Raw genomic sequence first — 56,489 nt, 5'->3', positions numbered from 1 at the left:
CCCGCTTTTCAGCATGGCGATGCGGCCGCAAAGCGCTTCGGCTTCTTCGAGGTAGTGGGTGGTGAGCAGAATGGTGTGCCCCTCTTTGTTGAGCCGCGAAATGAACTCCCAGAGCGTGCGGCGCAAATCCACGTCGACGCCGGCCGTGGGTTCGTCCAGGATGATGACGGGCGGGCGGTGCACCAGGGCCTGCGCCACCAGGACCCGGCGCTTCATGCCGCCGGACAGGGCCCGCATATTGGCATCGGCCTTGTCGGCCAGCCCCAGGTTGGCCAGAATCTCGTCGATCCAGTCATCGTTGTTGCGCAGGCCGAAGTAGCCCGACTGCAGCCGCAGGGTTTCGCGCACCGTGAAAAACGGGTCGTAAACCAGCTCCTGGGGCACCACCCCCAGCGAGCGCCGGGCCTGCTTGTATTCGGACACCACGTCGTAACCGCAGACGCTGGCGGTTCCGGACGTGGCTTGCGCCAAGCCGGCGAGAATCGAGATCATGGTGGTCTTGCCCGCGCCGTTGGGGCCGAGCAGGCCGAAGAATTCGCCATGCCCGACGTCCAGGCTGACGTCGTTCAGGGCCTGGAAGCTTCGCCGTTTGCGATCGGAGCCCGGAATAAGCCGGGCGAGCCCGCCGGAAGGCGAGCCGTAAATCTTCGAGATATTCTTTAAAGTAAGCGCGGACATAATAAAAAAGCCTGGCTCGTGATTGAGCCAAGCCTTCTATTATATAGATGTATGGGGACCGGCCTTGCCGCGCGGCGGACATCGGTTTCAGCCGCCCGGGCCTGACGCTGGCCGCGGCGCCCGGGCTTGTGAAGCGCGGGGCGGCCTAGCGGTTCTGCCGGTTCAGGGCGTCGATGAGGCCGTCGATGCCGTTCTGGTTGATCTGCTGGGCGAACTGGTTGCGGTAGTTCTGGATCAGCCAGATGCCTTCGACGTTCAGGTCGTAGATCTTCCAGCCTTGAGGAGTTTTTTCGAGGCGGTAATCGACGCCCACCGCGGGGCCGTTGCGCTGGCTGATGCTGGACCGAACCACGACGTCGTCGGCGTTGGCGTCGCCGCGGAAGGGCAGGATCTGCAGCGCCGACACTTCGTCCACCTTCGACAGCGCGCCACTATAGGTGCGGATCAGCGTGCCCTTGAAAGCCTCGACCAGGTTCTTTTGTTGCTGCGCGGAGGCCTGGCGCCAGTAGCGCCCCGCCGCCAGACGGGTGGTCTTTTCCAGGTTGACGTAGGGCAACACGTATTTGTCGACCAGCTGGTTGATGCGGTTCAGGTCGCCCTGCTGGGCGGCAGGCTCTTGCCGGAGCACCTCCAGCGCGTTGTTGCCCACCGTTTGCACGAAGTCGTTGGGCGCGGCGGTGGGGTCGACCGGTTTCTGAGCCTGGGCCGCCGTTGCAAGGACCAGCGACAGCATGAGCACGAGGCAGAACTGGTACAAGGGGGTGCTGCGATTGCGTAAAGCGGAAAAAATCATATGCAGAGTCCTTCGTTATTGCGTTGCCGGCGCCGTGCCGGACGCGGGCGGAGCCGCCTGATCGGCGGGCGCTTCGTCGTCGTCGGAATAGTCGGGCAGATCGTCGTCGTCGGAGTAATCGGGCAGGGTACCGTAGGGATTGTCCGGATCCACCTGATTGCCCTTGACCAGGGCATTGCGCCGCTGCAGGTAGGCGTCGCGGATGAAGCTGTAGCGATCCAGGGCGATGCGGTCGACCAGATCGTCGGCATCGAGCAGGCTGGCGCGCAGGTCGACGGCCGCCACGGCCAGAATGGTGTTGCGCAGCGGTATGTTGTCAATGGCCATGACGGGCGTATAGCTGGAGGCGCCGGCCGCGAACATGGCGCCTATGCCGGCGCCGTCGCGCACCGTGCTGGAGCCGAGGAAGGGCAGCACCACGTAGGGGCCGGGCTCGAAGCCCCACACGCCCAGGGTGACGCCGAAGTCGTTGACGATGCGCTTGGAGCCGTTCATGGACGCCACGTCGATACAGCCGCCCAGGCCCATGGTGGAGTTGAACAGCACGCGTCCCAGCATGTTGACGCCGTCGTGCCCGCGGCCCTGCAGGAAGCTGTTCACCGAGGACCATAGGTCGGCCATGTTGGCGAAGATGTTGTGGATGCAGGTGCGCGCCGGTTCGGGCGTCAATTGCTTGTAGCCGGTGGCGATGGGCTTGAACAGCGCCTTGTCGAAGGCGTCGTTGAACTGGTACATGCTGCGGTTGTAGCTCTCCCAGGGGTCTTGAGGACTGGGATTGGGCACGTGGGCGCAGCCCGCGACAAAGGCCGTCAGTGCCACAATGGGAGCCACGCGGCTCAGCCGCGCGCTCGTTTCGGTTCTGGTCGTATTGTTGTCCATGATTGTTCTTGGCCGTTTTATCTATCGGGTGCCATTTTAATGTGACGGCGCGGGCGCCGCGGAGCCCTCTTTCGCCGTGCCTTCTTTATCTGCTGAACTGTACAGGAACTTGCTGATCAATTCTTCCAGCACGACGGCGCTTTGCGTATATTGGATGCGAGCGCCCTGCTCGAGCATTTTATCGTCGCCGCCGGGCGTCAGGCCGATGTACTGCTCGCCCAGCAGGCCGGAGGTCAGGATGGAAGCCGAGGAGTCGTCGGGAAACTCGTAGTTCTCGTTGATGTCCAGCGTAACCACCGCCTGATACACCTGGTTGTCGAACTGTATGCCGCTGACGCGGCCCACGACCACCCCGCTGCTTTTCACCGGAGCGCGCACCTTGAGGCCGCCCAGGTTGTCGAAGTAGGCCTGCACCTGGTAGCTGCGGCTGAACGAGAACGAGCTGAGGTTGCCGGCGCGCAGTGCCAGGAACACCAGGGCCACGATGCCCAACAGTACGAACAGGCCGACCCAGAAATCGGTTTTTTCACGCGTCATGATGGTTCCATTAATTGCTGAACATGAGGGCGGTTAGCAGGAAGTCGAGGCCCAGGACGACCAGGGCGCCGCTGACCACCGTGCGGGTGGTGGCCTTGGCGACCCCTTCGGGCGTGGGCCGGGCGTTCCAGCCCTCGTACAGGGCGATGAGGGTGACGGCAATGCCGAAGATCAGGCTTTTGACGACGCCGTTGGCCACGTCCTTGAAGATGTCCACGCCGCTTTGCATCTGCGACCAGAAGGCGCCCGCGTCGATGCCGATGAGCAGCACGCCCACCACCCAGCCGCCGATGATGCCCACCATCGAAAACACCGCGGCCAGAATGGGCATGGCGATGACGCCGCCCCAGAAGCGCGGCACCAGCACCCGGCGCACCGGATCGACCGCCATGACCTCCATGGCGGCAAGCTGCTCGCCCGCCTTCATCAGGCCGATCTCGGCCGTGAGCGACGTGCCCGCCCGGCCGGCGAACAGCAGTGCGGTCACCACCGGCCCCAGTTCGCGCGTCAGCGACAAAGCCACGAGCAACCCCAGCGCTTCTTCGGAACCGTAGCGGTTCAGCGTGTAATAGCCCTGCAGGCCCAGCACGAAGCCGACGAACAGGCCCGACACCGCAATGATGATGAGCGAATAGTTGCCGATGAAATGCACCTGCTGGGACACCAGGCCCGGGCGCCGCAGCGCCGCGCCGCTGCGCAGCAGGACCAGCCCCAGCAGGCGGGCGAAAGCCCCCAGGCCGAAAATGAAGCCGATCGCCCAGGCGCCTATAGCACGGATGCCTTTGACGGGATTCATGGGCGGCCTCGCTGTTTGTCCAGCCATTGCTTGAAGGCGGGGGTTTCGGGGTAATGGAAGGCAATCGGCCCGTCGGGTTGGCCGTCGAGGAACTGGCGGATGTAGGGGTCGGCCGATTCGGCCAGCTCGGAAGGCTTGCCCGAAGCCAGCAGCCGGCCCTGGCCCACCATATACACCTGGTCAGCGATGGCGAACGATTCGGCCACGTCGTGCGTAATCAGCACCGATGCGCAGTGCAGCCGGTCGGTCAGGCCGCGGATGAGCTGCGCCGTAATGCCCAGCGAGATCGGATCCAGGCCGGCAAAAGGCTCATCGTAAAGAATGAGCTCGGGCTCGAGCACGATGGCCCGCGCCAGCGCCACCCGGCGCGCCATGCCGCCGGAAATCTCGGATATCTTCAAGTGCGCCGCCGCGCGCAGCCCCACGGCATTGAGCTTGTCGAGCACGCACTCGATGATCTGCGCCTCGGAAATACGGGTGTGCTCGCGCAGCGGAAAGGCGACGTTCTCGAACACGTCCAGATCGGTGAACAGGGCGCCCTGCTGAAACAGCACCCCCATGCGCTGACGCAGCTTGCGCAGCTCGTCGGAAGACACGGTGGCGACATTCCGGCCGAAGGCTGTAATGGTGCCCCGCTGGGCGGTGATTTGGCCGGTGGCCCCGCGCAGCAGCGTAGTCTTGCCCGACCCCGACCCGCCCATCATGGCCACGACCTGGCCGCGGTAGACGCGCAGGTCGATGTCCTGCAGGACGGTGAAGTCGGCATAGCCGAGGGCAACGCCTGAAAAGTCGAGAAGCGGGTCTTTGCTCTGGCTCGCGTCGAGTTCCATGGAAGTGCTTGCCTGATGATCAACTGGGCATTGTATCGTGAGTGCTCGAGGGCGACGTTTTTCTTTGTGTGGGCGAGCACATTTTGTTGCTTTTGTTCGGCTTTTCCTCGTCCCGCATGCAATGCGCAGCAATCTTCGAAACCGCGAGGCGCGGCAACCATCGAAATCGCAAGGCGTGGGGCGGGACCCTGTTTTGGGCGACGTCCGAGCAAGCCGAGTACCCTGTCATTTTTGGGGAGGCAAGCCCGCAACTGTTCGAGCGCGACGGGTGCGGACAGTCCGGGGGACTGTCCGCCGTGCGAGTTTTGCGGGCGCCCCAAAAATGATAGGGTAGGAGAGGGCAGCCGGCAAAGCCGGCCGCAGCGAGCGGCGCCCAAAACAGGGTCCCGCCCCGCGCCGGCTTAAGCACTCAAAGCGGCTTGTTAGCGCTGCCCTGTTCGGGCTTGAGGACTCAAGCGCGGTCGAGTTCAGTAGCAATAGAAGAGAGCAAGCGCCCCTCTGTCCGCTGCCTCAACGAGGCAGCGTGCTGCTCCCCATCAAGAACTCATCCACCGACCGTGCGCACTGCCGGCCTTCGCGAATCGCCCAGACCACCAGCGACTGCCCCCGCCGCATATCGCCCGCCGCGAACACCTTGTCCACCGACGTCGAATAGCGATCCGTATCCGCCCGCGCATTGCCCCGGCCGTCCGTCTCCACCTCGAACGACGCCAGCACCTCCTTCACGGGCGCCACGAACCCCATCGCCAGCAGCACCAGGTCCGCCTTCATTTCAAAGCGGGAATCCTTCACCTCGCGCATCTTCATCTGCCCCGTCGCCGGATCGCGCTTCCATTCGACGCGGACCGCCACCAGCTTCTCGACCTTCCCGTCCGCGCCTTCCAGCGCCACCGTCGAGACCGCCCAGTCGCGTTCGCAGCCCTCTTCCTGCGAAGAAGACGTGCGCAGCTTCAGCGGCCAGTACGGCCAGGTGAGGTCCTTGTCCTCCGCCTCCGGCGGCTGCGGCATCAGCTCGAACTGAGTGACCGAAGCCGCGCCCTGGCGGATGCTCGTGCCCACGCAGTCCGAGCCCGTGTCCCCGCCGCCGATGACGATCACGTGCTTATCCTTGGCCGAGATCTGGCCGGGAATGCGCGCGCCCGCGTTCGCGCGGTTCTGCTGCGTCAGGAAGTCCATGGCAAAGTGCACCCCCTGCAGCTCGCGCCCGGGCACCGGAAGATCGCGCGGCGTTTCCGAGCCGCCCGCCAGCACCACCGCGTCGAATTCCTCGTGCAGCGAGGCCGGCGTGCGCACCGTCAGGCCGTCCGCCGCATGGGCCGGGTCGCCCACATAGGTCGAAGGGTAGAACTCCACGCCTTCGGCCTCCATCTGCGCCAGGCGGCGGTCGATATGCGATTTGGCCAGCTTGAAATCGGGGATGCCGTAGCGCAGCAGCCCGCCGACGCGGTCGTTCTTCTCGAACACCGCCACGGCATGGCCCGCGCGCGCCAGCTGCTGCGCGCAAGCCAGGCCCGACGGGCCCGAGCCCACCACCGCCACCTTCTTGCCCGTCTTGCGGCTGGGCGGCTGCGGCGCGACCCAGCCGTTCAGCCAGCCATGGTCGATGATGGCGTGCTCGATCGACTTGATGCCCACCGGGTCGTTGTTGATGTTGAGCGTGCAGGCCGCCTCGCAGGGGGCCGGACAGATCCGCCCCGTGAACTCGGGGAAATTGTTGGTCGAATGCAGCGTATCGAGCGCCGTGCGCCAGTCCTGCCGATAGACCAGGTCGTTCCAGTCGGGGATGATGTTGTTGACCGGACAGCCCGTGGTACAGAACGGGATGCCGCAGTCCATGCAGCGCGCGCCCTGTACCTTGGCCTGCTCGTCGTTGAGGGACTGGACGAACTCCTTCCAGTGCTTGACCCGCTGCAGCGGCGCCTCGTGCGGCTCGCTGACGCGTTCGAATTCGATGAAGCCGGTGGTCTTGCCCATAGTGTCTTTCCTCAGGCGGCGATTTGTTGCAGGTTTTCCGCGGCCCAGAGCTCTTTCATCGCGCGGCGGTATTCTTGGGGCATCACTTTCACGAAGGCCTCGCGCGAGCGGTTCCAGTCGCTCAGGATGTCGCGCGCGCGGAAGCTGCCCGTATAGCGGTAGTGGTCTTCGATCAGGCGGCGCAGAATGCTTTCGTCCGTTTCGCGCTCGGCGCCGCGCATGGCGCAGTGCCAGAACTCTTTCTCGTCGGCCTCGAGCTGCTCGGCATGGCTCTGTACTTTCTCGAGCTGCACCATGGAAGGATTGCAATAGCGCCGGAAGCTGCCTTCGGGGTCCCACACATAGGCGATGCCGCCCGACATGCCGGCCGCGAAGTTGCGTCCGGTGGCGCCCAGCACCACCACGGTGCCGCCCGTCATGTATTCGCAGCCGTGGTCGCCCGTGCCTTCGACCACCGCCGAAGCGCCCGAGTTGCGCACCGCGAAGCGTTCGCCGGCCACCCCGCTGAAGAAGGCCTGGCCGCTCAGCGCGCCGTACAGCACCGTGTTGCCCACGATGATGTGATCGGGTCCGTAGCCGCGGAAGTCGTTGGGCGAGCGCACGACGATGCGGCCGCCGGACAGGCCCTTGCCGACGTAGTCGTTGCCTTCGCCCACCAGGTCGAGCGTGATCCCGTGCGCCAGGAAGGCGCCGAAGCTCTGGCCCGCCGTGCCGTTGCACTGGATGTGGATGGTGTCGTCGGGCAGGCCCTCGTGGCCGTGGCGCGCCGCCACCACGCCCGAGAGCATGGCGCCGATGCTGCGGTTGCGGTTGCGCACCGGGGTGATGAAGGACACCTTCTCGCCCCGTTCAATGGCCGGCCTGCTGCGTTCGATCAGTTGATGGTCGAGCGCGCCGTCGATGCCGTGGTCCTGGTCCTGGAGATGGCGGCGCGGCGAATCGGACTGCACCTGATGGAAGACGCGGGTGAAGTCCAGCCCCTGGGCTTTCCAGTGCGCCAGTCCCGCCCGCATGTCGAGCAGGTCGACGCGGCCGATCAGTTCGTCGAACTTGCGTATGCCCAGCTGGGCCATGATCTCGCGCACTTCTTCGGCCACGAAGAAGAAGTAGTTGACCACGTGCTCGGGCTTGCCGGTGAACTTCTTGCGCAGCTCGGGGTCTTGCGTGGCCACGCCCACCGGACAGGTGTTGAGGTGGCACTTGCGCATCATGATGCAGCCCTCCACCACCAGCGGGGCGGTGGCGAAGCCGAACTCGTCGGCGCCCAGCAGGGCGCCCACCACCACGTCGCGGCCCGTCTTCATCTGGCCGTCGGCCTGGACGCGGATGCGGCTGCGCAGATTGTTCATGATGAGGGTCTGCTGGGTTTCGGCCAGGCCGAGCTCCCAGGGCGTGCCGGCATGCTTGATCGACGAGACCGGCGAAGCGCCCGTGCCGCCGTCGTGGCCGGCAATGACGACGTGGTCGGCCTTGGCCTTGGCCACGCCGGTGGCGACCGTGCCCACGCCCACTTCGGAAACCAGCTTGACCGAGATGGCGGCTTGCGGGTTCACGTTCTTCAGGTCGTGGATGAGCTGCGCCAGGTCTTCGATCGAGTAGATGTCATGGTGCGGCGGGGGCGAGATGAGGCCGACGCCGGGCACCGAGTAGCGCAGCTTGGCGATGTATTCGGACACCTTGTGGCCCGGCAGCTGGCCGCCTTCGCCGGGCTTGGCGCCCTGGGCCATCTTGATCTGGATCTGGTCGGCGCTGGTCAGGTATTCGGCCGATACGCCGAAGCGGCCCGAGGCCACCTGCTTGATGCGCGAGCGCAGTGAGTCGCCGGCGGCCAGGGGCACGTCGGCCTCGACGCGCTCGGCGCCCAGGATGGAGGCCAGGGTGTCGCCTTTCTTGATGGCGCTTTTGCCGGCGCGCATCTCGGGCCGGTAGCGCAGTTCGTCTTCGCCGCCCTCGCCGGTGTTGGACTTGCCGCCGATGCGGTTCATGGCCACCGCCAGCACGCTATGGGCCTCGGTGGAGATCGAGCCCAGCGACATGGCGCCGGTGGCGAAGCGCTTGACGATTTCCTTGGCCGGCTCGACTTCGTCCAGCGGAATGGCGTGGCCTGGGTCGGCGCGGAACTCGAACAGGCCGCGCAGCGTCATGTGGCGCCGCGACTGGTCGTTGATGAGCTGGGCGTATTCCTTGTAGGTGGCGTAGTTGTTGGCGCGCGTGGAATGCTGCAGCTTGGCGATGGAATCCGGATTCCACATGTGCTCTTCGCCGCGCACGCGGAAGGCGTAGTCGCCGCCGGCGTCCAGGGCGTTCTCCAGCACGGGGTCGTCGCTGAACGCCGCCTTGTGCACGCGCAGGGCCTCTTCGGCGATTTCGAAGATGCCGATGCCCTCGATGTTGCTGGGCGTGCCGGTGAAGTATTTCTCGACCAGGGCGGAGCTGAGGCCGACGGCCTCGAAGATCTGCGCGCCGGTGTAAGACATATAGGTCGAGATGCCCATCTTGGACATGACCTTGTTCAGGCCCTTGCCGATGGCCTTGATGTAGTTCTGGACGGCCTTGCCGCTGTCGGGCAATACAGCCAGCGACTCGAGCGCCAGATAGGGATGCACCGCCTCGGCCCCGTAGCCGCCCAGCAGGGCGAAGTGATGCACTTCGCGCGCCGAGCCGGTTTCCACCACCAGGCCGGTCTTGGTGCGCAGGCCTTCGCGGATCAGATGCAGGTGGATGGCCGAGGTGGCCAGCAGGGCCGGGATGGCCATGCGCTCGCTGTCGGTCTTGCGGTCGGTGACGATGAGGATGTTGTAGCCGCTCAGCACGGCGTCGGCGGCATTCGAGCACAGCGCGGCCAGACAGGCTTCGATGCCTTCGGCGCCCCAGGCGACCGGATAGGTGATGTCGAGCTCGATGCTGCGGAACTTGCTGCCGGTGATGGGCTCGATGTTGCGGATCTGGGCCATGGCCGCGAAATCCAGCACCGGCTGTGTCACTTCGAGGCGCAGCGGCGGATTGACGTTGTTGATGTCGAGCAGGTTGGGCTTGGGGCCGATGAACGACACCAGCGACATGACCAGCTGTTCGCGGATCGGGTCGATGGGCGGATTGGTGACCTGGGCGAACAACTGCCGGAAGTAGTTGTAGAAAGGCTTGGGCCGGTTGGACAGCACGGCCAGCGGCGCATCGTTGCCCATGGAGCCGGTGGCCTCTTCGCCGTTGGCGGCCATGGGCTGCAGCACGAACTTGAAGTCTTCCTGCGTCCAGCCGAACGCCTGCTGGCGGTCCAGCAGCGAAGCGGTGGGCGCGGCGGGCGCCTGCTGGGGGGCCGGCAGGGATTCGAGCTTGATGCGCAGGCGCTCGATCCATTGCTGGTAGGGGCGCGCGCTGGCAAGCTGGGTCTTGATCTCGTGGTCGTCGATGATGCGGCCCTGCTGCAGGTCGATCAGAAACATCTTGCCCGGCTGCAGGCGCCACTTCTTGACGATGCGGTGCTCGGGAATGGGCAGGGTGCCCGCCTCGGAGGCCAGCACCACCAGGTCGTCGTCGGTGACCAGGTAGCGGGCCGGGCGCAGGCCGTTGCGGTCGAGCAGGGCGCCGATCTGGCGTCCGTCGGTAAAGGCCATGGCGGCCGGGCCGTCCCAGGGCTCCATCATGGCGGCGTGGTATTCGTAGAAGGCGCGGCGGTTTTCGTCCATCTGCGCATGCTGTTCCCAGGCTTCGGGAATCATCATCATCATGGCGTGGGCTAGCGAGTAGCCCGACATCACCAGCAGTTCCAGGCAGTTGTCGAAGGTGGCCGTGTCGGACTGGCCTTCGTAGACGATGGGGTAGAGCTTGGCCAGGTCTTCGCCCAGCACGGCCGACTGCATCATGCCTTCGCGGGCGCGCAGCCAGTTGAAATTGCCCTTGACCGTGTTGATTTCGCCGTTGTGGGCGATCATGCGGTAGGGGTGGGCCAGCGGCCAGGCCGGGAAGGTATTGGTCGAAAAGCGCTGGTGCACCAGCGACAGCGCCGAGACGGCGCGCGTGTCGGCCAGGTCGCGGTAGTACTGGCCCACCTGACCCGCCAGCAGCAGGCCCTTGTACACCACGGTGCGCACCGAGATGGAGGGCACGAAGTATTCTTGGCCATGCGCCAGGTTCATGCGCTGGATGGCGTGGCTGGCGGTCTTGCGGATGACGTACAGCTTGCGCTCGAGCGCGTCGGGCACCATGATGTCGGCCCCGCGGCCGATGAAGAGCTGGCGGATGACCGGCTCGACCGCCCGCACGGTGGGCGACATGGGCATAGCGGCGTCCACCGGCACGTCGCGCCAGCCCAGCACCACCTGGCCTTCATCGCGCACGGCGCGTTCCAGCTCTTGTTCGCAGGCCAGGCGCGAGGCGGTTTCCTTGGGCAGGAACACCATGGCCACCCCGTAGTCGTCCGGCGGCGGCAGTTCGACGCCTTGCGCGGCCATGTCTTCGCGGTACAGGGCATCCGGAATCTGGATGAGGATGCCGGCGCCGTCGCCCATGAGTTCGTCCGCGCCCACCGCGCCGCGATGATCGAGGTTCTCGAGGATCTTCAGGCCCTGCTGGATGATGGAGTGGCTTTTGTGGCCCTTGATGTGGGCGACGAAGCCCACGCCACAGGCGTCGTGCTCGTTGCTGGGGTCGTACAGGCCCTGACGGGACGGCAGGCCGATGCGCGTTGCGTCGACGACGCTGTGCGTCGGTTGCGAGGAGTGGTTCATGAGTGGCTCCGCTGAGCTGGGTGCGTGCAAGGCGAACTTGCGTCGAGACAAAAACAATAGCGTCGCGGGCGAGGGCTGGCAAGTGTTTTTAAATAGGGTGCGTCCCTAAATAATATGGCTTATTTGCGTTTGTAAATTAAATAGGGACGCATAGAATTATCTGAAATAAAAGAATATTTTTCTTTGTTTTTTAGCTGCGTCGCACAAATTGTGGCGTTGGGAAGGAGGGGGAATTGTTGAAACAGGCAAGTGTGAGGCAAGTAGAATGTTGCTGAATTGCTTGATGAAGGCGTGGGGAAATGGACGAGTGACGTAAGAATGTTGATGCGTCGGATGCGTTTGATGTTCGTTCTGGGTTCTAAAGCGCCGTCGCGGGCGATGCCGTTTATGCCGGGCGGTCGGGCGGTCCGAGGCAGCGCCCTCCAACGCCCGGCATAAACGGCACCGCCCGCGACGGCTTGCGATTGTGACCTGCCACGGATGTGTGAAGACTCCTTTTTTCAGAAGAACGCCGGCTCGTGTGGCCTGCCCAAATATAAGCTGTCGGAGGCGGCCTGCCTGGGGACGGGCGTTGGAGGGCGCTGCCTCGGACCGCCCGACCGCCCGGCCCCAGGCAGGCCGCCTCCGACAGCGTTAAAGGACCCAAAAAGAGCATGGCAACAAGCCGGCAGCGGCTGCTCAACAAGGCGCCGGAGGAGAGAGTTCAGGCAGAGGACGCATCCTCTTCCCGCGGCTCGTCGGATCGGGGCTCCGATTCAACGACGGTCTGCCTGGGCGGGCGTCCGCGCTTGGCGGGAAGAAGCCGGCGGGTGGAGTCCCGGCCGATGCGCGCGAGAAAAGCTTCATCGCCCAAGGCCCATTGGCCGAACAAAGCCTCTTCCACCCGCCGCGCTTGCGTAGCGGGTAGCCCCTGTTCCAGCAGCCGACGATAGTGCGCCTGGCGCTCGAAAGGCGTATTCCCCTGGTGCCAGTAGTCGGCGTGTTCCGTCGTCCAGCGCGCGGCGGCGGAAGCCAGGCCCGTATGTTGCGCCGCCGAAGACCAGGGCCATCTGCCAGCATCGTCCACATAGCCGAGCTGCACCGGCAGCCGCTCCAGCCAGATCAGCGCGGGCAGGACCCAGGCGCCGGGCTGCAGCAGGGCGCTGCGATAGCGTTCCGAGAATACCCGCCCTTTTTGAATGCGGGTGGCGAACCGGCGCCCCACGGCCTGAACGGTACGCGCCAGGCCGGTCTTGTCGGGCGGCGTGGCCAGCAGGGCCAGGCGGTCGTTGAGCAGCATCCAGCCATGCACGGGCACATGGTTTTCGCGCGCCGCGTCGCGCAGCCAGCCGGCCAGCAGGTCCAGCTTGTCCGCGGGCGTGGCCTCGTTGGGCGGCGCCAGCGGCCGCGTGAAGCGGACCTGGACGAGTTGCGGCGTGTCGGGCGCATAAAGGCGCGAAAGTCGGGCCATGCTGGGTCTGGGTATCAAGTCGGCCAGCCAATGCTGGCGGAGGCGTCATGGAATCGGAGTCTTTTGGCACAATGGCGTTATCGCATGATACCGCCTGGGCCGCAGGCATTGCAGCTTTTGTAGTGTCTGCTACATAGCCGCCTATAATGCCCAGGGCGCCGAACCGCATTCTATATAACGATCTAATCAGTTAAGCTTCACCCATAAGCTGCGGTGTCCCATGCAGTCCGGGGCTGCCGCGGCCCATAAGCGTGCGTTGCCGCGTGCCCGTCGCGTAGGTCGGCCATGCGGCTTGATTCGCGCCTGGCCTGCCTCGCCTTTGCCGGCCGGCGCGGCCGCCTTTTTTCGTGTTAACAGGCCCTTGGGGAATTAAGGAGAAGTATTGATGTCCATTGAGCTCGAACTGCTCAGCGAACACCGCTGTTTCGACGGCGTGCAGCGCTTTTACAAGCATGACTCCAGCGCCATCGGCCTGCCGATGCGCTTTTCGGTGTACCTGCCGCCCGCCGCAGCGGCGGATCCGGCCGCCAAGGTGCCGGTGCTGTTCTATCTGGCCGGCCTGACCTGCACCGAAGAAACCTTCATGATCAAAGGCGGCGCCCAGCAGTGGGCGGCGCGCCACGGCATCATGCTGGTGGCGCCCGACACCAGCCCCCGCGGGGCCAATGTGCCGGGCGAAGACGAAGGCTGGGACTTCGGCACCGGCGCGGGTTTTTACCTCGATGCCACCCAGGCGCCCTGGAACACGCATTACCGCATGGAAAGCTATGTCACCGGCGAACTGTACGGCATCGCCACCACGCAGTTGCCGGGCGACGCGGGCAGGGCGGGCATTTTCGGCCACTCGATGGGCGGCCATGGCGCGCTGGTGCTGGCCCAGCGCCATCCCGGCAAGTTCCGCTCGGTCTCGGCCTTCGCGCCGATTGCTTCGCCCACCCAATGCCCCTGGGGTCACAAGGCTTTTTCAGGGTATTTGGGCGAAGATCGCGAGCAATGGGCGCAATACGATGCGTCTTTGCTGATGGAAGAAGCCAATTGCCCCTTCCCGGGCGGCATTCTGGTCGACCAGGGCCTGGCCGACAGCTTCCTGGCCGAGCAGCTCTATCCCGAGGCTTTCGAGGCGGCATGCGAAAAGGCCGGGCAGCCGCTGACGCTGCGCCGCCACGAAGGCTACGACCACGGCTATTACTTCATTTCCACTTTCATGCAAGACCATATGGACTTCCATGCGAAGCAATTGAAGTAGGCGCCCGTTCGTGTAGGCGGACGCTTCCCGGCGCCGCTTCGCCGTGGCTCAAGCACCGTCTTTGTCTGGCCGGCAACCGTATCCGCTGCCCCTTTCGGGCAGCGGTTTTTATTCGGAAATTCCTGCCATGAAGAGACGTCTTCATTAGCTTATTACCTATAATACGTTAGTAAATTATCAACTAACTATTAATATCTTGTCGTACTGCGACGACGACACGGCGAGCCTTTTCGCCGGGCCCAAAGGGGTCGAACGGTCGGCGTTCTTCACTTTTTCAAGGTAGACAAGCGATGCGATTGATTCGATCCACATTCCTCGCGGCCCTGCTGCCCGCCTTCCTGGCGGCGCCGGTACACGCGGCCGAGCCCGTAACCATCGGTTTCTTCTCTCATTTGTCGGGCAACTTCGCCGAATATGGCGCCAGCTTCAAAAATGCCGTCGAACTGTACCTGGACGAAGTGAAGCAGCAGGGCGGCATCGAAGGGCGGCCCGTCAAACTTCTCGTCGAGGACGACCGCAACTCGCCGCAAGAGGCCGCCACGGTGGCGCGCAAGATAGCCGGCACCCCCGGCGTGGTGCTGGCCATCGGTTCCTGGTCGACCACGTCCTCGATGGCCGCTTCGCCCATTTTCTCTGAAGCCAAGATCCCGCAGATCAGCCCCACGTCTTCGCACCCCGACTTCACCAAGCAAAGCGACTACGTCTTCCGCCAGAACAACACCGACGACGTGCTGGCCCAGTACAACGCCGACACCATCCAGCAAAAGCTCAAGGCCAACAAGGTCGTCATTCCCTACTCGCAGGACGACTGGGGCGTGTACACCGGCAAGGCGACCGCCGAAGCCATCAAGAAGGCGGGCGGCGAGGTGCTGCTGCTGGAAAGCGTGCAGCCCGGTTCGCGCGACTTCCGGCCGTTCATCAGCAAGGTCAAGGCGCTCAAGCCCGAGGGCGTCTTCCTGGCCCTGCCTTACCAGGAAGCGTCCATCTTCATCCAGCAACTGCGCCAGGCGGGCGTCGACATCCCGGTCGGCGGCGGCATCCCGCTGACTTCGCCCAAGTTCATCGAGCTGTCGGGCAAGGCGGCCGAGGGCGTGGTGCTGCACACTATCTTCTTTGCGGGAGACCCTTCCAAGAAAGCCTTTACCGAAGCCTATCAGGCCAAGTACGGCAAGCTGCCGGACCAGTTCGCGGCGCTGGCGTATGACGCCACGGCGGTGGGCGTCGAAGCCATTCGGCGCGTCATCAAGTCGGGCAAGCCGCTTACCGGCGAGGCGGTGCGCGACGAACTGGCCAACGGCCCGGCCTATGAAGGCGTGACGGGCGTCACCAAATACGATCACGGCAACGTCAAAAAGGACCCCATCTTCATCACGGTGAAGAACGGCAAGTTCGAACTGTTTCAATGATTGAACTATTCTTAAGCCAGGTCCTGAACGGCCTGGCCATCGGCCAGGTCTATGCCCTGATCGCACTGGGCTTCAGCCTGGTCTTCGGCGTTTCCAACCTGATCAATTTCGCCCAGGGCGCCCTGTTCATGCTCGGGGCGTTCTTCGCCTTCAGCGGCGTGACCTGGCTGGGACTGCCGCTGCCCATCGCCGCGGTGGGCGCCATCGCGCTGGTCACCGTGCTGGGCATGCTGCTCGAGGGCGTCGCGCTGCGGCCGCTCGAAAACGGTCCCTACATCGCGCCGGTGCTGTCCACCCTGGCCATCAGCATCATCGTCGACCAGCTTGCCGAAATCATCTGGTCGCCCGAGGGGCAGGCCTTTCCGCTGCCGTTCGAAGAAGTGACCTTCTTCATCGGCGGGGCCTACATCACCAGCACCGACATCCTCATCTTCGTCTTCGGCGGCCTGGCCGCCCTGGCGCTGACCTGGTTCCTGACGCATTCGTGGATGGGCCGGGGCGTGCGCGCCACCGCCCAGGACCGCGACGCCGCGGCGCAGTTGGGCGTGCGCACCGACAACGTGCGCCGGCTGGCGTTCGCCCTGGCGGGCACGCTGGGCGCGCTCAGCGGCATCCTGGTGGCGCTCTATTTCAAGAGCGTGTTTCCGCAGATGGGCATGCCTTTCGCGCTCAAGGGCTTTGCCGCGGCGCTGCTGGGCGGACTGACCAGCATTCCCGGCGCCGTGGTGGGCGGCCTGTCCCTGGGCATCGTCGAGACGCTGGCCAGCGCCTACGTGGGCGAGGGCTATCGCGACCTCGTGGCCTTCTCGCTGCTGCTGGTCTTCCTGCTGTTTCGTCCGCAGGGGCTGCTGGGCGACAGCCGCCTGAGCGCCCTGGGCGGCTCGGGCGCGGCCTCGGGCAGCATGCCCAGTACCAGCCTGCTGGCATCGGCGTCCAGCCAGCGCGCGGCCCACCGCATCATCGAAATGCCCGCCTGGGGATTTCTCGCCGCGGGCCTGGCGCTGGCGGCGCTGCCCCTCATCACGCAAAGCAGCTATGTGCTGCAGGCCGTGGTGTACGGCATGATCTTCGCCATGCTCTCGGCCAGCGTTTCATTGATATCGGGCTCGCTCGGAGTGCTGTCGGTCGGCCATGCCGCTTTCTACGGCGTGGGCGCCTACACGGTCGCGGTGCTGGGGCACACTTACGGCCTGCCGGCCGAAGTGGCGCTGCCGGCCGCCATCCTGCTGACGGCCGTGGTGGCGGCAGTGGCGTCCCTGCCGCTGTACAAGCTCAGCGGCCATACGGCCGCCCTGGGCACGCTGGCCATCGGCCAGATCGGCTTTCTCGTCTTCATGACCTGGCTGTCGGTCACGCGCGGTCCCATGGGCTTTCTCAATATACCGGCGCCCCAGTTCGATCTGCTGGGCGGCCTGCGCCTGAGCGCCATCGGCCACAAGTTCTGGCTGGTGGCGCTGGTGGCCGCGGTGGGGCTATTCCTGGTGCAGCGGCTGCTCGATTCCGAAATCGGCCGGGCCTGGCGCGGCATACGCGAAGACCGCCTGGCCGCGCATGCCGCCGGACTGCCCGTGCGGCGCTACATGCTCATGGCCTTCGCCGTGTCCGGCGCCCTGGCGGGGGCGGCGGGCGGCCTGTTCGCCTATGTGCAAAGCGTCATCAGCCCGGACAGCTTCAACGTGCACGCCTCGCTGCTTCTGCTGACCATGGCGGTGCTGGGCGGCCTGGGCAATCTGACCGGCGCCGCGGCGGCCGGCTTCCTGCTGACCATCGTGCCCGAGCTGTTCCGGCCTTTTGCCGAATGGCGCATGATCGTCTACGGCGTATTTCTTCTGATGGTGTTGCGGATGCGTCCGCACGGCATGCTGGGAGCGCGGTGATGGCGACATTGCAAGGCATACAGGTGCGGGGCGTTTCGCGCCATTTCGACGGAGTCAGGGCGGTGGACGACGTCAGCTTCAGCCTGGCGGCGGGCGAGACCCTGGCCCTGGTGGGACCGAACGGCGCGGGCAAGTCCACCCTCATCCAGCTGATCAGCGGCATAGAACGCCTGTCGGGCGGCCACATCGAGGTCGACGGACGGCGCATCGACCGCCTGCCGCCGGAGCGCATCGCCCGGCTGGGCATCGGGCGCAGCTTCCAGACGTCGCGCGTGTTTCCCGCCTTGTCGGTGTGGGACAGCGTGATGCTGGGCACCCAGGCGCGACTGCTGCGCCGCCCGCATGGGCGCTTCCTGATCAATCCGCTTTACGAGCTGCTGGCCGGGCTGGTTCCACTGTCCGGCTGGCGCAAGAAGGTCGAGGGCCAGGAGGCCATCGCGCGCGAGACGCTGCAGCTGTTCGGCGACAGGCTGTGGCCGCGCAGGCACCAGCCGGCCTTCAGCCTGTCGTACGCCAACCGCCGGCGTCTGGAGATCGCCCGCGTGCTGGCCGGCCAGCCCGATTACCTGCTGCTGGACGAGCCGGCGGCGGGCATGAATCCCACCGAAACCGGCGAGTTGACCAGGCTGCTGCTCGAACTGCGGCGCATGCGTCCCGAGCTGGGCATACTCGTGGTCGAGCACAAGCTGTCGCTGGTGCGCTCGGTGGCCGACCGGGTCATCGTGCTCAACCAGGGCAAGGTGCTGGCCCAAGGCGATCCCGAGCATGCGCTCGACCATCCGGAAGTCGTCGAAGCTTACCTGGGCCGGGTTCGCACCCGCCCTGTTTCATCGGATGCACACCTTGGATAAGAATCAGCCTTTTCTTCTGGTGGACGACATCGACGTCCACTATGGGCCGGTACAGGCGCTGTTCGGCGTAAGCCTGCATGTGCAGGCGGGCGAAGTGGTGTCCGTGCTGGGCGGCAATGCCTCGGGCAAATCGACCACCCTCAAGTCGGTACTGGGCCTGGTCCATCCCTCGCGCGGCCGCATTCTGCTCGAGGGCCAAGCCATCCATGGCCTGTCCTCGCCGGACGTCATCGAGCGCGGCGTGGCCAGCGTGCCCGAAGGGCGCCGGGTGTTTCCCGAGATGTCGGTCTACGAAAACCTGCTGATGGGCGCCTATCCGCGCCGCCGCGACAAGCAGGAAATCGAGCGCGACCTCGAGGAAGTATTCGCCTCCTTTCCCCGCCTGGCCGAGCGGCGCAAGCAGGCGGCCGGCACCCTGTCGGGCGGCGAGCAGCAGATGCTGGCGCTCGGGCGGGCCTGGCTGCGGCGCGGCAAGCTCATCTGCATCGACGAACCGTCCATGGGCCTGTCGCCCAAGTTCGTCGACCTGGTCTACGAGGTGCTGTTCCGCTGGAAGGCAGCGGGGCAGACCATATTGCTGGTCGAGCAGAACGCGCGCATTGCGCTGGAGCTCGCCGATCGTGCCTACGTGCTGCAGCACGGGCACGTCATCTTGCAGGGCGGCGCGACCGAACTCGCGGCCGATCCCACCGTTCAGAAAGCTTACTTGGGGGCGGCATGACTGCTGAAAATATTGTGAACCGGGAAACCGACGTATTGGTGATCGGCGCCGGGGGCGCGGGCATGAGCGCCGCGCTGGCGGCCTCGCAGGCCGGCAGCCGGGTCATCATGACGGACCGCAGCCTGGTCGGCCGGGGCGGCGCCACCATCATGGCGCAGATGACCGTGGCCGTGGCGCTGGGCGAACAGACGCCCGACGACTGGCGCAACCACTATGCCGACACGCTCAAGGCCGGGCGCGGCCTGTGCAGCGAGCCGCTCGCCCGGCTGCTGTGCGAAAGCGGCATCGACGCGATCCGGCTGATGGACAGCTGGGGAACGGGCTGGGCGCGCAGCGACGGCCACCTGACCCAGGTCCAGGCGCCGGGGCACGACCGCCCGCGGTGCGTCTACGTCGACTACCTGAACACCGGCCCGGCCGTGGCCAAGACCTTGCGCACCCAGGTTGCGCACGATGACAACATAGAGCGCTACGGCGACCTGCTGGTGCTCGAGCTGCTGGTGGAGCAGGGACGCGCCTGCGGGGCCGTGGCCCTGAATCTCACCACCGGGCATCCCGTGATCATCCGCGCGGGGGCGGTCATCGTCGCCACCGGCGGGCTCACCCGCCTGTACCGGCGCAACAGCGCGTCGCTGAACATGGGCGGGGACGGCTACGCATTGGCCCTGCGCGCCGGCGCGCGCCTCATCGACATGGAGTTCGTGCAGTTCTTCCCCATCGGGCACCTGGCGCCTCGCCTGGTGGGCTTCGACCCCATCATGTGGGACCCTTTCCGCTACAAGCTGGGCGGGCGGCTGCTGAACGGGCTGGGAGAGGAATTCGTCGAGAAGTACGGCCATTCCAACGAGGGCTATACGATCACGCGCGATGCCGCCACCTACGCCATCCTCAAAGAGGTCGAAGCGGGGCGCGGCTCGCCGGCGGGGGGCGCCTACCTCAGCTTCCAGCACGTGCCCGAAGAAACGCTGCGCAAGGCCTTCGGTCCCATCATCGACAAGCTTGCGGCCAACGGCATCGACCTCACCAAGTCGCCCATCGAGGTGGCGCCCATCGCCCACTATCACATGGGCGGTATCCGGGTGGAGGTCGACATGTCCACCGACGTGCCGGGACTGTACGCGGCCGGCGAAGCCGTGGGCGGCGCGAACGGCGCCAACCGGCTGTCGGGCAACGCCATTACCGAGGCCGTGTCCTTCGGCCTGCAGGCCGGCAGGTCCGCTTCCGCGCATGCCGCCGATGCGAAGGCCGTCGAGGCGCGGCGCGCGCTCGAGCTGGCCGGCCCGACACTGGCGCGGCTCGAGCCGGCGCCGCAGGATGGCGAATCGCCCAACGTCGCGGCCCTGATCGCGCGCCTGCAGGCCCTGATGCAGGACTATGTCGGTCCCTTCCGCAACGAAGAGGGCCTGCAGCACGCGCTGGGCGAGCTGCAGGTCCTGAAGGCGGAACTGGGCGAGGTCCTGCCGGGCGACGGCGGGCCGCAGGATCCGGTGCGCCTGGACGCGCTCGACCTGCACAACATGCTGCTGGTGGCCGAGGCCGTGACGCGCAGCGCGCTGGCCCGGCGTGAAAGCCGCGGCGCGCACCAGCGCGATGACTTCCCGGGCATGGACGACGCCTGGACATTGAACCAGACGCTGGCGCTCGACAAGGGGCAGTGGCGGCTCGACACCGAGCCGGTGCGGCGCCTGGAGACGCCGGTGGAGATTCCCGCCGCCGGCGGAACCGAATACGAGGGCCAAGCATGAACACGCAGAAGAACGATCGAACCATAGTCCTGGAAGTGCAGCGCGGCGTGGGCCGGGGGCCCTCGCGCGTCCAGGAGTACGAGCTGCCCGAAACGGCGGCGGCCTCGTTGCTGGACGGCTTGCGCTGGGTGCGCGAGCACCTCGATGACACGCTGGCGGTCCGCTACTCGTGCATCAACGCCAATGCCTGCAAAGAGTGCATGATGATTCTGGACGGCAAGGTCGTCTACGCCTGTGTGGCGCGGATGCAGCCGGGTGCCCGGCACCAGGTTGCGCCGCTGCCCAACAAGGCGCGGGTGCGCGACCTCATCTCCGAGATCGCCCCCGTCAAGGAAAGATTCGATCAAGAGGAAAACGCCGATGACTGATGGACGCGGCCCCGCGGCAGGCCGTCAGGACGAGTGTCCACCGCGTATTCTGTCTTCCGAACACCTGGCGCGGGGGCCGCACCCCTCGCTGTCCGAGTTCGAGTTCGGACTGATGGTGGCCCACAACGCGTTTGCGCGCTGGGTGGTGCGCTGCATGCGCGCCGCCGGCGAGCCGGATCTCGCCATCACCGACGTGCTGGTCCTGCACCACGTCCATCATCGCGGCCGCAGCAAGCGGCTGGCCGACATCTGCTTCACCCTCAATTACGAAGACAGCCACGTGATCAACTATTCCATCAAGAAACTGGTCAGCATGAAGCTGGCCCGCGGCGAGAAGGTCGGCAAAGAAGTCTTCTACGCCACCACCCCGGCGGGCGCCGAACTGCTCGAGCGCTTCCGCAAGGTGCGCAACCGCTGCCTGCTGCCCGCGGTCGAAGGCGAGCTGGCCGACGCCGAAACCATGTCCGCCATGGCGGCGCGGCTGCGCATGCTGTCCGGCCTGTACGATCAAGCCGCCCGTGCGGCGTCGTCGCTATGAGCGCCCCGCACAGCCGGACGGGCGCCGGGCGCTGGCAATTCTGGATAGACAGAGGGGGCACCTTCACCGACGTGGTGGCCCGCCGGCCCGACGGCGAACTGGTCACGGCCAAGCTGCTGTCCGAAAATCCCGAACAGTATCCCGACGCGGCGGTGCAGGGCATACGCCAGTTGCTGGGGGTGGCCAAGAACGAGCCCATACCGGTCGAACGCATCGAAGTGGTCAAGATGGGCACCACGGTGGCCACCAACGCGCTGCTCGAGCGCAAGGGCGAGCGCGTCGTACTGGCCGTCACGAAGGGGTTCCGCGATGCGCTGCGCATCGGCTACCAGAACCGGCCCCGCCTGTTCGACCGGCATATCGTGTTGCCCGAGTTGCTGCATGAAGCCGTCATCGAGATCGACGAGCGCCTGGATGCCCAGGGCGGCATCGTGCGCGAACTGGACGTCGAAGCGGCGCGCAAGGCGCTGCGCGAGGCCCGGGGGCACGGCTTTTCCGCCATCGCCATCGCGCTGATGCATGGCTATCGCAACAATGTCCACGAGCGGGCCTTGGCCGAGCTGGCCCGCGAGGCGGGCTACACCCAGGTTTCGGTATCGCATGAAGTGTCTCCGCTGATCCGCTATGTGGCGCGCGGCGACACCACGGTGGTCGACGCTTATCTGTCGCCGGTGCTGCGCCGCTACGTCGACCAGGTGGCGGCCGAGCTGCCGGGCGTCCGCCTTCAGTTCATGCAGTCCAGCGGCGGCCTGACCGACGCCCATGCCTTCCAGGGCAAGGATTCCATACTGTCCGGACCGGCCGGCGGCATCGTCGGCATGGCGGGCGTATCGGCCATTGCAGGCTATGACCGGGTCATCGGCTTCGACATGGGCGGCACCTCGACCGACGTGTCGCACTATGCCGGCGAGTACGAGCGCGCCTTCGACTCCATCGTGGCGGGCGTGCGTCTGCGCGCGCCCATGATGAGCATCCATACCGTGGCCGCCGGCGGCGGTTCCATCCTGCATTTCGACGGAGCCCGGCTGCGCGTCGGCCCCGAGTCGGCGGGCGCCAATCCGGGGCCGGCCTGCTATCGGCGCGGCGGCCCGCTTACCGTCACCGATGCTAACGTGATGCTGGGCCGCATCCAGCCGCAGCACTTTCCCGCCGTATTCGGCCCCAATGCAGACCAGCCCCTGGACGCCGGCATTGTGCGCCGGCGCTTTGCCGAACTGGCCGACCAGGTGGCGGCCGGGACGGGCCGGGCCATCACGCCCGAGCAGCTTGCGCAGGGCTTCCTGGATATCGCCGTGGCCAACATGGCCAACGCCATCAAGCGCATTTCGGTTCAGCGCGGCTACGACGTCACCCGCTATACATTGACCACCTTCGGCGGCGCCGGCGGCCAGCACGCCTGCCGCGTGGCCGACGCCCTGGCCATGCCGCGGGTGCTGGTCCATCCCCTGGCCGGCGTGCTGTCGGCCTACGGCATGGGCCTGGCGGCGGCCACCGCCATACGCGAGCGTTCGGTGGAGAAAGTATGGGACGCCGAAGGCGAGGCGCAGGCCCGCGCCGTGCTGCAAGAGCTGTGCCGGTCGGCCCGCCAGGACCTGCTCGCCCAGCAGGTGTCGGACGACCACATCCGCATCGAGCAGCGCCTGTATCTGCGCTACGAGGGCACCGACACCTCGCTGCCCGTGATCCTGGACGACGCCGAAGCGATGCGCGCCGCCTTCGAGCGGGCCTATTCGATGCGCTTCTCCTTCCTGATGCCGGACCGCCGCCTGGTGATCGAATCGGCGGTCGCGGAGGCCATCGGCGACGAGTCGGACAAAACCGCCGGAGCGTTCAAGAGCGAGCCGCGCGGGGCCGGCGACGTTCCAGCGCCCTTCGACACTGTCGAGATCCACGCCGACGACGCGCTGCTCGAATGTCCGCTGTATCGCAGCGCCGATTTGCGCGTGGGCGACGAATTGCTCGGGCCCGCCATCATCACGGACGCCAATGCCACGACTCTGGTCGACCCCGGCTGGCGCGCAAGCATCACGCGGCGCGGCGACATCGTGCTCGAGCGCGCCACGCCGCGCCCGCAGCGCTACGCCATCGGCACGCAGGCCGATCCGGTCATGCTCGAGATCTTCAACAATCTGTTCATGTCGATCGCCGAACAGATGGGATATCGCCTGCAGAACACGGCCTATTCGGTCAACATCAAAGAGCGCCTCGACTTTTCCTGCGCCATTTTCGACGCCAAGGGCGATCTCGTGGCCAACGCGCCGCACATACCCGTGCACCTGGGATCGATGAGCGCCAGCATCCAGGCGGTCACCGAGGCCAATCGCGGCAGCATCCGGCCGGGCGACGTCTTCGTGCTGAACAACCCCTATGCCGGAGGCACCCACCTGCCCGACGTTACGGTCGTGACGCCGGTATTCGACGCGCAGGGCCGCGACATCCTGTTTTACGTCGGCTCGCGCGGCCATCATGCGGACATAGGCGGACTGACGCCCGGGTCGATGCCCGCCGATTCGACCACCATAGACGAAGAAGGCGTCCTGATCACCAACTTCCGCCTGGTCGAGGCGGGCCGGATGCGCGAGCGCGAGCTGCGCGAACTGCTGGCCGGCGGGCCCTATCCGGCGCGCAACATCGACCAGAACCTGGCCGACCTGCGCGCCCAGATCGCGGCCAATGAAAAAGGCCGGGAAGAACTGCTGAACATGGTGCAGGCCTACGGCCTGGACGTGGTCCATGCCTATATGCAGCATGTGCAGGACAATGCCGAAGAGTCGGTGCGCCGGGCCATTTCGCGCGTTACCGACGGCGAGTTCACCCAGTTGCTGGACAATGGCGCGCGCATCCAGGTGAAGCTCACCGTCGACCATGCCGCGCGCAGCGCCATCGTGGATTTCACCGGCACCTCGCCGCGCCTGCCCAACAACTTCAACGCGCCGCGCGCGGTGACCACGGCAGCGGTGCTGTACGTCTTCCGCACCATGATCGACGACGACATCCCGATCAATGCCGGCGGACTCAAGCCGCTGACGCTGGTCGTGCCGGAAGACTCCATGCTGAATCCCAGCTATCCGGCGGCCGTGGTGGCCGGCAACGTCGAGACCTCCACCTGCGTGACCAACGCCCTGTACGGCGCGCTGGGCGTGAATGCGGGCAGCCAGCCCACCATGAACAACCTCACCTTCGGCAACGCGCGGCACCAGTATTACGAGACCATTTCCGGCGGGTCGGGCGCGGGAGGGCGCTTCGACGACGCAGGCCGCCTGGTGGGCGGATTCGACGGCACCTCGGTCGTCCAGACCCAGATGACGAATTCGCGCATGACCGACCCCGAAGTGCTGGAGCTGCGTGTGCCGGTGCGCCTGGAGCGCTATGAGATACGGCGCGGATCGGGCGGGGCGGGACGCTGGCATGGCGGAGACGGCGGCTTGCGCACGCTGCGTTTCCTCGAACCCATGACGGTTTCCCTGCTGGCCAACGGCTGGATCCATCCCGCCTTCGGCGCGCGTGGCGGCCAGCCGGGCGCCTGCGGGGAAAGCCGGGTCATCCGCGCGGACGGCCGTGTCGAGCCGATCAAGCATGCCGACAGCGCCGAACTGGAGGCCGGGGATTGCTTCGAGATTATGACGCCCGGCGGCGGCGGCTTCGGAGAGCCATGACCTCACCCGGCTGCGCGCCGCATGACGGCGCGCTTGCAGCCGGATGTCGCGGGCCTAAGAGCGCCCCCTCGGGGGCGCAGCGAGCGGGCGTGAGCCTGCGCGGCGTGGCGGCTTTTTTCCCAGGCGCAGCAATGAAACGCCCACCAGGCCGATGGGCAGCAGCGAGGCCAGATGCAGGGCGCTCCAGCCCAGCCGCTGCAGCAGCGAGGCGGCGGCAACGGAGCAGACCGTCGCCATGATGAACATGGCCAGGTCGTTGACGCCCTGCACCTTGCCCCGCTCCGGCGGCGTATGGGTGGCGGACAGCAATACCGCGCCGCCGACGAACAGGAAGTTCCAGCCCAGGCCCAGCACGATGCGCGAAGCCACGTAGACAGGCAGTGTCGAACTCACCGCGCCGATGACCATGGCCACGCTCATGCAGACGGCGCCCGTCCAGAGGATGGGAAGCAGGCCGATGCGGTTGATCAGCACGCCGGTGAAGAAGGCCGGAATGAACATGGACAGCATCTGGCTCTGCACGACCACCGTGATGTCCGTCATGCCGAAGCCCTGCGCCTGCATGCCCAACGGGGTCACCGTCATGTACAACACCATCAGCGAAAAACTCACGGTGCCGGCCAGCACGGCGGGGACAAAGCCTGCATGGCGGGCGATCACCGTCATAGGACGCGCGGCGTCGGCTTCCCGAGGCGCATCGCCGCCGGCGGGGACCTTCAGTCGAAGGAGCAGGGCGGCGGCAAGCAGGGACACCGTCAGCGTGACCAGGAACGGTTCGCCGAAGGGTACCGAGGGAAGCAGCCCCAGCGACGCGCGCGCGTTGAGCGGACCCAGGACGGCGGCCACCACGCCGCCGGTCATCACGAATGAAATGGCGCGGCTGCGAAACGCCGTCCGCGTCACGTCGGCGGCGGCGAAGCGGTAGTACATCGCAAAGCTCTGGTAGATGCCGATCAGGAACATGCCGGCGCAGAACAGGGCGAAAGAGGGACGGGCGACGCTCGCGAGCATCAATATGCTGCCCAGCACCCCGCCCGCCGCGGCTCCGAGGATGAAGCCGGCGCGCCGGCCTATGCGCTTCATCAGCAGCGAGGCGGGAAGCGTCGTCAGCACCGTGGCGAACATCATCAGGGCGATGGGCAGGGTGGCCAGGCCGGGGTTGGCGCTGAGCTGCAGCCCGATGACGCTGGCCAGGGTCATGACCGTGATGGTCGTGATCGTGAACAGGCTCTGGCTGCTCGCCAGAATCAGGACGTTGCCGATCTCGGCTCGGGTGGGCTGGGAGGTTTGCCGTGCCGACGCATCCGCCGCGGGTCGAGGGCCGGTTGACACGCAGGAGCCTAGATCGTCACCGAGCTGACGCTGGCGCCCCCGCAGACGTAAAGCGTCTGGCCGGTGATGAAGCTGTTGGCCGGATCGCAGAAGAACATCACGGCGCGGGCCACATCGTCGGCCCTGCCCAGGCGTTGAACCGGTATGCCCTTGGCGATGTTGGCTTCCCTTTCGCTGCCCGCCGGAACGACGTCATAGAACATGTCGGTCTGGATGGGGCCCGGGGCCACGACGTTCACGGTAATGCCCTGGGCCGCCAGTTCCAGCGACCAGGTGCGGGCCATGCCTATCATGCCCGCCTTGGTGGCCGAGTAGGCGGTGCGGGTGGGCACGCCCAGCGCGCCGCGCGACGACATCAGCACGATGCGGCCGAATTGCTCCTTCTGCATGTGGGGCAGGCAGGCCTGGGCGATCTGTATGGCCGAGCCCACGTGGATCTGGGTCAGGCCCTGCAGGTCTTCGAGCTGCACTTCGGGCAGCAGCTTGGGCCAGATGACGCCCGCGTTGTGCACGAAATGCGTGATGGGAAAGCGCTGCGCGGCTTCGGCGGCGGCTTGCTGCGTGGCCTGCGGATCGAGCAGGTCGACCGGAATGCTGTGCAGGCGCTCATGGCTGAAGTCGGGCGCGCGGCGCGCCATGGAAACGACCTCGTAGCCCGCATCGAGCATCTGGCGCACGATCTCGGCGCCGATGCCGGCGCTGCCTCCGGTGACGATGGCGGTATGGGAAGTGGTCAACGCGATTCTCCTGGATTCTGGCTGGGCGCGGCGCTGGGCACCAGGGCCAGCACGCGCAAGGGGCTGCCCGAACCGCTGCGTATCTTCAGAGGCGCCGAGAAGATCACGGCGCCCTTGGGCGGCAACTGGTCCAGATTGGCCATGCATTGCAGCCCGTAGCGGTTGTTGCCGTGCATGTAGTAATGGCAGGGATAGGGCGGATCCAGATGCTGGGCCTGGCCGGCGTCGGTGCCCACCGATTCGGTGCCGAAGCCATGCACGTCGCGCTCTTTGATCAGCCAGGGGACGACATTGCCGTCCGGGCCGGGCGAATGGGCGCCCTCGTCGTCCATGTTCAGGTAGTCGTCGGGCTTGTTGCGCTTGGACCAGTCGGTGCGCATGAAGACCCACGACCGCGCCGGGATGCGGCCGTGGACGGCCTCCCATTGCTCGACGTAATCGATGGTCAGCAGGAAGTCGGGATTCTCGCGCGACTCTTTCGAGCAATCGATGACGCAGGCCTCGGCGATGAAGGCCTCGATGGGAATGGTGTCGACCGTGTTGTTGGGCTGGTCCTTGCCGCTGACCCAATGCACGGGCGCGTCGAAGTGGGTGCCGGTGTGTTCGGAACACGAGAAATTGTTCCAATACCAGGCGGGGCCGCGCTCGTCGTAGCGCGAGATCTCTTCGATGCGGAAAGGCCAGGCCTGGCCGAACTCAGGCGGCAGGACGATGGTGGGAAACTCGGGCGTCAGGGTTTCGGTCAGGTCGACGATGCGTATCCTGCCCGACAACAGCTCGGTCATGAACTGGCCCAGCACGGAGGTCGTCATGGTGGTTCCTTCGGATAGTTGCGTGCTCATGCGGTGCTTCCAGTTTGCGTGGGGCCTTGCGGCATCAGGCGCCCAGTTCCCGCTCGAGGGCCTTGGGGTTGTCGGCCAGGCGGGCGCGGAACTCCTGCGCCACGTCGCCTACGTAGACGTCTTCGACGCCTTCTTTCAGCGCGCCGACGATGGCGCGCGCCAGCGCGGCGGGGGCCACGCGCGGCGGCGGCGTCAGCTGTTCCCATTCGTAGTCGATGGGCCCCGAGAAAACATTCACCACCCTGATGCCGGAAGGGCGGAACTCGTTGCGCAGGCATTGGCTCATGGAGAGCGCCGCCGCCTGCGAGGCCGACCAGATGCCTTGCGAAGGCAGGCTCATGTGCGCATAGATGGACAGGATGTTGACCCAGGCGACCGCGCTGTTGACGCCGTCGGAGGCGCGCCCGGCCATGCCGGGGCCGAAATGCTGGGCCAGGCGCATCAGGCCCACGCAGTTCATATTGAACGAATCCTGCGCCTTGACGAGATCGCGGTTGTACAGCAGGCCGCCATCGCGTTCGTAGAGGGCGGTGTTGACCAGGATCTCGACCTTGCCGCCGATGGAGCGCGAGACGCGTTCGACCGAATCGGTGTCGGTGACGTCCAGCGCCTGCACCTGGACGCGGGGGTCGGCGCACAGCGCGTCGAACTGCGCCGATTTGCGCCAGGAGGCCGGGTCGCCCACGAACACCATGGTGGCGCCGGCATCGAGCAGGGCCCGCACGACGGCCATGCCCACGGCCGATTTGCCGTCGGTGACGAGGGCGCGACGGAATTTCGGGTCGCACGAAGTCTCGCGCAGTGTCTTGTCGTCTTCCATGTGGGGAGTGGCCTTGTGGGGGAGTGCGATCATGACGGCCTGGCCGCTGCGATCGAGCTTGAGGCTGAGACGCACGGCCTGGCCTTCCTGGCAGTCGCCATGTACGTGGGCCACCACGCTGGGGCCGACATCGAGCTGGACGGTGCCGACGCGCCAGGGCAGGCGCTCGCGGAAATACAGATCGTTGCTGTGATGCAGGGTGGTGGTGGCCAGCAGGCGGCCGGACGGATCGACCGGCTGCCAGCGCAGCTGGTCCGACAGGCAGGCGTGGCACACTTCGCGCGACGGGTACTGCACCGCCGAGCAGGCCTGGCATACCTGAAGGTCGAAGCGGCCCAGGGCCGCCGCGGCGGTCAAGCCCTGGGCGCGCCGGCTGCGGCTGGCGGGCGGATGGGTGGGCCGCCGCGTGCGTGCGATGGGATCTTTCTTGCGCGGCTTGCTCAATGGCTCGGTCATGCGTCGCTCCTGGCCAGCAGGGCCGCGGCGGTGCACAGGCCGCGGTCGTAGTTGATCATGCCGAAACCGCTGACCAGCCCGATGCGTGCGTCGGCCACTTGGCGCGGGCCGGCGGCGCCGGTAAGCTGCAACAGGGTCTCGATCATGCCCAGGTAGCCCCCGGAGGCGCCGGCCTGGCCGACCGAAAGCTGGCCGCCGTTGGTGTTGAAGGGAAAGCTGCCGTCGACGGTGAAGCTGTGCCGGCGCACGAACTCGGGGCCGGCGCCCTTGTCGCAAAAGCCCAGGTCCTCGATCTGCATCATGTTGATGACGGGATAGTCGTCGTAGGCCTGCATCAGGTCCACGTCTTCGGGCCCCACGCCCGCCTGCGCATAGAATTCGTCGCGGTCCATGGTCCAGCCGCCGCGCATCTGTATGGGGTCTTCGACCCAGGCGTTATGCCTTTCGATGGTGGACAGTATGCGCGCAAAGGGCAGGTTCAGCTCGCGGGCCCGTTCTTCGCGCATGACGAGAAAGCCGTCGGCGCCGGCGCAGGGCATGACGCAGTCGAACAGATGGATGGGGTCGGCGATGACGCGCGAGTCCAGGTACTGTTCGAGCGTCAGCGGCTTCTTCATGAGCGCGTTGGGGTTGAGCTGGGCGTTGGCGCGCTGCGCCACGCACAGCTTGCCGAAGTCCTCGCGCGTGGCGCCGGTTTCGCGCATGTAGTGGCGGGTCAGCAGGGCGAAGCTGGCATTGGGGCCGCCCGCGCCGTAGGGGTAGACCGCATCCTGGGCGAAGCGCGAGAACTGGCTGACGGTATGGCGGAAGGAGTCGACGTGGTTGGTGTCGCCGGCGATGCAGGCCACGATGTCGGCGTCCCCGCTTTGCACCGCGCGCGCCGCCCGGCGCAGGCCGATCACGCCGCTGGCGCCGCCCATGGGAATGTGGTCCAGCCAGCGCGGCGTCATGCCCAGATGCTGGGTCAGCCCCACCGCGGTGTCGGGCGCCAGGGTGAAGCTCGAGACGCACAGGCCGTCGACCCGCTGCTTGGCGACCCCGGCCCGGGCAATAAGGGCGCCCAGCGCCTTGCCCAGCCACCAGTGGGCGCTGTCTATGGAGTAGCGCACATAAGGAACGGTGATGGGCGCCGCCGCCACCACGCCGTCATAGCCCATTCGGCCGGGGCTCATGTCGGCGTTTCCTGTCGTTTCTTCATGTCCCGGGTGTCGATGCAGCGCGCCGTGCCCGGCAGGGTGGGCGCGAGGTTCTTGAGCTCGCCGCGCTGTATCTTGTTGGTGGCCGTGAGCGGCAGCGCATCGACGAAGGCCACGTAGCCCGGCGCCTTGTAGTAGGCCAGCTGGGACAGGCTCCAGGCGACGATGTCGCGCGCCAGCTCGCCCATGTCGGCCTGCGAGGGAGCGGGCTCGCAGACCAGGCAGGCCAGCACTTCGTCGCCGCGCAGGGCGTCGGGCACGGCCGCCACGGCGGCCGCCTTGATGGCCGGATGCTGCAGCAGCACGCTTTCGACCTCGACCGCGGCAATGTTCTCGCCACTGCGGCGAATCACGTTCTTTTTGCGATCGACGAAATGCAGATAGCCCTGCTCGTTGCGCCGGACGATGTCGCCGGTGTGGAACCAGCCGCCCTTCCAGGCTTCGTCGGTCGCCTCGGGGTCTTTCAGGTAGCCGGCAAAAAAGCCGAAACGCGCATTCTCGCCCGCATGCCGCACCAGCAGCTCGCCGTCCTGGTTGGGGCCCACCGGCTGGCCGGCATCGTCGACGATGCGCACCAGCACGTCGTCTTCTTCCTTGCCGAAGCAGCTGCTGCCGATGAAGCGCGGTTCATGGTTGGCGATGACGACGGCGCCCGAGCCGGTTTCCGTCATGGCCCAGGCTTCGAGCAGCGGAAAGCCGAAGCGTTCTTCGAACGCGGCATGCAGGCTGCGATCGATGCCTGCGCCGAAGCCGAAGCGCACTTGATGGCGGGTGTCTTCAGGACTGGGCTCGGCCTTCATCAGGATGGCGGGCATGACGCCAAGATAGTGCACCACGGTGGCCTTCGATTCGCGCACGGTGTCCCACCAGCTGCGCGGATGGAAGCGGTCGAGCGGTATGAGGCAGCCGCCCGTGACCACCATGGCCATGGTCGAGCAGGCCATGGCGTTCATGTGAACCAGGGGAAGTGGGGTCAGCATGCGCTCCATGCCGGGGCGCAAGGCGGCCAGGCCGCCCACATTGGCGTACCAGTTGCCGCAATGCAGATAGTATTCGTTGGGCAGGATGCAGCCCTTGGGACGGCCGGTGGTGCCGGACGTATACAGCAGGCCGCATTCAGTGTCGATGTCGGGTTCGCGGCCGGCGTGGGGCGGTTCGAAGGCGGGCGGCGGCGGCGCGTCGCCGTCGGCGATGATGCCCACGGTCCGGCCGGCGGCCTCGGCCGCCGCACGCAGGGCCTCGTGATGGCTGGGCAGCGCTACCGCCAGAACGATTTCGGAGTGGCCGATGAGGTACTGCAGTTCGGCGGCGCGCAGGTCGGCGTTGATGGGCACCACCGAGACGCCCAGGGCATTCAGGGCGAACCAGTGCAGAAAGAAGGACGGCCGGTTCTCGAGCAGCAGGCCGACGCGATGGCCGTGGCCGTAGCCCGCTTTTTCGTAGGCCAGCTTGAGTGCATCGATGGCGTCCAGGGCATAGCGGTAGCGCAGTTCGCCCGAGGCGATGCCGTAGATGCCGGCCGTTTCAGGCACGATGTGAAGAAAGGGATTGTCCGGCCACTGTTGCGTGGTGGCCGAAAATGCCTGATATACGGTCGAGGTCAAGATGCGGGCCCCTTTTTGTTACATGAGAAGTTGAATGCTGCGCATGGCGGAGTCGCAATTGACCAGATCGACGCGCTTTTGCTTGATGCGCAGCCCGTCCTCGGCCGCGATCAGCTGATGGACCGACCAGCCCGCGAAGAGCGTCTGCTGGTCCTGGCGTGCCTCGACATAGTGGAAAGCCGTGCGCACCACGTATTGCCCCCGATCGGGGGCGTGCCACTCGTGCCCGGTTTCGATCTCGGGCCGGGCCAGCAGATGATGGCTGCGGCTCTTGGGCTGCTGGGAGAAGGTGCGCTGGCCCGCCAGGCGTTCGACACGCACGCGCAGCAGCAGCTTGTCCTCATACAGCAAAGAGGCATGCAGGCGCGGATCGGTCTGTCCGTGCGCCAGCGGCATCCAGTAATAGCCGTCTTCGGTGAACAGCTCGAGCCAGGCCTCGAATTGCTGTTCGTCCAGCATGCGCGCCTCGGCATAGACGAAATCGACGAGTTGCTGGTCGGTGATGGCGCTCATGCGGGCTCCTTCTGTTGCATGTCGGCGGTCATGTAACGGGCCCAGGCGCGATACTGGTTGCGCATCTGCCATTCGTTGGTGCCGTTGGTGACTTCGTTCTTGCGGCCTTCTTCGGTGGGGTCGTATAGGCGCGCCACATTGACCCAGTCGCGGCCGCGCGAGTGCAGGCCGTGCTGGGCGCGCTCGTAGACCTCGTGGTCGTCGTGGCCCACCATGGAAGTGGGCGCGTTGATGAGGCGGTTGTACATCAGCGTGCGCTCCAGCAGCTTGTCGGGCGCGCCCACCAGGCGGAAGGTCCAGGACTCGACCAGGGTCTTGTTGGGCGCCAGCGGCTTGAAGATGCGCAGGGTCTGGATGGGACCCTTAACCATGATGTTGGGGAAGTAGGTGGTATTGTGGCGCACGTCGCCCAGGATCTGCTTGGCGCGCTCCTCGCCATAGGCCTTGACCATGCTTTCCTGGTAGCCGGGGATGTCGGAATAGGCCGCGTGGATGGAGTCGCTGACCCCGGTATGGCCGTGGCCGTTTTCCCAGACCCGGATGCCCATGCCTTCGAAGAACTCATACGACGAAATGAAGGGCGCGAACTGCTCGACCGCCATCGGCTTGGGCGTGCCCTCGGGGGCCTCGTTCCAGACCCGCACGGCGGTGCCGGCGGAAGACTCGTGGGCCACCATGGGGTGGCAGGTGTCGGTCTGGTTGTCGACCAGCATCTTCCAGTTGCAGTCGTGCATATAGCGCAGCACGCCGCCGGCGACTTCCAGCTTGCCCTCGGGAGAACGGTCGACCATGTTGTCGAGCGTGCTGAGCGATTCGCCGAAGAATTCCTCGAAGCTCTGGCCCTCGGGGCTCAGGCGGCAGAAGATGAAGTCGCGGTGGTTGCGCACGTTCTCGACCTGGGCCATGCCTTGCGAGGCTTCTGTCTGCTTGAAGACGTCGGGGTCGTAGCCGCGCTTGAGAGGCAGGGCCAGCAGGGCGCCGTCGGTCTTGAACGACCAGGCGTGATACGGACAGCGGAAGAACTTGCCGGTATTGCCGCAAGGGTCGTTGACGACCATCACCCCCTTGTGCGGGCAGCGATTGTGCAGCACGCGCACGGTGTTGTCGTTGTGCCGCACCATCACCACCGGCTGGTCGCCCACCGTGGTGGTGAAGTAGTCGCCGACATTGGGCACCTGGCTGGCGTGGCCCACATAGACCCAGGCATTGGCGAACAGATGCTCCATCTCGAGCTGGAAGATCTCGTCGTCGATGAAGAGGTCTTTGTGGACTTCGGTGGGGCGCACCAATGCCTGTATGGCTTCGGGGTTGTTGCGATAGCTCATGATAGCCTCGTCGAGGACAATGGCCCGTGCCTGTCGAGGGCACGGGCCAGGGTTATGCCGCCAGCTTCAGGTCTTCGGCCAGCATGGTGTCCAGCTTGGTGCCCTTGTCGTCGGCCAGCGCGGCCTCGCGCAGTTCGCGCAGGCGCTGGGCGGCGTCGGGGCGTCCGCGCAGATCGGTGGCCGCCGCGATGAGACGGCGGTACTTGCTTTCGCCGCGCTCGTGCGTGTCGCTATAGCCCTTAACCAGGCGCCGGCAGTTCACGATCTCGACGGCCAGGTCGTAATCGACCGGCACGGTTTCCTCGATCAGGCGCAGCCAGGCCTCGAGGCTCTTGAGCTCGATGCGGTGGCGCAGGGTGCTGCGCCGGAAGCGGCGCATGCCGGCCAGGGTGTACAGCATGAGAAAGCCCGACAGAGTGCCGCTTTGCAGGAAGCGGCCCTTGCGGCAGAAGCGGCCCAGCAGGCCGCTGGCGAACTTGGAGTTCTCGACCCAGCGCCCCAGCGGGGCGGGCATGGTGCCGCACAGTTCTTCCACCCGGGGATGCATGTATTCGGTGGTGTACAGCAGCTGGTCCGACTTGGCGCCGACTTCGCCGCGCACGCGTTCGAAGCGCGCGGCACGGGTCTTGAGGTCGGCCACGCGGATGACGTCGTCGTAGGCCATGGCCACGGCCACGTAGCGGGCCGCCGCGGTGGTCAGCGCCCAGCCCTTGGCCTGGCCGCCGTATTGTTCGTCGAGCTTGCAGAGCGCGCGGACGCGGTCCAGGTATTTGGCGCCGTAGGCCGGGTCCTGGAAGTCGATGGTGCGGCGCAGGCCGGCCACCAGCATGGACTGGGCGACGGCGGGGAAATTCTGGCGCAGATCGTCGAGCAGTTTGCGGATGCGCGGATGCGAGGCCGTGTCGGGCACCTCGGGCGCCGGCCTTTCGGTATCGACGCGGGCCGGCACCGCCGGGGCGTTGGCGGCCGCCTCCAGGCCCAGGGCGAAGGCCCGCAGGCTGGCTTCGACGCCCACGCCGCCGCGGCGGATGGTTTCTTCGAAGTCTTCGCGCGTGAAGGGCAGGGTGCCGCTGCCGGCGACGGCCCCGAACAGGCTGGCGCTGATGACGCTGCCGGCCTGGTCGGCCAGGGCCTGCAGGTCGACGCAGATGAAGCGCTTGGAGGCCGCCTGGCCGGCTTCGATGACTTTGTTCGAGTCGGCGATGCCGTTGCCCCGCGCCGATTTTTCGCCCACCGCGTAGCTGCGGTGCGAGGATGAAATGAGGGTGCTGCGGTCGGGGGTGACCAGGCCGCGCTGAATGGCCCGGCCGCCTTCCATGAGTTCGGCCGCCACCACCAGGTCGACGTCGCCCGGGGTGGGCATCATGGCCAGCGCGGGCGGCCTGCCGGCCGCTTCGACCTCGGACTCGGGCAGCATTTCGACGTAGTAGATGGTGGCGCCCGTGCGCTGGGCGACGCCCGGCACCGAGGTGGTCTGCGCCCACCATCTGGCGTGCTCGGCCATGTCGACGATCCAGTCGGCCAGGACGCCGCCGCCCTGGCCGCCCATGGCCAGGATGGCGATCTTGATGGGCGAACCCACGTGGAATGTAGTGCTTGTCATGGCTCGGCTCTTAGAACGAATATTGATTCAGGCGCTGGCTGCGGCGCGATTGCAGCAGGCCGATGACGCGCTGGCGCACCTTGGCCTTGAACAGATCCCACTGAGTCGGGTTATGGATGAGGTCGGCCCGGTAGAACGAGGGGCACAGCACGGCGGCATGGGCGACTTCGCCGCAGTTGCCGCAGCCGACGCAGGTGTTGTCGACGTGGGCGATGGGGTCTTCTTTGAGGGGGTCGCCGCTGTCTTTGATGGTGAGCGACGGGCAGCCCGAGAGCCGGATACAGGCATGGTCGCCGGTGCACACGTCGGGGTCGACGCCGAAGCGCTCTTTGACGACCCGCTTGCCTTCTTTGACCGCCGCGCGGAATTGCGGCTTGAGGCGCCGCTGCTTGTTCAGCATGCACTCGGACTGGGCGATGATGACCTTGGGCCCTTTTTCGGGCGTGGTCAGCGCTTCTTCGATGGTGGCCTGCACCTTCGAGACGCTGTAGGTGCGGTCGAGCACGCGCACCCATTTGACCCCCACGCCCTTGACGGCGTCGACGATGGGGTTGTTGGTGGCGCGGCTTTTGTTGAAGGCGCGGGACGAGAGAATGTCCTGCCCGCCCGTGGCGGCGGCATAGAAGTTGTCGATGATGATGATGACGCCGTCGTACTTGTTGAAGACGGCGTTGCCGATGCCCGAGGCCAGGCCGTTGTGCCAGAAGCCGCCGTCGCCCATGATGGAGATGGAGCGCTTGGACGAGGGCACGTTGAAGGCCGCCGCGCTGGAGGCGCCCAGGCCGTAGCCCATGGTGGTGGCGCCCAGGTTGAACGGCGGCAGAATGGAAAACAGATGACAGCCGATGTCGCAGGCGATGTGGTGTTCGCCCAGTTTTTCCTGAGCCAGGCTAAGCGCCGAAAACACCGGGCGCTCGGGGCAGCCGGTGCAGAAGCCGGCGGGCCGGGGCGGCACCACCTGGGCCAGTTCGCTGACCTGGCGCTGGAAGTTGATGGGCTGTACCGAAGGCTTGCGCGCCACCTGGTCCACCTGCATGGGCTGGACCCGGGGTATGACGGTGGGCGCGGCCCGCAGGGCATCGCCATTGGCCGCGCCGCCGTCGCCGGGATGGTCTTCTTCGATGGCCAGGTCGCCGTCTTCTTCGACCTCGGGCATGGTGGCGGTCGCCGTGGCGGTAGCGGTGGCCTCGGTCGAGGGGGCGACGACCGACAGGCCGGATGGGGGCGCTTCAGCCGGCGCCTCGATGACGGGCAGGGATTCGGGGTGGTGCTTCTCGAGGAAGGCCTGCAGGCCGTCGCGCATGACGGCGGTGGTGTATTCGCCGGCCACCGGCAGCACGCCCTTGCCTTCCAGCAGGGCATCGACGCCGCGCTGGCGCAGGATGGTGGCGATGTTCTGCTCGATGTAGTTGGGCTGGCCCTCTTCGAGCATCAGCACGGCCTTCTTGTCGCGACAGAACTCGGCGACTTCGTCGTCGATCACCGGATAGGTGACGTTCATGATGTACAGCGGAATGCGGCTGTTGCCGAAGTGGTCGGCCAGGCCCAGCAGCTGCAGGGCGCGGATGACGCCGTTGTACAGGCCGCCCTGCAGGATCAGGCCGATGTCCTTCAGGTCGCCGTCGATGAATTCATTGAGTTTTTTCTGCTTGATGAATTCGACCGCCGCGGGCCAGCGGTTCTTGACTTTTTCTTGTTCGTGCAGGAAAGAGGCCGGAGGCAGCACGATGCGGCTGACGTCGCGCTCGGGATTGTCGAGCGCCTGCGCCAGGGTGTACTGGGGGCGCTTGTTTTCTTTGGTGATGAAGCGGCCGTGCACGTGGCAGCTGCGGATGCGCAGTTGCAGGATCACCGGCGTGTTGCTGGCCTCGGAAAGCTGGAAGCCGTCTTCGACCGCGTCGACCATGCTTTCGAGGTTGGGACGCGGGTCGAGCAGCCAGATCTGCGACTTCATGGCAAAGGCGTGGGTGCGCTCCTGCATGATGGACGAGCCTTCGCCGTAGTCTTCGCCGACGATGACCAGCGCGCCGCCCTTGACGCCGCCCGAGGCCAGGTTGGCCAGGGCGTCGGAGGCGACGTTGGTGCCGACGGTGGATTTCCACGTAACGGCGCCGCGCACGGGATACATCACCGACGCGGCGAGCGTGGCGGCGGCCGTGGCTTCGGAGGCGCTGGCCTCAAAGTGCACGCCCAGCTCTTCCAGGATGTCTTGCGCGTCGGCCAGCACGTCCATCAGGTGCGAAATGGGCGCGCCCTGATAGCCCGCGACGTAGCTGACGCCGGATTGCAGCAGGGCCTTGGTGACGGCCAGAATGCCTTCGCCGCGGAATTCTTCGCCGGGGGCGATGCGAAGCTGCTGTACTTCTTTCTTGAATGAACGTTCTGCCATGGTGTCTCCACAAAGAGAGAGGGGGGGTTCTACCGGCAGCGGTAAAGCATAAATACCGGAGTCGCCGCGCGGAAATCGCCGGCTTTTCCAGTTAATTTAGGTTTGACGTAAAGCGCTGTCAATAAAAACATGAAAATTCATGGATTATAGAAATTTAATTTAAAGAACAGGTGCTTGTGTATCAGGGCAAACCATTACATTGACGCCTCTTTTCAATTGGAATACGATTTTCGCGGGATGGAAACCGGCTCGCGGAGCCCGTCCGCGGCACTGTGGCCGACAAGGAATATTCTATGCAAAATGACGGCGCGCAGCCTCGATTCGTACATCGCTACCTGGCGTCCGTGCTGGCGCTGGCCAGCCACCGAATCTCCGAGGAATTCCACAAAGAGGTGCGCAAGGCCGGCCTTACCGTGACCGAGTGGCGGGTGCTGGGCAGCCTGATCGAGGGCGAGGGCGAGACGGTGGGCGAATTGGCTGAACTGGCTGTTACAAAACAGCCCACCCTCAGCAAGGTGCTGCCGCGGCTGGAGTCCGAGGGCCTGGTCACCCTGAAGACCTCCCGCGTCGACCGGCGCCAGACCCTGGTCAAGATCACGCCCAAAGGCACACGGCTCATCAGCGGCCTGTGCGACCGGGCCATGCAGCACCAGCATCGACTGCTCGAAAAGCTAGACCCCGATCACGCCGACCGGCTGGTCGACATGCTGCGCGACATCATCAAGCGCTGAAGTTCAGTACACGTCGCGGCGATAGCCGTGTCGCTGCACCAGCGCGTCGTAGCCATAAAGGCCCAGAATGTCTCGCAGGGCCTGGTCCACATCCTGGGCCATGCCGTCCTTGCTGCCGCACACGTACAGCACCGCGCCGCGGCCCGCCCATTCGCGTAGGTCGGCGGCCGCTTCGCGCAGCAGATGGTGGACATAGCGCTTTTCGGCCTGATCGCGCGAGAAGGCCAGGTCCATGCGGCGCAGCCTGCCCTGCCGCAGCCAGGCTTCGAGCACGTCGCCCCAATGGAAATCGCCGGCGCGCGTGCGCTCGCCGAAGACCAGCCAATTGTCATGATGGCCGCGCTCCACCCTTTCCTGCAGCAGCGCCCTCAGCCCGGCGATGCCCGTGCCGTTGCCCACGAAGATGGCCGGACGGTCGTCCTCGGGCGCGCGAAAGAGCGGATTGGACCGTATGTGCAGGCTGGCAGCGCCGCCCGGCGCCAGTTCCGAACCCAGCCAGCGGCTGCCCAGCCCCAGGGATCCATCGGGCCGCCGATGTTCGCGCACCAGCAGCCGCAGCACGCCTTCGGCGGGGGTCGATGCGATGGAGTATTCGCGGTGTTCCCCGCTGTCGCCGATCTGTATCTTGGCAATGTCGCCCGCCCGCCATTCGAGGGGCGCGCCTTCCGCGGGACGCCAGTGCAGTTCATGGCAGGGCTGTCCCGCGCCGGAGGGATTCGAGGTGCTGCGTTCGACCAGTGTCCAGGCATCGAAGCGCACGTCGGCGTCCAGTTGCACCTGGAACAGGCGGGAAAGCTGTTCGCTCCAGGCGGCGAGCGCGCGCGGATCGCCCCGGTCGACCCGTATCGTGTCGAACAGCAAGGTGGCGTCCCGGCGCTGCAGCCATTCGTCCAGCGCCATGCCGAAACCGCAGAAGTGGTGGTAGCTGCTGTCGCCCAGCGCCAATATTCCGGCGCGAAGCCCGCTCAGCTCCACGCCGTCGGATTCGGGGGCCAGCATGCTCGCATGAAAAGCCTGGGCCATGTCCGGCGCATCGCCCTCGCCGTAGGTGCTTACGATGAACAGTACCTGTTCGTAGCCGGCCAGTTGGTCCGGCATGACACGGTCTATGGGCAGCAGGACGGCCTGCCGGCCCAGGGCTTGGACGGTGCGCTGGGCCAGCTCGATGGCGGTGCCGGTCTGGCTGGCGTAGACCACGGCGGTGCGTGCGCGGTCATGGGCGGTGCCGGCGGGGATGGTCGCCGCGGCGCGCCGCCTGGCGGGCCTGATCAGGGTGAACCAGGTCAGCAGCAGCCAGGCCGCGACCGCTGCAAGGGCGGATAGGACTTCAAGAGACATGATCAAGCGGTATTGGCTCCGGCCAGGTCGGCGAACTCGTCTGTCCATTCGACCGCGAAATCGGCGTCGTGCCGTGTCATGAACATGGCCGCGAGGCCTTGTCGCCGGGCGTATGAAGGGCCTGCCTCGGGGCCCAGGGAAAGCAGGGCGGTGGCCAGGCCGTCGGCCGCCATGCATTGCGCATGGATGACGGTGACCGACACCAGGTCGTCGGAAAGCGGCGCGCCGGTGCGCGGATCCAGCGTATGGGCATAGCGCCGGCTTTGATGCGTGAAATAGCGGCGGTAATGTCCCGAGGTGGCGATGGCGGCGTCGCCCAGCCTGACGGGCAGCCGGTCGGGCCCCAGTCCGGGCGACTCGATTTCCACTTCCCAGGGGGCGCCCGACGGGCTGAGGCCGAAAGCCTTCAGCTCTCCGCCCAGTTCCGCCAGGCAATGCCGCACACCGGCCTCGGCCATCACGCGCGCTATCTCGTCCACGCCATGGCCTTTGGCGATGGAGGACAAGTCGAATTGCAGGCCGCCGGGCTGCCAGACGCCCCGGTATTCGGCATTGAGTTCGGTGCGTTGCCAGCCGCTTCGTGCCAGGGCCGCATCGATGGCGGCCTGGGAGGGCGGCGAGTCGACGGGGCCCGGCGGGCCGAAGCCCCAGAGATCCACCAGGGCGCCCACAGTGGGGTCGTAGGCGCCCTCGGTGGCCGCCGCCAGTTCCAGGGCCTGCTTCAGCACGCCGAAGAACGCCGGCGCAACCTGATACCAGCCCGGCTCGGCGCGGTTCAGCCTGCTGATGGCGCTGTCTGCATCCCAGGTGCTCATCTGGGCCACGATCTCGTCCAGCGCGGCTTGCACCCGGCCCTGCAGGCGGCGCCTGTCCAGGCCCGGATCGAGGAACTTCACCGACCAGGTGGTTCCCATGCTGGCGCCGCCCAGCGATGCATAGGCTTGCGAGGCGGCGTCCGTGCTGCTCATGGCTTTACTGCGGCAGGACTTCGAGCGTGGCCACATAGGAAACGGCGCGCTCGCTGGCAGCCTTGATCGACGTTTTGGAGTCCTTCAGGTCGGCGTGCAGCCAGTACAGGCCGGCCTGGGGCCACTTGACTTCGAAGCGGCCCTGTTCGTCGGTCTTGACGGCGATCTCTTCCACCGAATCGCGATAGCGGCTGCCGTCCCGAACGATTTCGACCTCGAGGTTCTTGGCCGGTTCGCCATCCAGGGTGAGCACGAACTGGGCGGTTTCGCCCGCATACAGATCGTTGGGATGGGTGTCGCCGGAAAGCGCCAGGCCTTTCTTCACCTGTTCGAGCTCGGTGGGATTGCCTTTAGTGGCGAAGGTCTCGATGCGATCGACGCGCTCGAGCACCACGAGGTCCTGGGCGTTCTTGGGCACATTCTTTTCCAGGCCTTCGGCCTTGCCGAACCAGCGCTTGTTCGCATCGCCTTCTTTCCAGCGAGCGAAGACGCCGCCGTCCGAAGCCAGGGCGATGCGATAGGTTCCGTCTTCAGTCAGCTTCACGTCGAAGACGCTGCGCAGCTTGCCTTCGAATTCGTTTTCCGCCTTGACGCTCTTTCCGGTGGGTCCGGTAATGGCGAGGTTGTTCAGCGCGAGGCGGTTATGGTTGTAGTAGAACTTGTCGTTCCCTGCCCCTGCACTGACGGTGATATAAGTATCGTCGCCGGACAGCACCGTGGACGAGGGTTCGAGCCAGCGATCGTGGGCGAAAGATGTGGCGGGTACCAGGAGGGCGGCCGCGAAAAAGGCTGGGATGATGCGCTTCATGGGGTTCTTGCTCCGAAAAGTGGAAAAGGGTCAGGGTGTAACGGTGGCCTGGATGCGGCCGAGTTCGCTTTCGCCTTGGGCGTCGACTGTGGCGGCCTGCGGCCAGGCCAGGGGCAGGCGCAGCACTTCGCGGCCGCCCTTTTCGCGCGAGGCTTCTACGATCACTTCATAGTCGCCCGCCGGCAGGTCGGCCAAGGCCGGATGCGTGGCGGCGACCTGGATGGTGTGCTTGCCGGCCGCCTGTGTGGCGCCGGTCACGCCGTCGGCCAGTTGGTCCTGGCTGCGGCCGCTCATGCGCCACCATTGCCGCAGGTCTTTCAGCCACTTCTTGCCTTCTTCCTTGGGCATTTTGTAGTCGTACCAGACGGCGATGTCGCGCACGGTCTGGCGGTCGGCGCTTTGCAGCCACACCGCGACATAGGGGCGATGGTATTCCGCCACCTGGATGCGCGGTATCTCGACTTCGATGGCGAGGCCGGCGGCATGGAGAGGGGCGGTATAAACGCCTGCCAGTGCGCAGGCCAGCGTGGTTTTCAGCGATAGTTTCATGGTTAGTGCACCCATAGCAGCATGAGGATGAGGGGTATCAATACGCCCAGCCCGGTCAGGGGCCAGGTGGCCTTGCGGTTGGCCGCGTGCATGGTCATCAGGAACAGGCCCGTGACGGCGAACACCAGACAGGCGGCGGCGAACACATCGATGAACCAGCTCCAGGCGGCGCCGGTATTGCGGCCTTTGTGCAGGTCGTTGAAGTAGGCGACCCAGCCCCGGGCGCTGCGTTCGTATTCGACCTCGCCGTCCGGCAGGCTGACGACCAGCCAGGCATCCGCGCCCGGCTCGGGCAGGCCCACGTAGATTTCATCGGGGGAATACTCGGCCGCGCGGCCCCTGATATGTATGTTCAATTGCTGGTCCAGCCATTGCTCGGCCCGCGCTGGCAAGGGGCCCTTGTCCGGGCCGCCGGCGCGTTCGGCAAGCACCGCCAGAACCTCTTCCGGCATCGTGGCGGTCAGGGTCTCGACCTTGGGACTGGCTTCGATCCACGCGGCGTTGTTCAGCGTGATGCCCGTGGCGGCGAACACGATCAGCCCGGCCAGGCTGAGCGCGGCGCTCATCCAATGCCATTGATGCAAGGTCTTCAGCCAGTACGAACGGCGCTGCGGTGAGGAAGAAGCTTTCATGCCCCTGGAGTCGGCGAGTGACGATCTGGCATTCTACATCAAACAATAATGATTATCATGTAGGTTTGATTGCGCGCAGATGCGGGCATGGGGATTGCGGGCTCGTCAACAAGGAATGTAACGAACTTTTGGCCCTGTCCGGGGTCTTAGAGTTAGCACTCGCGCATCGAGAGTGCTAATATAATTTATCTGTTGTTGATCCAACATCCCAAAGGATAGTCCGAACTGATGACAACACAAACCCAATCTTTGGCTCTGTCGAACAACGCGCTGGCCATGGCTGTGTCCAATCCGGGCGCGCTGGGCACGATCGAAGCCTATATTGGAGCGGTCAACCGCCTGCCCATGCTCACCCAGCAGCAGGAAAGCGACCTTGCGCGCCGGCTGCGCGACGAGTCCGACCTGGACGCCGCCCGCCAGCTCGTATTGTCCCACCTGCGACTGGTCGTGTCGATTTCACGCCAGTACCTGGGCTACGGCCTTGCGCACGCCGATCTCATCCAGGAAGGCAACGTCGGCCTCATGAAGGCCGTCAAGCGTTTCGACCCCGACCGCGGGGTGCGTCTGGTGTCGTTCGCCGTGCACTGGATCAAGGCTGAAATCCACGAATACATCGTGCGCAACTGGCGCATGGTCAAAATTGCCACTACCAAGGCCCAGCGCAAACTGTTCTTCAACCTGCGCCGCATGCGGCCCGACGGCCACACGCTCGATCCGTCACAGGTGGACGATATCGCGCGCGAACTCAATGTGCGCCCCGAAGACGTCAGCGAGATGGAAGTCCGCCTCTCGGGGCAGGAAATGGCGCTCGAGACCCAGCAGGACGAGGCCGACGGCTTCGCGCCCATCACCTATCTGTCCGACGAGGGCGACGAACCCTCCCGGGTGCTCGAGCGCCGTGCGCTCGACGACCTGCAGGGCAGTGGCTTGATGAGTGCGCTCGAAGGCCTGGACGACCGCTCGCGCCGCATCGTCGAGGCGCGTTGGCTGCAGGATGAAGGCGGCGCCACGCTGCACGAACTGGCTGCCGAATTCGGCGTCTCGGCCGAGCGCATCCGCCAGATAGAGGCGGCGGCATTCAAGAAGATGCGGGCGGCGCTCAGCGAATAATTTACATATTGATGCAAAAATGGCCGGAAAAGAGTCGAACTAAAGCCAACAGCGGCGGACTAAACATTATGAGCAATGCTGAGTACAACTCCGGTTGTATTTTGTTCTAACGTCCGCTTCTGCTTCTCCTCAATCCCCTCCCTTTCGAAGCGGATGCTTACGGGACACCAACAAGGTGTCCCTTTTTTTGCCTGCGAAAACGTAGGGACGGCCGCTTTGCGCGAGCCGCCCCGCCGTGCCGCAAAGCGCCAGGTCCAATTCTGAATTACAGCAATTCGCGCACGTCATGGACCACGTCTTCGGCCGGTGCGTCGCCGCGCAGCAGCACCCGGGCTTCGCCGGACTGATCCAGAATGTAGAACGACGAACCATGGTCCATGGTGTAGTCGTCAGGCGTTGCGCCCGGCACCTTGGCGTAATGGGCGCGGAACGACTTGGCCGTCGTGGCCAGTTGCTCCGGCGTGCCTGTCAGGCCGACGAACGAGGGGTCGAAGGCCTTGACGTAGCTGCTCAGCACTTCGGGCGTATCGCGCTCGGGGTCGACTGAGATCATCAGCACCTGCACTTTGCCGGCGTCGTCCCCGAGCAGTTTCATGGCATGGGCAAGCTGGGACATCGAAGTGGGGCACACGTCGGGGCACTGCGTGAATCCGAAGAACACCACGAGCACTTTGCCGCGATAATCGGCCAGCGTGCGAGCTTGTCCGCCGTCGTCCACCATGGCCGTCTCGGCGCCCAGCTTGGTGCCCGAGATGTCGCTGCCGCGGAACTCGGCTTCACCGCAGGCCGCCAACGTCAGGGCCATGGCGCAGGCCAGGCCGGCGAACAAGGTGCGAAGCGAAAAAAACGATGACATACGGGCTCCGTAGACGAAACGGGTGAAGCGGTAAAACAGGGCGTCGGCGCTACAGCGCCAGCATGACCCAGTGGTCGATCAGCAAGGCGCCGAAGACCAGGGCCAGGTACAGAATGGAGAAACGGAACAGCTTGCGCGCCAGGGCGTCGCTGTAGTCTTTGTATAGGTGCCACGCATAGCGCACGAACATGCCGCTGAGCACCACGGCGCAGGCCAGGTACAAAGGGCCGCTCATGCGCACCATGAAGGGCAGCAGGGTGGAGGCGAACAGCACCAGGCTATACAGCAGTATGTGCAGCCGCGTGAACTGGTTGCCGTGGGTGACGGTCAGCATGGGAAGGCCCGACTTGGCGTAGTCGTTGTCGCGGTACAGGGCCAGGGCCCAGAAGTGGGGCGGGGTCCAGATGAAGATGATCAGCACCAGCACCCATGCTTCGGCCGGCACGGCATTGGCGATGCAGGCCCAGCCCAGCGCCGGAGGCATGGCGCCCGAAAGCCCGCCGATGACGATGTTCTGCGGCGTTCTGGGCTTGAGGATGATGGTGTAGATGACGGCGTAGCCCACGAAGGTGGCGAAGGTGAGCCACATGGTCAGCGGGTTGACCAGGTGGTACAGGACCAGCATGCCCAGGCCGCCCAGCACACCCGAAAAAACCAGCACCTGCATATTGGTGATGGTGCCGCGGGCGGTCGCGCGCCGCGCGGTGCGGGCCATCTTGGCGTCGATTTCCTGTTCGATCAGGCAATTGATGGCAAACGCCGCGGCGGCCAGCAGCCAGATGCCGATGGTGCCCGCCGCCACCAGGCCCAGGTCGGGCAGCCCCGGGCTGGCCAGGAACATGCCGATGATGGCGCAGAATACGGCAAGCTGGGTGACGCGCGGTTTGGTCAGCACCAGATACTGGCGCACCAGCGACGGTTCAGAGGCGGATAGACTTGTCATGACGCTATTTTAGCCCGGCCCGCGCGGTACAGGCGCACGATGAGGGTGACGCTGACCAGCACCATGCCGGCGGCTCCGCCGTTGTGCAGCACCGCGATCAGCAGGGGCCATTCAAAAAAGATGGTGGTGAGCCCGGTAAGAAGCTGGGCCAGCAGCAGCGCCAGCAGCAGGGTGGCCGGCCCGGCCAGGCCCGGGTCTCGGCGCAGCTTGAACGCCAGTGTGCCCACATATAAAAAGACGATGAAGGCGAAATTGCGGTGCACCCAGTGTATGGCCGTCAGCGCCTGCTGCGAGATCATTTCCCCCGAAGGCAGCTGGCCCAGGCCGCGAATCAGCGAAAAGCCGCTGCGCATGTCCATGGGGGGCAGCCATTCGCCGTGGCAGGTGGGGAAATCCATGCACGCCAGCGCCGCATAGTTGGTGCTGACCCAGCCGCCCAGGGCGATCTGGATGAACAGCAGCGCCAATCCCGCTGCCATCCAGGGCAGGTAGGCCGCGGTTCGTACCTGTACGACGGGGTGGGGCTTCTCGCGCGCGGCCAGCCAAGTCATCAGGGCCAGCAGGCCCATGCCGCCCAGCAGATGAGTGGTAACGATGATGGGCATCAGCTGATGCGTGACCGTCCAGGCGCCGAAAGCGCCTTGGACGCAGACGGCGATCAGGGTAAAGACCGCCAGGCGGGGCGTGTTGCCCAGCACCTTGCGGTGGCGCCATGCCAGATACACGATGGCGATGATCATCAGGCCCAGCAGCGAGCCCACATAGCGGTGGATCATCTCGATCCAGGCCTTGGGAAAGCTGACCGCGCCGTAGGGCATGGCGGCATAGGCCTCCTGGATATGCTGCGAGGCCCCGATGGGGGTGATCTTGCCGTAGCAGCCCGGCCAGTCGGGACAGCCCAGGCCCGAGTCGGTCAGCCGCACGAAGGCGCCGAACATGATGAGGTCCAGCGTCAGGAACCAGGTCAGGTAGACCAGCTTGCGATAGCGGGCTTTGATGCGGTCGACCATGCCCCTACCCGATGCGCGAGTTGTAAACGAGCTTGCTGATGTCCTTGCGCACGCTGACGGGGTCGGCGTTCTCGGGGAATTCCAGCATCAGGTTGCCCAGCGGATCGATGATCCACATCGGCGCGGCCAGCGCCTGCTGCGCCGGTGCGGAAGCGCCGGGCGTCAGGAAGCCGGCCAGCTTTTCGGGGTCGACGCGCAGGATGATGGTGCCCTTGTAGGCTTCCAGAACCTGTTCGGGAATGGGGGCGTCGTCCGTCACGAACCAGACGCGCGACAGGCGCTCGACGTTCTTGCCCTGGCTGGCGTGCGAGTTGCGCAGGATGAACAGCTTGGTGACGCAGGATTCCGGGCAGGCGCCCTGGTCCGCCGTGGCCAGCACCCATTGCCCTTTCAGGCTGGCCAGGTCGAAGGGCTGTCCGTCTTCGGTTCTGAGGCCCAGGGCTTCGGCGCTGGGTACCGGGCGTTGCGGGCTGATGAGCTTGCCGTAGTTGTTGGCTTCGTCGGGACGAAGCCCCAGCGCCGGCACGTAATAGGCCAGCAAAGCGAACACGATGGGCGCGAGGCACACGATGACGATCCAGACCAGGGGCTGGATGGAGCGCGGTTTCGCCGGTGCGGCGGAAGCGGTGCGAGGGTTGCTGTCCACGAGAATTCCTTGCTGTGGAGGGGGTTGGGTGTCAATGGCTAGCGGGCGCCGGATTTCGCGGCGCGCCTTCGCAGTGCGCGCCAGGCGATCACGATCCAGGCGATGACGGCAATGGCGGCAAAACTGAACCATTGCAGCGCATAGCCGCGGTTGGTGTCTGAATCGGTAGGCGGCAGCGGCCAGTCGCGAACCAGGGCGGCGCCCTGTCCGGCCGCTTCGTCGGAGGTCTGTTCCAGCACGACGGGAAGTAATTTTAAGCCAGTTGCGGCGGCATAGTCCGCGAGGTCCAGATTCTGCACGCGCGGGGGCGCGCCATCGGCCGCCGGAAAGGCCCGGGGCAGGGCGTTGGGATCGCGGCCGCTGAAGGACCACAGCTCGAAAAGCCGCGGCACGCGCTGCCGCAGCTGGCCCGAAACCGCCTGCGTGCCGGCGGGCGGCGCCAGGTCGGGCAGGCGCTCGCCGGGATTGACGGGGCGCGCGACCCAGCCGCGCAGCACCAGCACGGCGGTGTCATCCGTGTCGTCGAGCAGCAATGGGGTCGCCACCCAGAAACCGGGCCGGCCATTGAAATTCCGGTTGTCCAGCAGTACTGTGAAGCGGTGCAGCCATGTTCCGCCGGCCTGGGCCTGGCGCCAGTCCTGAAACTGCCCGGGCGGCGTGTCGGGTCCCAGGGCCAGCGGCGCGCTTTGTCGCCCGCTTTCGATGGCGCGCGAGATGGCGTCGCGCTCGGCGGCGCGGTCCAGCTGCCAGTTGCCCAATGCCACGCATGCGGCGGCAACCAGGGCCAGCAGCGCCAGGGCGGCAATGCGGCGGGCGTTCAGGTAAGGGCGGGCCATGTCTGCAATAATTCTGGTTTCATCGGAGAACCTACATGCGTATCATCGTTATCCTGGCTTTCCTCGGGATATTGGGCAGCCTGGCATCAGCGCTGGTGTACCTCATGCGCGACAAGGGCGGAACCAGCCGCACCGCATACGCATTGACGTGGCGGGTGGGCCTTTCCATTGCGCTGTTTCTGTTCGTGCTGCTGGCGCACCACCTGGGCTGGATAGAAAGCACCGGCGTGGTGTTCAGATAGCTCTGCCGGCGTATGCCCGGGCCGGCCTCGCGGCCGTACCGCGCTTCAATGCCGCCACCCCGGCGCGGCCGGTGCGCGACGTGTTCAAAGCGTAAAAAAAGCCGGCGCAGGCCGGCTTTTTCGTCTGTGCGAAAGGGCGCTTGGCGCGCCCCCGCATGGCAAGGCTTAAAACCAGTAAACGAACAAGTATAAACCGAGCCAGACCACGTCGACAAAGTGCCAGTACCAGGCGGCGCCTTCGAAGCCGAAGTGATGGTCGGCCGTGAAGTGGCCTTTGATCAGGCGGAACAGGATGACCGTCAGCATGGTGGCGCCCAGGATGACGTGGAAGCCGTGGAAGCCGGTCAGCATGTAGAACAGCGAGCCATAGGCGCCCGAATCGAAGCGCAGGTTGAGCTCGTGGTAGGCGTGGAAGTACTCGTATGCCTGGCAGCCCACGAAGAGGAAGCCCAGGATGACCGTAGCGGCCAGCCAGAAGATCGTCTTGCCGCGGTGGCTGGCGCGCAGCGCGTGGTGGGCGATGGTAAGCGTCAGGCCCGAGGTAAGCAGCAGGGCCGTGTTGATCGTGGGCAGCCAGAAGGGGCCGACGGTTTCAAAGGCCTCGACCACGCCTGCGGGTCCGAGATTGGGCCAGGCGCCGGTGAACGAAGGCCATAGCAGCGCCTGGTGCTCCAGGTCGGAGAGCCAGGGCGTGGTGATGGTGCGCACGTACCACAGCGAGCCGAAGAAGGCCGCGAAGAACATGACCTCGGAAAAAATGAACCAGGCCATGCTCCAGCGGTAGGCATGGTCGACGCGCACGCTGTTCAGGCCGCCTTCGGATTCGCGGATGGCATCGCCGAACCAGCCGAACAGCACGACGAACAAAGACAGAATGCCAAGCAGAAAAACCCAGTGCCCGATGGCATAGCTGTTGATCCACAGGGCGGCGCCGACCAGCGCCAGCAGCAGCGAAAAGCTGGCGCGGACGGGATGCGGCGAATCGGCCGGCACATAGTAGTAAGGCGCCTCGTTGCCGTGAGCCGAGTGACTTGCACTCATGGTGATCTCCTACGAATTATCCAATATTGCTGATGTGGACGCTAAACCGCCTGGTTGATGAAGAACTTGGCAACCATGACCAGGGCCACTACGAAAAGCACGGTGGCAATGACTGCCGCGATTATAAGGTGCACGGGGTTGAGCTTGGAAATGTCTTCCTGGTAGCCCTTGCCCTTGCGCACGCCGAAGAACCCCCAGAGCACCGCCTTGAGCGTCTGGAAGAAGTTCAGCTTGCGTTGCGACAGTTCGCGGATGTCGTCGGTCATGGGTGTTGCGCAGCTAGTTCATCAGCGCCGAACCGCGCACGAAGGTCCAGGCAAAGATCGCGATGACGATGATGGCCAGGATGATTCCTGCGATGCGGTTGCGGCGGCGTTGTTCGGGCGTCATGATGTTTTTTACTTGACCACGGGCGGCGTCACGAAGGTATGGAACGGCGCCGGCGAGGGCACGGTCCATTCGAGGCCTTCAGCGCCTTCCCAAGGCTTGGCGGCGGCGGGTTCGCCGCGGCCCGCATAGGCCTTGAGCACCACGTACATGAACAGGATCTGCGACAGGCCGAACCAGAAGGCGCCGATGGTGGCGATCTGGTGGAAGTCGGTGAACTGCGCGGCGTAGTCCACATAGCGTCGCGGCATGCCGGCCAGGCCCAGGAAGTGCATGGGGAAGAACGTGACGTTGAACGAGATCATGGTCGACCAGAAGTGCCATTTGCCCAGACGCTCGTCGTACATGCGGCCCGTCCACTTGGGCAGCCAGTAGTAGGCGCCGCCGAACAGCGCGAACAGCGAGCCGGCCACCAGCACGTAGTGGAAGTGCGCCACCACGTAGTAGGTATCGTGCACCGCGATGTCGATGGGCGCCACGGCCACGATCAGGCCGGTGAAGCCGCCGAGCGTGAACACGAAGATGAAGCCGATGGCGAACAGCATGGGGGTTTCGAACGTGAGCGAGCCGCGCCACATGGTGGCCACCCAGTTGAAGATCTTGACCCCGGTGGGGATCGAGATGAGCATGGTGGCGTACATGAAGTACAGCTGGCCGGTTACGGGCATGCCGGTGGCGAACATGTGGTGCGCCCACACCAGGAAGGAAAGAATGGCGATGGCGGCCGTGGCGTACACCATGGAGGCATAGCCGAACAGGGGCTTGCGGGCAAAGGCGGGAACGATGGCCGACACGATGCCGAAGGCCGGCAGAATCATGATGTAGACCTCGGGGTGCCCGAAGAACCAGAACACGTGCTGGTACAGCACCGGGTCGCCGCCGGCGGCCGCGTTGAAGAAGGCGGTGCCGAAGTGGCGGTCGGTCAGCAGCATGGTGACGGCCGCGGCCAGCACGGGCATGACGGCGATCAGCAGGTAGGCGGTGATGAGCCAGGTCCAGCAGAACAGGGGCATCTTCATCAGCGTCATGCCGGGAGCGCGCATGTTCAGGATGGTGACGATGATGTTGATCGCGCCCATAATCGATGAGGCGCCCAGGATGTGCACCGCGAAGATGGCGAAGTCCATGCCGGGGCCCATCTGCAGCGACAGCGGGGCGTACATCGTCCAGCCCGAGGCGGTTGCGCCGCCGGGCACGAAGAACGAAGCCGTGAACAGGATGGCGCCCACGGGCAGCAGCCAGAAGCTGAAGTTGTTCATGCGCGCGAAGGCCATGTCGGAAGCCCCGATCTGCAGGGGGATCATCCAGTTGGCGAAGCCCACGAATGCCGGCATGATGGCGCCGAAAATCATGATCAGGCCATGCATGGTGGTGAACTGGTTGAACAGTTCGGGCTGGAAGAACTGCAGGCCCGGCTCGAACAGTTCGGTGCGCAGCAGCAGGGCCAGCGTCCCGCCTTCGAGCAGCATCAGGAACGAGAAGATGAGATACATCGTTCCGATGTCTTTGTGGTTGGTGGCGAACAGCCAGCGTCGCCACCCACGAGGCATTTCGTGGTGGTCGTCGTGCCCGTGGCTCGCGGGTACGTGATCGGCAGTAACACTGCTCATGGTGGACTCCTTCCTACTGGATCGAGGCGCCGCTTCGGGCGGCCTCGACGAAAACGTGTGAATTTACAGTGCGCATGACGTGTCCTAGCGTTGAGCGGTGACGTCGGCGGGCTGCACGACCGGGTCCGCGCCTTTGCCGGCATTGGCCCATGCATTGCGCGTATACGTAATGACGGCAGCGATTTCGACGTCGTTGAGCCGGTCGCGGAAGGCCGCCATGGCGGTGCCGGGGTGACCGTTCAGCACAGTGTCGATCTGGCCTTGCTTGGGCGCCAGGACGTATTTTTCGTCGCCTTCGAGGGGCGGGAACGTGGGCGGCATGCCCTTGCCGTTGGCCTGGTGGCAGGCGACGCAGTTGGCGGTGTACACGGCTTCGCCGCGCGCCATCAGGTCTTCTTTGGTCCACTCTTTGGTGGGGTCGTCGGCTGCGCTGGCCAGGGCCTGCTTCTGCTCGGCCGCCCAGGCGTCGAATTCTTCCTGGGTGACCACGCGCACGACGATGGGCATGAAGGCGTGGTCTTTGCCGCACAGCTCGGCGCACTGGCCGCGGTAGGTGCCGGTTTTCTGGGCGCGGAACCAGGTGTCGCGCAGGAAGCCGGGAATGGCGTCCTGCTTGACGCCGAAGTCGGGCACCATCCAGGCGTGGATGACGTCGGCCGACGTGACGATGATGCGCACCTTCTTGTCGACGGGAACGACCAGCTCGTTGTCGACTTCCATCAGGTAGGTGTCGCTGCGCGGCTCGGCGCCCATGATCTGGGTGCGCGGCGTGGACAGCGTGGAGAGGAACTTGACGTCCTTGGCCGGGCCGTCGAGGTACTCGTAGCCCCATTTCCATTGGTAGCCGGTGGCCTTGATGGTGACGTCGGCGCTGGAGGTGTCCTTCATGGCGACCACGGTGCGCGTGGCGGGCAGGGCCATGGCAATGACGATGAGGAAGGGGATGACGGTCCAGGCGACCTCGACGCCCACGTGCTCGTGGAACTTGGACGCCTTGGCGCCACGAGACTTGCGGTGCATCACGATCGAATAGAACATGACGCCGAAGACACCGATGAAAATGACCGTACAGATGATGAGCATCATCCAGTGCAGCCACATGATGTCGTAGGAAATCTCCGTTACCCCCGGAGGGAGGTTAAGCTGGTTGACCCTTGGGCCCCCGGGCATATCTTTGACCTGTGCACTGGCTGCGCCTGCCATGAGCATTGCGCCTGTTCCCAGTACCCCTCTCAACTTCTTCATGCTGACCTCGAAATACGGAGTGCCTTCGCCGAATGACGAGTCGAATCAAGGCGTGATTGAGACGCCCTTTGGAAAAGGCACAATGATTGGATGGCAGGCTTTTCTGGTGCTGGGCCTCAAGACTGCCTGCTCGATTTAATTGCTTAGAGACCGCAGAATTATAGCGAACTGACGAACTCTTGGTTGCCGCCCCCTACATATTAGGCTTCTGGACGGACGTTGGTAAAGCGCAAAGGGCCTTACATTACAATTGCCGCATGAACCCTCATCCAGCCAGATCGCTGCTTCCAACGCTCGAGAAACGCTACGGCCGGCTCGTGCCCCGCATCCAGCAATTGCCGCCTTCCGGCTCGCGGCCGCTGACCGTGACGGGCCGCGTCGCGGGCTGGATCACGCCGCGCGCAACGCGCGCGCTGGCTGCGCTCGAAGGCGTGCGGATCGAGCCCGAGGCGGTGTGCATCGACGGCGCGGCGGCCGGCCGCCGGCTGCAGATCAATCAGGTGCTGGCGCAGGCCGCCTTGCTGATGCGCGATGCGGGCTGCCTGCGTGCCTGGCGCGACGAACTGCTGGACGTGGTCGGCGAGGGCAAGACCCTGGGCGTCATCGAGCGGGCCGCCATCCGGCCGCTGGGCATGCTGACCCGCGCGGTGCACCTCAACGCCTGGACGCCGGACGGCCGCCTGTGGATTGCGCTGCGCTCGGCCGCCAAATCGACCGACCCCGGCATGTGGGACACGCTGGTCGGCGGCCTGGCCGTCGCGGGGGAAACCCTGGACGCTTCGCTGCTGCGCGAAAGCCAGGAAGAGGCCGGGCTGCTGCCGGAACATCTGAAACAGCGTTCTCCGCTGCGCATCATCCTGCGCATGCATCGGCGGCTGCCCGAGGGCTACCAGGTGGAAGATGTGCTCGTCAGCGAATGCGTGCTGGACGACTCGGTGTCCATGAGCAATCAGGACGGCGAGGTCGACGAGATCCGCGCGGTCACCATCGACGAGGCCTGGTCCCTGATACAGGAAGGCCGTTTCACCGTCGAGGCCGAGCTGGTGGTGATCGAAGGCCTGATACGGCGGCTGCTGTCTCAATGAGGTGTTTTTTGAAGGTAGCTAATTTGAGTTGAGTCCTTAAACGCCGCTGGAGGCGGGACAGCTTGAAACGGTCGGTCGGGCGGTCCGAGGCAGCGCCCTCCAACGCCCGTTTCAAGCTGTCCCGCCTCCAGCGGCTTATGTCGGGGCAAGCCATACAAGCTAGTGTTCTATTGTGAGGCAGGGGAGTATTTGGATCTTGCCTTATGCGAGACGCCTCAGCTTAAGATGTTTGCATCCTGGGTCAGCCGCCGATGCAAGCCGTCGGAGGCGATGCTGTTTGGGCCGGGCGTTGGAGGGCGTTGCCTCGGACCGCCCGACCGACCGGCCCAAACAGCATCGCCTTCGGCGGCGTTTAAGAATACAGACGACGCCCAAGAGTCAAATTCAAAAATCATCGCCGCGCCGCGGCTTCCCACTCGGCCAGAGCCTGCCGCGCCTCGTCCGACAGCGCCTCGGCTTCGATTTCGCCGCGCGACTCGTAGATCATCAGCGCATAGGGCTCGGCCAGGGCCGCGGCCTGGGGGCACAGGGCCAGTTCCTCGCCCCGGGAGGGCGAAAGATTGCGCCAATAATTGATGGCGGCTTCCAGTTCGGTCAGGGGATATAGGCGTTTCATGGTTCGCTGGACGCGCCGGTCCGCGTCGAAGGCTGCATCGATTAGACGATGGGCGTCTGTTCAGTTTAAGCTTACAGCATACGCAGATCGGCCATCGCTTCCAACTCCATGCAGCTAGGAGCCCTCATGAACAGCCAGAACAGCAACCCCTTTGCCCTGCCCGGATTCGGCCAGGCCGGCGACTTGTCGCACAACCCCTTGCTGGCCAGCATGGAAATGATGCGTCAGGCCTGGCAAGGCCTGGCCACCTCGGGCGTACTGACCCAGCCGCCCATTTCCGCGGCGCTTGCCACCGAAGACCTGGACCGCCGCATCAGCGACCTGCGGGCGGTCGAGAACTGGCTGCGCATCAATATGTCCATGCTGGCCAGCTCCATCCAGGCGCTCGAAGTACAGCGCGCCACCATCGCCACCCTCAAGTCCTTCGCCAACGTGCCCGGCGTGCCGGCCGATTCCGGCGACAATCCTTCGCCGCTCGAAGTGGCGCTGGGCATCAAGCCGTCCGGCCAGGCCAAGATCAAGACGCCGGCCCAGGTGCGCGAAGGGGCCGACACGCCGCAGGCTTCCTCATCCGACCCGGATGCCCAGCGCATCCCGCTTCAATCCGATCCGGCGGCGCTGTCGGGCGCCGCCCAGGGCTGGTGGAACATGCTGCAAAAGCAATTCGACACGCTGGCGGCGGCCACCGTGGCCGGCATGCAGGCAGCCCAGCCGGCTCAGTCGGACGCCGCCAATGGCGACAAGCCCCGCAAGGCCCCCGCCAAGCGGGCTCGCGCGGGCTCTTCGGCAAAGCCGGCGGCCGGCGCGGCCCCGGCGGCCAAGACCAAGGCCGCCCCTTCGGCCCGCAAGCGGGCCGTCCGCCAAAGCCGCAAGGCTTGATTCCTCGCTTACCGTACGCGGGCGGCGCGTCCGCCGCCCCGCCCACTCATTGTTTTCAACACTCGTCTCATAGAAATCCATGCTGAACATCGTGATTTTGGCCGCGGGCCTGGGCAAGCGCATGCAGTCGGACCTGCCCAAGGTTCTTCATCCGCTCGCCGGAAAACCCATGCTTGCGCACGTCCTGGACAACGCCCGCCAACTCGAGCCCGATCGCATCGTAGTCGTGGTCGGGCACGGAGCCGAGCGCGTCGAGCAGGCCTTCGCCGGCCATGCCGACCTGAGCTTCGTCGTGCAAAGCCCCCAGCAGGGCACGGGCCATGCCGTCCAGCAAGCCGTGCCCTTGCTGCTGCAGGGCGATGCGGGGCGCGACACCACGCTGGTGCTCTATGGCGACGTGCCGCTGGTGCAGGCCGCCACCTTGGCGCGCCTGCTCGAGGCCCGGGCCGACGGCATGGCGGTACTCACCGAGAAGCTTGCCGATCCCACGGGCTATGGCCGCATCGTGCGTGACGATCGCGGCCAGGTCGTGCGCATCGTCGAGCACAAGGATGCTTCCGAAGCCGAACGCGCCATCGACGAAGTCAACACCGGCATCCTGGCCGCGCCGACCGATCGCCTGAAGGACTGGCTGGGCCGCATCGACAACAACAATGCCCAGGGCGAGTACTACCTGACCGACGTCGTGGGGCTCTCCGTCGCGGACGGCGTTCCTGTCAGCGCCGCCCACGCCGACGCCTCATGGGAGACCCTGGGTGTCAATAGCCGGATCCAGCAGGCCCAGCTCGAGCGCATCTGGCAGGGCGAACAGGCGCGCCGCCTGCTCGAACAGGGCATCACCCTGGCCGATCCGTCCCGCTTCGATCTGCGCGGCAGCCTGCGCTGCGGGCGCGACGTCTTCATCGACGTGGGCTGCGTGTTCGAGGGCGAGGTCTCTCTGGCGGACGGCGTGCGCATCGGGCCGCACTGTGTCGTCAGCCAGGCCGACATCGGCGAGGGCACGGTGGTCGAGGCCTTCAGCCATGTGCACCAGGCCAGCGTCGGGGCGCAGGCCCGCATCGGTCCCTA

At 65.6% G+C, this 56,489-nt stretch carries 51 protein-coding genes (2 of these 51 only partly in view); 16 read left to right on the top strand and 35 right to left on the bottom strand.

Features of this window, described 5'->3' with window-relative positions; all coding sequences use genetic code 11:
• The 9 genes from CSC67_RS03155 to CSC67_RS03110 all read right to left on the bottom strand — a co-directional run.
• On the bottom strand, positions 1–678 hold the 5' portion of the coding sequence (locus CSC67_RS03155; RefSeq protein WP_118993041.1) for an ABC transporter ATP-binding protein. It extends 117 nt beyond the left edge of the window; 678 of the gene's 795 nt are visible here — the first part of the coding sequence; the start codon lies at positions 676–678; its stop codon lies beyond the left edge, outside the window.
• A 145-nt stretch (positions 679–823) separates the two neighbouring features.
• Positions 824–1,411: an MlaC/ttg2D family ABC transporter substrate-binding protein gene (locus CSC67_RS03150; protein ID WP_245220113.1), complete on the bottom strand. Its 588-nt coding sequence runs from the start codon at positions 1,409–1,411 to the stop codon at positions 824–826.
• A 75-nt stretch (positions 1,412–1,486) separates the two neighbouring features.
• Positions 1,487–2,350: an MlaA family lipoprotein gene (locus tag CSC67_RS03145; RefSeq protein ID WP_118993039.1), complete on the bottom strand. Its 864-nt coding sequence runs from the start codon at positions 2,348–2,350 to the stop codon at positions 1,487–1,489.
• A 36-nt stretch (positions 2,351–2,386) separates the two neighbouring features.
• Positions 2,387–2,887 carry an outer membrane lipid asymmetry maintenance protein MlaD gene (gene mlaD / locus CSC67_RS03140; protein WP_118993038.1) on the bottom strand — a complete coding sequence of 167 codons (501 nt, stop codon included), beginning with the start codon at positions 2,885–2,887 and terminating at the stop codon, positions 2,387–2,389.
• A 10-nt stretch (positions 2,888–2,897) separates the two neighbouring features.
• Entirely contained in the window at positions 2,898–3,683 is a 786-nt protein-coding gene (gene mlaE / locus CSC67_RS03135; protein ID WP_118993037.1) for a lipid asymmetry maintenance ABC transporter permease subunit MlaE, read from the bottom strand.
• A complete protein-coding gene (locus CSC67_RS03130; RefSeq protein ID WP_118993036.1) occupies positions 3,680–4,513 on the bottom strand; it encodes an ABC transporter ATP-binding protein in 834 nt (277 codons plus the stop codon). The genes mlaE and CSC67_RS03130 overlap by 4 nt, the downstream gene beginning before the upstream one ends.
• Before the next feature lie 510 nt (positions 4,514–5,023).
• Positions 5,024–6,487, bottom strand: a complete 1,464-nt coding sequence (locus tag CSC67_RS03120; protein ID WP_118993034.1) for a glutamate synthase subunit beta — start codon at positions 6,485–6,487, stop codon at positions 5,024–5,026.
• 11 nt (positions 6,488–6,498) lie between these two features.
• On the bottom strand, positions 6,499–11,214 hold the full coding sequence (locus tag CSC67_RS03115; protein ID WP_118993033.1) for a glutamate synthase-related protein: 4,716 nt from the start codon (positions 11,212–11,214) through the stop codon (positions 6,499–6,501).
• Positions 11,215–11,917: 703 nt separating this feature from the next.
• Positions 11,918–12,664, bottom strand: coding sequence for a hypothetical protein (locus CSC67_RS03110; RefSeq protein WP_245220102.1), 747 nt, complete (start codon positions 12,662–12,664; stop codon positions 11,918–11,920).
• A gap of 385 nt (positions 12,665–13,049) precedes the next feature.
• Between CSC67_RS03110 and fghA the strand changes: the two genes are divergently transcribed.
• The 9 genes from fghA (at position 13,050) to CSC67_RS03065 (ending at position 25,072) form a co-directional block, all read left to right on the top strand.
• Complete coding sequence (fghA, locus tag CSC67_RS03105; RefSeq protein ID WP_118993032.1) at positions 13,050–13,910, top strand: S-formylglutathione hydrolase; 861 nt, start codon at positions 13,050–13,052, stop codon at positions 13,908–13,910.
• Positions 13,911–14,200: 290 nt separating this feature from the next.
• Entirely contained in the window at positions 14,201–15,316 is a 1,116-nt protein-coding gene (locus CSC67_RS03100; protein WP_118993031.1) for an ABC transporter substrate-binding protein, read from the top strand.
• Positions 15,313–17,193 (top strand): ABC transporter permease, encoded by a 1,881-nt coding sequence (locus CSC67_RS03095; protein ID WP_118993030.1) that lies wholly within the window; start codon positions 15,313–15,315, stop codon positions 17,191–17,193. Before CSC67_RS03100 ends, CSC67_RS03095 begins: the two co-directional genes overlap by 4 nt.
• The gene (locus tag CSC67_RS03090; protein ID WP_245220101.1) at positions 17,193–18,044 is read left to right on the top strand and encodes an ABC transporter ATP-binding protein; all 852 of its coding nucleotides are present in this window, start codon (positions 17,193–17,195) and stop codon (positions 18,042–18,044) included. Before CSC67_RS03095 ends, CSC67_RS03090 begins: the two co-directional genes overlap by 1 nt.
• Positions 18,028–18,765, top strand: coding sequence for an ABC transporter ATP-binding protein (locus tag CSC67_RS03085; RefSeq protein ID WP_118993028.1), 738 nt, complete (start codon positions 18,028–18,030; stop codon positions 18,763–18,765). The genes CSC67_RS03090 and CSC67_RS03085 overlap by 17 nt, the downstream gene beginning before the upstream one ends.
• Positions 18,762–20,510: an FAD-binding protein gene (locus CSC67_RS03080; protein ID WP_118993027.1), complete on the top strand. Its 1,749-nt coding sequence runs from the start codon at positions 18,762–18,764 to the stop codon at positions 20,508–20,510. The genes CSC67_RS03085 and CSC67_RS03080 overlap by 4 nt, the downstream gene beginning before the upstream one ends.
• The gene (locus tag CSC67_RS03075) at positions 20,507–20,878 is read left to right on the top strand and encodes a 2Fe-2S iron-sulfur cluster-binding protein (RefSeq protein ID WP_118993026.1); all 372 of its coding nucleotides are present in this window, start codon (positions 20,507–20,509) and stop codon (positions 20,876–20,878) included. The genes CSC67_RS03080 and CSC67_RS03075 overlap by 4 nt, the downstream gene beginning before the upstream one ends.
• Positions 20,871–21,416 carry a winged helix DNA-binding protein gene (locus CSC67_RS03070; RefSeq protein ID WP_118993025.1) on the top strand — a complete coding sequence of 182 codons (546 nt, stop codon included), beginning with the start codon at positions 20,871–20,873 and terminating at the stop codon, positions 21,414–21,416. The genes CSC67_RS03075 and CSC67_RS03070 overlap by 8 nt, the downstream gene beginning before the upstream one ends.
• Complete coding sequence (locus CSC67_RS03065) at positions 21,413–25,072, top strand: hydantoinase B/oxoprolinase family protein (protein WP_118993024.1); 3,660 nt, start codon at positions 21,413–21,415, stop codon at positions 25,070–25,072. Before CSC67_RS03070 ends, CSC67_RS03065 begins: the two co-directional genes overlap by 4 nt.
• Before the next feature lie 54 nt (positions 25,073–25,126).
• On the opposite strand, the gene CSC67_RS03060 is transcribed toward CSC67_RS03065, so the two are convergent.
• The 10 genes from CSC67_RS03060 to CSC67_RS03015 all read right to left on the bottom strand — a co-directional run bounded on the left by CSC67_RS03060 (position 25,127) and on the right by CSC67_RS03015 (position 37,889).
• Positions 25,127–26,404 (bottom strand): MFS transporter, encoded by a 1,278-nt coding sequence (locus CSC67_RS03060; RefSeq protein ID WP_209304252.1) that lies wholly within the window; start codon positions 26,402–26,404, stop codon positions 25,127–25,129.
• 8 nt (positions 26,405–26,412) lie between these two features.
• Positions 26,413–27,141, bottom strand: a complete 729-nt coding sequence (locus CSC67_RS03055) for an SDR family NAD(P)-dependent oxidoreductase (protein ID WP_118993023.1) — start codon at positions 27,139–27,141, stop codon at positions 26,413–26,415.
• On the bottom strand, positions 27,138–27,953 hold the full coding sequence (locus CSC67_RS03050) for a cyclase family protein (protein WP_118993189.1): 816 nt from the start codon (positions 27,951–27,953) through the stop codon (positions 27,138–27,140). The genes CSC67_RS03055 and CSC67_RS03050 overlap by 4 nt, the downstream gene beginning before the upstream one ends.
• Before the next feature lie 64 nt (positions 27,954–28,017).
• Positions 28,018–29,259: an SDR family NAD(P)-dependent oxidoreductase gene (locus CSC67_RS03045; RefSeq protein ID WP_118993022.1), complete on the bottom strand. Its 1,242-nt coding sequence runs from the start codon at positions 29,257–29,259 to the stop codon at positions 28,018–28,020.
• Positions 29,256–30,431, bottom strand: coding sequence for a thiolase family protein (locus tag CSC67_RS03040; RefSeq protein WP_118993021.1), 1,176 nt, complete (start codon positions 30,429–30,431; stop codon positions 29,256–29,258). Before CSC67_RS03040 ends, CSC67_RS03045 begins: the two co-directional genes overlap by 4 nt.
• Complete coding sequence (locus CSC67_RS03035; RefSeq protein ID WP_118993020.1) at positions 30,428–32,059, bottom strand: AMP-binding protein; 1,632 nt, start codon at positions 32,057–32,059, stop codon at positions 30,428–30,430. Before CSC67_RS03035 ends, CSC67_RS03040 begins: the two co-directional genes overlap by 4 nt.
• An 18-nt stretch (positions 32,060–32,077) precedes the next feature.
• Positions 32,078–32,572 carry an aromatic-ring-hydroxylating dioxygenase subunit beta gene (locus CSC67_RS03030; protein WP_118993019.1) on the bottom strand — a complete coding sequence of 165 codons (495 nt, stop codon included), beginning with the start codon at positions 32,570–32,572 and terminating at the stop codon, positions 32,078–32,080.
• Positions 32,569–33,900, bottom strand: coding sequence for an aromatic ring-hydroxylating dioxygenase subunit alpha (locus tag CSC67_RS03025; RefSeq protein WP_118993018.1), 1,332 nt, complete (start codon positions 33,898–33,900; stop codon positions 32,569–32,571). The genes CSC67_RS03030 and CSC67_RS03025 overlap by 4 nt, the downstream gene beginning before the upstream one ends.
• Before the next feature lie 49 nt (positions 33,901–33,949).
• On the bottom strand, positions 33,950–35,500 hold the full coding sequence (locus tag CSC67_RS03020) for an indolepyruvate oxidoreductase subunit beta family protein (protein WP_118993017.1): 1,551 nt from the start codon (positions 35,498–35,500) through the stop codon (positions 33,950–33,952).
• Positions 35,501–35,510: 10 nt separating this feature from the next.
• A complete protein-coding gene (locus tag CSC67_RS03015) occupies positions 35,511–37,889 on the bottom strand; it encodes a ferredoxin family protein (protein ID WP_118993016.1) in 2,379 nt (792 codons plus the stop codon).
• A gap of 293 nt (positions 37,890–38,182) precedes the next feature.
• On the opposite strand from CSC67_RS03015, the gene CSC67_RS03010 reads away from it, so the two are divergent.
• Positions 38,183–38,620: a MarR family winged helix-turn-helix transcriptional regulator gene (locus CSC67_RS03010; protein ID WP_118993015.1), complete on the top strand. Its 438-nt coding sequence runs from the start codon at positions 38,183–38,185 to the stop codon at positions 38,618–38,620.
• Positions 38,621–38,623: 3 nt separating this feature from the next.
• Here CSC67_RS03010 and CSC67_RS03005 read toward each other — a convergent pair whose 3' ends face one another.
• The 5 genes from CSC67_RS03005 to CSC67_RS02985 are packed head-to-tail and all read right to left on the bottom strand — an operon-like array spanning position 38,624 to position 42,915.
• Positions 38,624–39,958, bottom strand: coding sequence for a sulfite reductase subunit alpha (locus tag CSC67_RS03005; RefSeq protein ID WP_167752733.1), 1,335 nt, complete (start codon positions 39,956–39,958; stop codon positions 38,624–38,626).
• 2 nt (positions 39,959–39,960) lie between these two features.
• Positions 39,961–40,926, bottom strand: coding sequence for an FAD:protein FMN transferase (locus CSC67_RS03000; protein ID WP_118993013.1), 966 nt, complete (start codon positions 40,924–40,926; stop codon positions 39,961–39,963).
• A gap of 4 nt (positions 40,927–40,930) precedes the next feature.
• Complete coding sequence (locus CSC67_RS02995; RefSeq protein WP_118993012.1) at positions 40,931–41,734, bottom strand: DUF4198 domain-containing protein; 804 nt, start codon at positions 41,732–41,734, stop codon at positions 40,931–40,933.
• 30 nt (positions 41,735–41,764) lie between these two features.
• Entirely contained in the window at positions 41,765–42,283 is a 519-nt protein-coding gene (locus CSC67_RS02990; protein WP_118993011.1) for a DUF2271 domain-containing protein, read from the bottom strand.
• Positions 42,284–42,285: 2 nt separating this feature from the next.
• Entirely contained in the window at positions 42,286–42,915 is a 630-nt protein-coding gene (locus tag CSC67_RS02985) for a PepSY-associated TM helix domain-containing protein (RefSeq protein ID WP_118993010.1), read from the bottom strand.
• A 228-nt stretch (positions 42,916–43,143) separates the two neighbouring features.
• Here CSC67_RS02985 and rpoH point away from each other — a divergent pair, with 228 nt between their 5' ends.
• Positions 43,144–44,025, top strand: coding sequence for an RNA polymerase sigma factor RpoH (gene rpoH / locus CSC67_RS02980; protein ID WP_118993009.1), 882 nt, complete (start codon positions 43,144–43,146; stop codon positions 44,023–44,025).
• Positions 44,026–44,290: 265 nt separating this feature from the next.
• Here the strand turns inward: rpoH and CSC67_RS02975 are convergent, their stop codons facing one another.
• Genes CSC67_RS02975 through CSC67_RS02955 form a run of 5 tightly spaced genes read right to left on the bottom strand, consistent with a single transcriptional unit; the run spans position 44,291 to position 48,316 of the window.
• Positions 44,291–44,881, bottom strand: a complete 591-nt coding sequence (locus CSC67_RS02975) for an SCO family protein (protein WP_118993008.1) — start codon at positions 44,879–44,881, stop codon at positions 44,291–44,293.
• A gap of 49 nt (positions 44,882–44,930) precedes the next feature.
• Positions 44,931–45,824: a heme o synthase gene (gene cyoE / locus CSC67_RS02970; protein ID WP_118993007.1), complete on the bottom strand. Its 894-nt coding sequence runs from the start codon at positions 45,822–45,824 to the stop codon at positions 44,931–44,933.
• The gene (locus CSC67_RS02965) at positions 45,821–46,834 is read right to left on the bottom strand and encodes a COX15/CtaA family protein (RefSeq protein ID WP_118993006.1); all 1,014 of its coding nucleotides are present in this window, start codon (positions 46,832–46,834) and stop codon (positions 45,821–45,823) included. Before CSC67_RS02965 ends, cyoE begins: the two co-directional genes overlap by 4 nt.
• Before the next feature lie 4 nt (positions 46,835–46,838).
• Positions 46,839–47,480: an SCO family protein gene (locus CSC67_RS02960; protein ID WP_118993005.1), complete on the bottom strand. Its 642-nt coding sequence runs from the start codon at positions 47,478–47,480 to the stop codon at positions 46,839–46,841.
• Between the two features lie 38 nt (positions 47,481–47,518).
• A complete protein-coding gene (locus CSC67_RS02955) occupies positions 47,519–48,316 on the bottom strand; it encodes an SURF1 family protein (RefSeq protein ID WP_118993004.1) in 798 nt (265 codons plus the stop codon).
• A 35-nt stretch (positions 48,317–48,351) separates the two neighbouring features.
• Here CSC67_RS02955 and CSC67_RS02950 point away from each other — a divergent pair, with 35 nt between their 5' ends.
• Positions 48,352–48,558, top strand: a complete 207-nt coding sequence (locus CSC67_RS02950; RefSeq protein WP_118993003.1) for a twin transmembrane helix small protein — start codon at positions 48,352–48,354, stop codon at positions 48,556–48,558.
• A gap of 165 nt (positions 48,559–48,723) precedes the next feature.
• Here the strand turns inward: CSC67_RS02950 and CSC67_RS02945 are convergent, their stop codons facing one another.
• The 5 genes from CSC67_RS02945 to coxB all read right to left on the bottom strand — a co-directional run bounded on the left by CSC67_RS02945 (position 48,724) and on the right by coxB (position 52,841).
• Positions 48,724–49,599 carry a cytochrome c oxidase subunit 3 gene (locus CSC67_RS02945; protein WP_118993002.1) on the bottom strand — a complete coding sequence of 292 codons (876 nt, stop codon included), beginning with the start codon at positions 49,597–49,599 and terminating at the stop codon, positions 48,724–48,726.
• Positions 49,600–49,640: 41 nt separating this feature from the next.
• Positions 49,641–49,865 carry a DUF2970 domain-containing protein gene (locus tag CSC67_RS02940; protein ID WP_118993001.1) on the bottom strand — a complete coding sequence of 75 codons (225 nt, stop codon included), beginning with the start codon at positions 49,863–49,865 and terminating at the stop codon, positions 49,641–49,643.
• A 13-nt stretch (positions 49,866–49,878) separates the two neighbouring features.
• Positions 49,879–49,989 carry a cytochrome oxidase small assembly protein gene (locus CSC67_RS21445; RefSeq protein ID WP_017525246.1) on the bottom strand — a complete coding sequence of 37 codons (111 nt, stop codon included), beginning with the start codon at positions 49,987–49,989 and terminating at the stop codon, positions 49,879–49,881.
• A gap of 8 nt (positions 49,990–49,997) precedes the next feature.
• Complete coding sequence (gene ctaD / locus CSC67_RS02930; protein ID WP_118993000.1) at positions 49,998–51,596, bottom strand: cytochrome c oxidase subunit I; 1,599 nt, start codon at positions 51,594–51,596, stop codon at positions 49,998–50,000.
• Positions 51,597–51,680: 84 nt separating this feature from the next.
• Positions 51,681–52,841, bottom strand: a complete 1,161-nt coding sequence (gene coxB, locus CSC67_RS02925) for a cytochrome c oxidase subunit II (protein ID WP_118992999.1) — start codon at positions 52,839–52,841, stop codon at positions 51,681–51,683.
• On the opposite strand from coxB, the gene CSC67_RS21300 reads away from it, so the two are divergent.
• The gene (locus CSC67_RS21300; protein WP_167752694.1) at positions 52,798–52,980 is read left to right on the top strand and encodes a hypothetical protein; all 183 of its coding nucleotides are present in this window, start codon (positions 52,798–52,800) and stop codon (positions 52,978–52,980) included. The genes coxB and CSC67_RS21300 overlap by 44 nt on opposite strands.
• Before the next feature lie 118 nt (positions 52,981–53,098).
• A complete protein-coding gene (locus tag CSC67_RS02920; RefSeq protein ID WP_118992998.1) occupies positions 53,099–53,926 on the top strand; it encodes an NUDIX hydrolase in 828 nt (275 codons plus the stop codon).
• A gap of 391 nt (positions 53,927–54,317) precedes the next feature.
• On the opposite strand, the gene CSC67_RS02915 is transcribed toward CSC67_RS02920, so the two are convergent.
• Positions 54,318–54,542, bottom strand: coding sequence for a DUF3717 domain-containing protein (locus CSC67_RS02915; RefSeq protein ID WP_118992997.1), 225 nt, complete (start codon positions 54,540–54,542; stop codon positions 54,318–54,320).
• 126 nt (positions 54,543–54,668) lie between these two features.
• On the opposite strand from CSC67_RS02915, the gene CSC67_RS02910 reads away from it, so the two are divergent.
• Positions 54,669–55,421, top strand: a complete 753-nt coding sequence (locus CSC67_RS02910; RefSeq protein ID WP_118992996.1) for a PhaM family polyhydroxyalkanoate granule multifunctional regulatory protein — start codon at positions 54,669–54,671, stop codon at positions 55,419–55,421.
• Between the two features lie 79 nt (positions 55,422–55,500).
• Positions 55,501–56,489: the 5' portion of a bifunctional UDP-N-acetylglucosamine diphosphorylase/glucosamine-1-phosphate N-acetyltransferase GlmU gene (gene glmU / locus CSC67_RS02905; protein WP_118992995.1), read on the top strand. The gene runs 385 nt beyond the window's last position; only the first 989 of its 1,374 coding nucleotides appear in the window; its start codon is at positions 55,501–55,503; the stop codon falls past the right edge of the window.

Source organism: Pusillimonas caeni (genome assembly GCF_003545815.1).
GTDB lineage: Bacteria > Pseudomonadota > Gammaproteobacteria > Burkholderiales > Burkholderiaceae_B > Pusillimonas > Pusillimonas caeni.
Note: the sequence above shows the minus strand (reverse complement) of the source record. Positions and strands in the feature narration are given on the sequence as shown.

Coding starts and splice junctions, on each gene's coding strand:
- CSC67_RS03045 (WP_118993022.1), bottom strand. CDS start 29,259: ATGACCGAGCCATTGAGCAAGCCGCGCAAGAAAGATCCCATCGCACGC.
- CSC67_RS03040 (WP_118993021.1), bottom strand. CDS start 30,431: ATGAGCCCCGGCCGAATGGGCTATGACGGCGTGGTGGCGGCGGCGCCC.
- cyoE (WP_118993007.1), bottom strand. CDS start 45,824: ATGACAAGTCTATCCGCCTCTGAACCGTCGCTGGTGCGCCAGTATCTG.
- coxB (WP_118992999.1), bottom strand. CDS start 52,841: ATGAAGAAGTTGAGAGGGGTACTGGGAACAGGCGCAATGCTCATGGCA.
- CSC67_RS21300 (WP_167752694.1), top strand. CDS start 52,798: ATGAGCATTGCGCCTGTTCCCAGTACCCCTCTCAACTTCTTCATGCTG.
- mlaE (WP_118993037.1), bottom strand. CDS start 3,683: ATGAATCCCGTCAAAGGCATCCGTGCTATAGGCGCCTGGGCGATCGGC.
- CSC67_RS02950 (WP_118993003.1), top strand. CDS start 48,352: ATGCGTATCATCGTTATCCTGGCTTTCCTCGGGATATTGGGCAGCCTG.
- CSC67_RS02945 (WP_118993002.1), bottom strand. CDS start 49,599: ATGAGTGCAAGTCACTCGGCTCACGGCAACGAGGCGCCTTACTACTAT.
- CSC67_RS03090 (WP_245220101.1), top strand. CDS start 17,193: ATGGCGACATTGCAAGGCATACAGGTGCGGGGCGTTTCGCGCCATTTC.
- CSC67_RS02990 (WP_118993011.1), bottom strand. CDS start 42,283: ATGAAACTATCGCTGAAAACCACGCTGGCCTGCGCACTGGCAGGCGTT.
- CSC67_RS03095 (WP_118993030.1), top strand. CDS start 15,313: ATGATTGAACTATTCTTAAGCCAGGTCCTGAACGGCCTGGCCATCGGC.
- CSC67_RS03100 (WP_118993031.1), top strand. CDS start 14,201: ATGCGATTGATTCGATCCACATTCCTCGCGGCCCTGCTGCCCGCCTTC.
- CSC67_RS03070 (WP_118993025.1), top strand. CDS start 20,871: ATGACTGATGGACGCGGCCCCGCGGCAGGCCGTCAGGACGAGTGTCCA.
- ctaD (WP_118993000.1), bottom strand. CDS start 51,596: ATGAGCAGTGTTACTGCCGATCACGTACCCGCGAGCCACGGGCACGAC.
- fghA (WP_118993032.1), top strand. CDS start 13,050: ATGTCCATTGAGCTCGAACTGCTCAGCGAACACCGCTGTTTCGACGGC.
- CSC67_RS02910 (WP_118992996.1), top strand. CDS start 54,669: ATGAACAGCCAGAACAGCAACCCCTTTGCCCTGCCCGGATTCGGCCAG.
- CSC67_RS02995 (WP_118993012.1), bottom strand. CDS start 41,734: ATGAAGCGCATCATCCCAGCCTTTTTCGCGGCCGCCCTCCTGGTACCC.
- CSC67_RS03085 (WP_118993028.1), top strand. CDS start 18,028: ATGCACACCTTGGATAAGAATCAGCCTTTTCTTCTGGTGGACGACATC.
- rpoH (WP_118993009.1), top strand. CDS start 43,144: ATGACAACACAAACCCAATCTTTGGCTCTGTCGAACAACGCGCTGGCC.
- CSC67_RS03030 (WP_118993019.1), bottom strand. CDS start 32,572: ATGAGCGCCATCACCGACCAGCAACTCGTCGATTTCGTCTATGCCGAG.
- CSC67_RS03010 (WP_118993015.1), top strand. CDS start 38,183: ATGCAAAATGACGGCGCGCAGCCTCGATTCGTACATCGCTACCTGGCG.
- CSC67_RS03015 (WP_118993016.1), bottom strand. CDS start 37,889: ATGGCAGAACGTTCATTCAAGAAAGAAGTACAGCAGCTTCGCATCGCC.
- CSC67_RS03005 (WP_167752733.1), bottom strand. CDS start 39,958: ATGTCTCTTGAAGTCCTATCCGCCCTTGCAGCGGTCGCGGCCTGGCTG.
- CSC67_RS02975 (WP_118993008.1), bottom strand. CDS start 44,881: ATGTCATCGTTTTTTTCGCTTCGCACCTTGTTCGCCGGCCTGGCCTGC.
- CSC67_RS02920 (WP_118992998.1), top strand. CDS start 53,099: ATGAACCCTCATCCAGCCAGATCGCTGCTTCCAACGCTCGAGAAACGC.
- CSC67_RS02965 (WP_118993006.1), bottom strand. CDS start 46,834: ATGGTCGACCGCATCAAAGCCCGCTATCGCAAGCTGGTCTACCTGACC.
- CSC67_RS03120 (WP_118993034.1), bottom strand. CDS start 6,487: ATGGGCAAGACCACCGGCTTCATCGAATTCGAACGCGTCAGCGAGCCG.
- CSC67_RS03020 (WP_118993017.1), bottom strand. CDS start 35,500: ATGACAAGCACTACATTCCACGTGGGTTCGCCCATCAAGATCGCCATC.
- CSC67_RS02915 (WP_118992997.1), bottom strand. CDS start 54,542: ATGAAACGCCTATATCCCCTGACCGAACTGGAAGCCGCCATCAATTAT.
- CSC67_RS02985 (WP_118993010.1), bottom strand. CDS start 42,915: ATGAAAGCTTCTTCCTCACCGCAGCGCCGTTCGTACTGGCTGAAGACC.
- CSC67_RS03130 (WP_118993036.1), bottom strand. CDS start 4,513: ATGGAACTCGACGCGAGCCAGAGCAAAGACCCGCTTCTCGACTTTTCA.
- CSC67_RS03110 (WP_245220102.1), bottom strand. CDS start 12,664: ATGGCCCGACTTTCGCGCCTTTATGCGCCCGACACGCCGCAACTCGTC.
- CSC67_RS02940 (WP_118993001.1), bottom strand. CDS start 49,865: ATGACCGACGACATCCGCGAACTGTCGCAACGCAAGCTGAACTTCTTC.
- CSC67_RS03000 (WP_118993013.1), bottom strand. CDS start 40,926: ATGAGCAGCACGGACGCCGCCTCGCAAGCCTATGCATCGCTGGGCGGC.
- CSC67_RS03080 (WP_118993027.1), top strand. CDS start 18,762: ATGACTGCTGAAAATATTGTGAACCGGGAAACCGACGTATTGGTGATC.
- CSC67_RS03115 (WP_118993033.1), bottom strand. CDS start 11,214: ATGAACCACTCCTCGCAACCGACGCACAGCGTCGTCGACGCAACGCGC.
- CSC67_RS21445 (WP_017525246.1), bottom strand. CDS start 49,989: ATGACGCCCGAACAACGCCGCCGCAACCGCATCGCAGGAATCATCCTG.
- CSC67_RS03075 (WP_118993026.1), top strand. CDS start 20,507: ATGAACACGCAGAAGAACGATCGAACCATAGTCCTGGAAGTGCAGCGC.
- CSC67_RS02955 (WP_118993004.1), bottom strand. CDS start 48,316: ATGGCCCGCCCTTACCTGAACGCCCGCCGCATTGCCGCCCTGGCGCTG.
- CSC67_RS03150 (WP_245220113.1), bottom strand. CDS start 1,411: ATGCTGTCGCTGGTCCTTGCAACGGCGGCCCAGGCTCAGAAACCGGTC.
- CSC67_RS03065 (WP_118993024.1), top strand. CDS start 21,413: ATGAGCGCCCCGCACAGCCGGACGGGCGCCGGGCGCTGGCAATTCTGG.
- CSC67_RS03050 (WP_118993189.1), bottom strand. CDS start 27,953: ATGACGACCTCCGTGCTGGGCCAGTTCATGACCGAGCTGTTGTCGGGC.
- CSC67_RS03145 (WP_118993039.1), bottom strand. CDS start 2,350: ATGGACAACAATACGACCAGAACCGAAACGAGCGCGCGGCTGAGCCGC.
- mlaD (WP_118993038.1), bottom strand. CDS start 2,887: ATGACGCGTGAAAAAACCGATTTCTGGGTCGGCCTGTTCGTACTGTTG.